The 57,671-nt window shown below is 43.7% G+C and carries 51 protein-coding genes and 1 riboswitch (1 of these 52 running past the window's edge); of the genes, 8 read left to right on the top strand and 43 right to left on the bottom strand.

The features are described 5' to 3' along the window. The 7 genes from CA600_RS19440 to CA600_RS19410 form a co-directional block, all read right to left on the bottom strand. Positions 1 to 341, bottom strand: partial view of a glycoside hydrolase family 53 protein gene (locus CA600_RS19440; RefSeq protein WP_094872172.1) — the start only. It extends 703 nt beyond the left edge of the window; 341 of the gene's 1,044 nt are visible here — the first part of the coding sequence; the start codon lies at positions 339 to 341; the stop codon falls past the left edge of the window. A 5-nt stretch (positions 342 to 346) separates the two neighbouring features. Next, the gene (locus tag CA600_RS19435; RefSeq protein ID WP_094872170.1) at positions 347 to 1,225 is read right to left on the bottom strand and encodes a carbohydrate ABC transporter permease; all 879 of its coding nucleotides are present in this window, start codon (positions 1,223 to 1,225) and stop codon (positions 347 to 349) included. Between the two features lie 24 nt (positions 1,226 to 1,249). Further along, positions 1,250 to 2,140, bottom strand: coding sequence for an ABC transporter permease (locus tag CA600_RS19430; protein WP_042129685.1), 891 nt, complete (start codon positions 2,138 to 2,140; stop codon positions 1,250 to 1,252). 237 nt (positions 2,141 to 2,377) lie between these two features. Next, positions 2,378 to 4,081 carry an extracellular solute-binding protein gene (locus tag CA600_RS19425; RefSeq protein ID WP_094872168.1) on the bottom strand — a complete coding sequence of 568 codons (1,704 nt, stop codon included), beginning with the start codon at positions 4,079 to 4,081 and terminating at the stop codon, positions 2,378 to 2,380. Between the two features lie 109 nt (positions 4,082 to 4,190). Then, a complete protein-coding gene (locus CA600_RS19420; RefSeq protein WP_094872185.1) occupies positions 4,191 to 5,831 on the bottom strand; it encodes a response regulator transcription factor in 1,641 nt (546 codons plus the stop codon). A gap of 11 nt (positions 5,832 to 5,842) precedes the next feature. Then, positions 5,843 to 7,594, bottom strand: coding sequence for a sensor histidine kinase (locus CA600_RS19415; protein ID WP_094872166.1), 1,752 nt, complete (start codon positions 7,592 to 7,594; stop codon positions 5,843 to 5,845). 302 nt (positions 7,595 to 7,896) lie between these two features. Next, the gene (locus CA600_RS19410; RefSeq protein ID WP_094872164.1) at positions 7,897 to 8,856 is read right to left on the bottom strand and encodes a DMT family transporter; all 960 of its coding nucleotides are present in this window, start codon (positions 8,854 to 8,856) and stop codon (positions 7,897 to 7,899) included. Positions 8,857 to 8,982: 126 nt separating this feature from the next. Continuing rightward, a riboswitch (FMN riboswitch) is annotated at positions 8,983 to 9,131 on the bottom strand. 209 nt (positions 9,132 to 9,340) lie between these two features. Between CA600_RS19410 and CA600_RS19405 the strand changes: the two genes are divergently transcribed. Continuing rightward, positions 9,341 to 10,531, top strand: a complete 1,191-nt coding sequence (locus CA600_RS19405; RefSeq protein ID WP_256989914.1) for a substrate-binding domain-containing protein — start codon at positions 9,341 to 9,343, stop codon at positions 10,529 to 10,531. A gap of 206 nt (positions 10,532 to 10,737) precedes the next feature. Beyond that, on the top strand, positions 10,738 to 12,231 hold the full coding sequence (locus tag CA600_RS19400) for an N-acetylmuramoyl-L-alanine amidase family protein (protein ID WP_094872182.1): 1,494 nt from the start codon (positions 10,738 to 10,740) through the stop codon (positions 12,229 to 12,231). Between the two features lie 52 nt (positions 12,232 to 12,283). Here CA600_RS19400 and CA600_RS19395 read toward each other — a convergent pair whose 3' ends face one another. The 5 genes from CA600_RS19395 to CA600_RS19375 form a co-directional block, all read right to left on the bottom strand. Further along, the gene (locus CA600_RS19395) at positions 12,284 to 12,688 is read right to left on the bottom strand and encodes a VOC family protein (protein ID WP_094872162.1); all 405 of its coding nucleotides are present in this window, start codon (positions 12,686 to 12,688) and stop codon (positions 12,284 to 12,286) included. A 23-nt stretch (positions 12,689 to 12,711) separates the two neighbouring features. Then, positions 12,712 to 14,184 (bottom strand): carboxylesterase/lipase family protein, encoded by a 1,473-nt coding sequence (locus tag CA600_RS19390; protein ID WP_094872161.1) that lies wholly within the window; start codon positions 14,182 to 14,184, stop codon positions 12,712 to 12,714. 19 nt (positions 14,185 to 14,203) lie between these two features. Beyond that, positions 14,204 to 15,358 carry an AI-2E family transporter gene (locus CA600_RS19385; protein ID WP_094872160.1) on the bottom strand — a complete coding sequence of 385 codons (1,155 nt, stop codon included), beginning with the start codon at positions 15,356 to 15,358 and terminating at the stop codon, positions 14,204 to 14,206. 169 nt (positions 15,359 to 15,527) lie between these two features. Then, a complete protein-coding gene (locus tag CA600_RS19380; protein ID WP_094872158.1) occupies positions 15,528 to 15,737 on the bottom strand; it encodes a hypothetical protein in 210 nt (69 codons plus the stop codon). Between the two features lie 168 nt (positions 15,738 to 15,905). Then, entirely contained in the window at positions 15,906 to 16,265 is a 360-nt protein-coding gene (locus tag CA600_RS19375; RefSeq protein ID WP_094872157.1) for a (2Fe-2S) ferredoxin domain-containing protein, read from the bottom strand. A gap of 145 nt (positions 16,266 to 16,410) precedes the next feature. Here CA600_RS19375 and CA600_RS19370 point away from each other — a divergent pair, with 145 nt between their 5' ends. After that, on the top strand, positions 16,411 to 17,994 hold the full coding sequence (locus tag CA600_RS19370; protein WP_179281668.1) for an AraC family transcriptional regulator: 1,584 nt from the start codon (positions 16,411 to 16,413) through the stop codon (positions 17,992 to 17,994). A 103-nt stretch (positions 17,995 to 18,097) separates the two neighbouring features. Continuing rightward, on the top strand, positions 18,098 to 19,126 hold the full coding sequence (locus tag CA600_RS19365; protein ID WP_256989913.1) for an ABC transporter substrate-binding protein: 1,029 nt from the start codon (positions 18,098 to 18,100) through the stop codon (positions 19,124 to 19,126). A gap of 71 nt (positions 19,127 to 19,197) precedes the next feature. Here the strand turns inward: CA600_RS19365 and CA600_RS19360 are convergent, their stop codons facing one another. From CA600_RS19360 to CA600_RS19335, 6 genes are all read right to left on the bottom strand, one after another. Further along, positions 19,198 to 20,223 (bottom strand): iron-hydroxamate ABC transporter substrate-binding protein, encoded by a 1,026-nt coding sequence (locus CA600_RS19360; RefSeq protein ID WP_256989912.1) that lies wholly within the window; start codon positions 20,221 to 20,223, stop codon positions 19,198 to 19,200. Between the two features lie 132 nt (positions 20,224 to 20,355). Then, positions 20,356 to 21,981 carry a helix-turn-helix domain-containing protein gene (locus CA600_RS19355; RefSeq protein WP_179281667.1) on the bottom strand — a complete coding sequence of 542 codons (1,626 nt, stop codon included), beginning with the start codon at positions 21,979 to 21,981 and terminating at the stop codon, positions 20,356 to 20,358. Between the two features lie 142 nt (positions 21,982 to 22,123). Next, the gene (locus CA600_RS19350) at positions 22,124 to 23,164 is read right to left on the bottom strand and encodes an NAD(P)/FAD-dependent oxidoreductase (protein ID WP_094872152.1); all 1,041 of its coding nucleotides are present in this window, start codon (positions 23,162 to 23,164) and stop codon (positions 22,124 to 22,126) included. Positions 23,165 to 23,206: 42 nt separating this feature from the next. Then, positions 23,207 to 24,922: an ABC transporter ATP-binding protein gene (locus CA600_RS19345; RefSeq protein WP_094872150.1), complete on the bottom strand. Its 1,716-nt coding sequence runs from the start codon at positions 24,920 to 24,922 to the stop codon at positions 23,207 to 23,209. 43 nt (positions 24,923 to 24,965) lie between these two features. Next, entirely contained in the window at positions 24,966 to 26,000 is a 1,035-nt protein-coding gene (locus tag CA600_RS19340; protein ID WP_373455895.1) for a FecCD family ABC transporter permease, read from the bottom strand. Between the two features lie 2 nt (positions 26,001 to 26,002). Further along, positions 26,003 to 27,061 carry a FecCD family ABC transporter permease gene (locus CA600_RS19335; protein ID WP_094872147.1) on the bottom strand — a complete coding sequence of 353 codons (1,059 nt, stop codon included), beginning with the start codon at positions 27,059 to 27,061 and terminating at the stop codon, positions 26,003 to 26,005. A 210-nt stretch (positions 27,062 to 27,271) separates the two neighbouring features. Here CA600_RS19335 and CA600_RS19330 point away from each other — a divergent pair, with 210 nt between their 5' ends. After that, entirely contained in the window at positions 27,272 to 28,279 is a 1,008-nt protein-coding gene (locus CA600_RS19330; protein WP_094872145.1) for an ABC transporter substrate-binding protein, read from the top strand. A gap of 83 nt (positions 28,280 to 28,362) precedes the next feature. Here CA600_RS19330 and CA600_RS19325 read toward each other — a convergent pair whose 3' ends face one another. The 13 genes from CA600_RS19325 to CA600_RS19265 form a co-directional block, all read right to left on the bottom strand. Next, positions 28,363 to 28,584 (bottom strand): hypothetical protein, encoded by a 222-nt coding sequence (locus CA600_RS19325; RefSeq protein ID WP_094872144.1) that lies wholly within the window; start codon positions 28,582 to 28,584, stop codon positions 28,363 to 28,365. A gap of 19 nt (positions 28,585 to 28,603) precedes the next feature. Continuing rightward, positions 28,604 to 30,607: an FtsX-like permease family protein gene (locus CA600_RS19320; protein WP_094872142.1), complete on the bottom strand. Its 2,004-nt coding sequence runs from the start codon at positions 30,605 to 30,607 to the stop codon at positions 28,604 to 28,606. Then, positions 30,597 to 31,364 carry an ABC transporter ATP-binding protein gene (locus CA600_RS19315; protein WP_094872141.1) on the bottom strand — a complete coding sequence of 256 codons (768 nt, stop codon included), beginning with the start codon at positions 31,362 to 31,364 and terminating at the stop codon, positions 30,597 to 30,599. The genes CA600_RS19320 and CA600_RS19315 overlap by 11 nt, the downstream gene beginning before the upstream one ends. Before the next feature lie 136 nt (positions 31,365 to 31,500). Next, entirely contained in the window at positions 31,501 to 32,907 is a 1,407-nt protein-coding gene (locus tag CA600_RS19310; protein ID WP_094872139.1) for an MFS transporter, read from the bottom strand. Between the two features lie 192 nt (positions 32,908 to 33,099). Next, positions 33,100 to 34,104: a helix-turn-helix transcriptional regulator gene (locus tag CA600_RS19305; protein WP_094872138.1), complete on the bottom strand. Its 1,005-nt coding sequence runs from the start codon at positions 34,102 to 34,104 to the stop codon at positions 33,100 to 33,102. A 192-nt stretch (positions 34,105 to 34,296) separates the two neighbouring features. After that, positions 34,297 to 35,382: a chemotaxis-specific protein-glutamate methyltransferase CheB gene (cheB, locus tag CA600_RS19300; protein ID WP_179281666.1), complete on the bottom strand. Its 1,086-nt coding sequence runs from the start codon at positions 35,380 to 35,382 to the stop codon at positions 34,297 to 34,299. A 41-nt stretch (positions 35,383 to 35,423) separates the two neighbouring features. Next, positions 35,424 to 37,022: a HAMP domain-containing methyl-accepting chemotaxis protein gene (locus CA600_RS19295; RefSeq protein ID WP_094872135.1), complete on the bottom strand. Its 1,599-nt coding sequence runs from the start codon at positions 37,020 to 37,022 to the stop codon at positions 35,424 to 35,426. A 204-nt stretch (positions 37,023 to 37,226) separates the two neighbouring features. Further along, on the bottom strand, positions 37,227 to 37,889 hold the full coding sequence (locus tag CA600_RS19290; RefSeq protein WP_094872133.1) for a response regulator transcription factor: 663 nt from the start codon (positions 37,887 to 37,889) through the stop codon (positions 37,227 to 37,229). A gap of 40 nt (positions 37,890 to 37,929) precedes the next feature. Further along, positions 37,930 to 40,863: a PAS domain S-box protein gene (locus CA600_RS19285; protein WP_094872132.1), complete on the bottom strand. Its 2,934-nt coding sequence runs from the start codon at positions 40,861 to 40,863 to the stop codon at positions 37,930 to 37,932. Positions 40,864 to 40,963: 100 nt separating this feature from the next. Further along, positions 40,964 to 41,719, bottom strand: a complete 756-nt coding sequence (gene sigF / locus CA600_RS19280; protein WP_042129724.1) for an RNA polymerase sporulation sigma factor SigF — start codon at positions 41,717 to 41,719, stop codon at positions 40,964 to 40,966. A gap of 11 nt (positions 41,720 to 41,730) precedes the next feature. Continuing rightward, complete coding sequence (spoIIAB, locus tag CA600_RS19275; protein WP_042129726.1) at positions 41,731 to 42,186, bottom strand: anti-sigma F factor; 456 nt, start codon at positions 42,184 to 42,186, stop codon at positions 41,731 to 41,733. Further along, entirely contained in the window at positions 42,183 to 42,536 is a 354-nt protein-coding gene (gene spoIIAA / locus CA600_RS19270; protein WP_094872130.1) for an anti-sigma F factor antagonist, read from the bottom strand. The genes spoIIAB and spoIIAA overlap by 4 nt, the downstream gene beginning before the upstream one ends. 175 nt (positions 42,537 to 42,711) lie before the next feature. Then, on the bottom strand, positions 42,712 to 43,848 hold the full coding sequence (locus CA600_RS19265) for a D-alanyl-D-alanine carboxypeptidase family protein (RefSeq protein WP_256989916.1): 1,137 nt from the start codon (positions 43,846 to 43,848) through the stop codon (positions 42,712 to 42,714). Positions 43,849 to 44,221: 373 nt separating this feature from the next. Here CA600_RS19265 and CA600_RS19260 point away from each other — a divergent pair, with 373 nt between their 5' ends. Further along, a complete protein-coding gene (locus CA600_RS19260) occupies positions 44,222 to 45,256 on the top strand; it encodes a serine hydrolase domain-containing protein (RefSeq protein WP_094872128.1) in 1,035 nt (344 codons plus the stop codon). An 84-nt stretch (positions 45,257 to 45,340) separates the two neighbouring features. Here the strand turns inward: CA600_RS19260 and CA600_RS19255 are convergent, their stop codons facing one another. The 9 genes from CA600_RS19255 to CA600_RS19215 form a co-directional block, all read right to left on the bottom strand. Then, a complete protein-coding gene (locus CA600_RS19255) occupies positions 45,341 to 46,672 on the bottom strand; it encodes a pyrimidine-nucleoside phosphorylase (RefSeq protein WP_094872127.1) in 1,332 nt (443 codons plus the stop codon). A 160-nt stretch (positions 46,673 to 46,832) separates the two neighbouring features. Then, complete coding sequence (locus tag CA600_RS19250; RefSeq protein WP_076284512.1) at positions 46,833 to 47,657, bottom strand: purine-nucleoside phosphorylase; 825 nt, start codon at positions 47,655 to 47,657, stop codon at positions 46,833 to 46,835. A gap of 45 nt (positions 47,658 to 47,702) precedes the next feature. Further along, the gene (gene deoB / locus CA600_RS19245; RefSeq protein ID WP_094872125.1) at positions 47,703 to 48,881 is read right to left on the bottom strand and encodes a phosphopentomutase; all 1,179 of its coding nucleotides are present in this window, start codon (positions 48,879 to 48,881) and stop codon (positions 47,703 to 47,705) included. A 227-nt stretch (positions 48,882 to 49,108) separates the two neighbouring features. Further along, a complete protein-coding gene (gene xerD / locus CA600_RS19240; protein ID WP_094872123.1) occupies positions 49,109 to 50,002 on the bottom strand; it encodes a site-specific tyrosine recombinase XerD in 894 nt (297 codons plus the stop codon). A 158-nt stretch (positions 50,003 to 50,160) separates the two neighbouring features. Then, positions 50,161 to 50,394 carry a DUF4227 family protein gene (locus CA600_RS19235; protein WP_042129742.1) on the bottom strand — a complete coding sequence of 78 codons (234 nt, stop codon included), beginning with the start codon at positions 50,392 to 50,394 and terminating at the stop codon, positions 50,161 to 50,163. Positions 50,395 to 50,556: 162 nt separating this feature from the next. After that, positions 50,557 to 51,021, bottom strand: a complete 465-nt coding sequence (gene fur / locus CA600_RS19230; RefSeq protein ID WP_094872120.1) for a ferric iron uptake transcriptional regulator — start codon at positions 51,019 to 51,021, stop codon at positions 50,557 to 50,559. 89 nt (positions 51,022 to 51,110) lie between these two features. Continuing rightward, the gene (gene spoIIM, locus CA600_RS19225) at positions 51,111 to 51,761 is read right to left on the bottom strand and encodes a stage II sporulation protein M (RefSeq protein WP_094872118.1); all 651 of its coding nucleotides are present in this window, start codon (positions 51,759 to 51,761) and stop codon (positions 51,111 to 51,113) included. An 81-nt stretch (positions 51,762 to 51,842) separates the two neighbouring features. Beyond that, the gene (locus tag CA600_RS19220) at positions 51,843 to 53,042 is read right to left on the bottom strand and encodes an endonuclease Q family protein (RefSeq protein ID WP_094872117.1); all 1,200 of its coding nucleotides are present in this window, start codon (positions 53,040 to 53,042) and stop codon (positions 51,843 to 51,845) included. Then, complete coding sequence (locus tag CA600_RS19215; protein WP_094872115.1) at positions 53,033 to 53,605, bottom strand: NUDIX hydrolase; 573 nt, start codon at positions 53,603 to 53,605, stop codon at positions 53,033 to 53,035. The genes CA600_RS19220 and CA600_RS19215 overlap by 10 nt, the downstream gene beginning before the upstream one ends. Positions 53,606 to 53,682: 77 nt before the next feature. Between CA600_RS19215 and CA600_RS31305 the strand changes: the two genes are divergently transcribed. Beyond that, on the top strand, positions 53,683 to 53,856 hold the full coding sequence (locus tag CA600_RS31305) for a hypothetical protein (protein WP_179281665.1): 174 nt from the start codon (positions 53,683 to 53,685) through the stop codon (positions 53,854 to 53,856). 232 nt (positions 53,857 to 54,088) lie between these two features. On the opposite strand, the gene CA600_RS19210 is transcribed toward CA600_RS31305, so the two are convergent. Further along, complete coding sequence (locus CA600_RS19210; protein ID WP_094872114.1) at positions 54,089 to 55,216, bottom strand: tripeptidase T; 1,128 nt, start codon at positions 55,214 to 55,216, stop codon at positions 54,089 to 54,091. A 94-nt stretch (positions 55,217 to 55,310) separates the two neighbouring features. Here CA600_RS19210 and prli42 point away from each other — a divergent pair, with 94 nt between their 5' ends. After that, positions 55,311 to 55,412, top strand: coding sequence for a stressosome-associated protein Prli42 (gene prli42 / locus CA600_RS19205; protein ID WP_094872112.1), 102 nt, complete (start codon positions 55,311 to 55,313; stop codon positions 55,410 to 55,412). A gap of 82 nt (positions 55,413 to 55,494) precedes the next feature. Here the strand turns inward: prli42 and lipB are convergent, their stop codons facing one another. Then, positions 55,495 to 56,205, bottom strand: a complete 711-nt coding sequence (lipB, locus tag CA600_RS19200) for a lipoyl(octanoyl) transferase LipB (protein WP_094872111.1) — start codon at positions 56,203 to 56,205, stop codon at positions 55,495 to 55,497. Between the two features lie 57 nt (positions 56,206 to 56,262). Continuing rightward, entirely contained in the window at positions 56,263 to 57,624 is a 1,362-nt protein-coding gene (locus CA600_RS19195; RefSeq protein ID WP_094872109.1) for a dihydrolipoamide acetyltransferase family protein, read from the bottom strand. Positions 57,625 to 57,671 lie beyond the last annotated feature (47 nt).

The raw sequence follows: 57,671 nt of genomic DNA, 5'->3' as shown, positions 1-57,671 counted from the left end.
GATGTCAAACCACTGAAGTCAAGTGCCTCCCAAGCTTTTGGCTTCCATTGGTTAGCCGGATCGGCCCATTTGTCTGAATAATGAAAATCCAATAAAAAGTTAAGCCCTGCTTCTTTGATTCGCTTAGCCATGACCAGTGTACGTTCTAAATTGCAGAAACCGCCTGGAGGGTCATTCCAAATCCGTAGCCGGATGGCATTCACTCCATTGTCCTTTAGGATGTGGAGTAAATCCTCACCTTCCTCAGCGCTCCGAACAGAGCTACTGTGGAACTTGCCTCCACCCTGTTCTATTTCATCCAAAAACGAGATATCCATTCCATTGATAAATGTCGTTATCATCATCCCTACTCCTTTACAGAACCAAGTGTCATCCCTTTAACAAAATATTTCTGCAAAAATGGATATACGATTAGAATAGGAGCAGCCCCGATAAAGATTTGCGCGGCTCTAACCGTTGTCTGCGAGATTAATTCCATCTCCTTCGGATTAATGCTCATGGAGCTCATATCCCGTTGAATGATAACGGTCTGCAGAAAGGTCGCCAGCGGAAACTGCTTGGAATTGTTCAAGTACAACAGTCCATCGAACCAGGAGTTCCAATGGAACACCATACTAAACAGTGCAATCGTCGCAATCGATGGTAGTGAAATCGGTAAGTAAATACTGAATAAGGTTCGGAAATGTCCGGCACCGTCTATTAGTGAAGCTTCCTCCAGATCTTTAGGAATACCACGGAAGAAGTTCAGCATCAGAATGACCAAGAACGTATTTACTGCACCTGGCAGAACGAGTACCCAGAAGGAATCCATTAAGCCAATTTTTTGAATGACAATGTAGAAAGGGATCAGTCCACCATTGAACACCATACTGAAAACGAACAACCAGGAATACACATTCCGACCTTTAAAAACTGAGTTTTCCTTAGATAAGGGATAAGCCGCCAGAAAAGTAATCAGAAGTGTAAGTCCGGTTCCGAGTACGGTTCTTTGTACGGATACCCATATGGAGTGCAGGAATATCGGATTATTCATTGTCTTTTTATAAGCTTCCAGAGAGAACTGCTTTGGCCACAGGCCTACCAGATTGGCATCAGCCGCAGACTTGGCACTGAAAGACACAGCTAATACGTGAATCAGAGGAACAATACACATGAGTGCGAGTATGATCAGAAAACAAGTATTGAATATGTTGAAAATACGATAACCTCTAGTTTTGTAATACATAGGTCTCCCTCTTCCTTTGGTAGTTTAGAAAATGCGATATCCTGCCCATTTTTTAGCCAGACTGTACGATACAAGGATTAGGACCATACTAATGGCTGACTTGAACAGTCCGATTGCTGTACCAAACCCCATCTCACCATTCAGAATAGCTGTACGGTATACGAAGGTGTCGATAATATCGCCTTTCTGATAGACCAGCGGATTATAGAGGTTAAAGATCTGGTCAAACCCTGCATTCAATACATTTCCAAGAGCCAGGGTACCTACCACAACAACCATTGGCAGTAGAGAAGGCATTGTGATAAAACGTGTCTGTTTCCAGCGGGTTGCACCATCTATTTCAGCAGCTTCATATAATGAAGGGTTAATTCCTGCTAGAGCAGCCAGGAAAACGATCGTGTTATAACCAAATTCCTTCCATACATCCGTGAGAATGACCGTGAACCTGAACCAGTTATTATCTCCTAAGAAAAAGATGGGTTTAATCCCCATACTGCCGAGAATCTGATTGACGAAGCCGTCTGTAGCAAGCAAATCCAGCAAGATCCCGCCAAGGATGACCCAAGACAAGAAGTGAGGTAAATAAACCAGTGTCTGAATTGTACGCTGTATATAAACCTTGCGAATCTCATTCAACAGAATGGCGAACACAAACGGCACAGCCAGATTGAAGATCATCTTTAGAACGGCAATAATCAATGTGTTCCAAATGACCTGCATACTGTCATTACGTTCAAATAGATAGCGGAAATTATCTAATCCAACCCACGCTGATCCCGAAATTTTTAGCCATGGCTTATAATCCTGGAACGCCATCACAATTCCGCCCATCGGTATAAAGCTGAAGATGATCAGGAATATCATCGCCGGCAGCAACATTAAGTGAAATGGCCATGTTTTTTTAAGTGTTCTCATCCTTGGTCCCCCATATCGTGTCAAGTTCTTCTGTAACCATACTCAAATTATAGCAACGACAGGATTCCCCAAATAGCGAGCAAAACCAATATATATGGTACAAAACCAATCTCTTTACCGTATAGAAACAGAAGCTAATTTATACAAATTCGGATAACCGCTAACGCAAAAAGAGACCGTTTCCACAGCTAAATAACAGCTGAGAAAACAGTCCCTAATTGTACCCTTAACAGAGCATTATTTTACACTGTCATACCATTCATTTACTTCTTTAGTGATTTGATCGCCGCCGCCTGATTTCCAGGTCGCTACGAAGGTATCGAAAGCTTCTAGTGGCTTGTTGCCATAGATGATCTCATTAAACGTTTGGTTCTCGATTTTGTTCAGGTAATCCATCTTCGATTTCATAGTTTCAGTAGTAGGGCCTGTGAACATATTTTTGAAGGATTTATCCTCTTGTGCCAGCAGAACCTTTGCAGCTGCAGGAGTATCCTTACCATAGTTCACAGCTACATCCTTCTCCAAACGAGTGGTTGGTTCAGCACCATCTGCAAGGTTAAGAAGGGCTTTCATTTGGGCATCTGGAATCCGGGCGCCGTCACGAACCAGCATATAACGAACACTGTTTACATAACCACCAGCAATTTTATCATTTTCAATCATCTTACCGTTTGCATCTAGTTCATAGTCATATCCTGCAAAGAGGCCGTTATCTAGCTCGCTTCCAGGCTTAGGATCAGCGAAGTTATCGAACAGATAGTTTTGATAGGTGAAGAAGGCTTCTGGATTTTTCATCTTAGTGCTAATCAGAGTTACACCGTTAGTGAACTGTGTTCCATGACGCATAACTTTACCATCTGGTCCTGCTGGAATTTCAATTGGAGCCCATACAGCATCCGGAGCATTCTTCACAGTATCTTGAAGCGGCCAACCGCTCATCCAGTATGGTCCTGGGAGAATACCTGCTGTGCCCGCCACTGCTGGCTCAGCTGTTTTGTTCTCATCCCAAAGCGCTGCTTCTTGAGGAATATAACCTTTTGCGAGCCATTCCTTCATTTTTTCGAGCCCTTGCTTCATACCTGCATTTACAGAGCCGTATTCCAATTTACCATCAGCATCAAGATTCCATTGCTGCGGAAGCGTTCCATAAGCACCGAAGATCCAAGAAGGATCGCCCATCCAAGTGTTCATTGATGTCTTAAAGCCGATACTGAGCGGAGTCACCTTATCTGGTGCCAAGCCGTCAGGGTTCTGATTCTTGAATGCATCCATAACTTTTTCTAGCTCATCAATCGTTTTAGGAGCTTGCATATTTAGCTTGTCCAGCCAATCTTGGCGGATCCAAAGAATGTAATCATGGTTGTATGCGTAATCGAGTACAGGGAGACCCATTCTTTTGCCATCACGGCTGTATTGGTTCCATACGTTCGGATCCTGTGCCATGGCTTCTTTCCAAGTAGCTGAGGCGTATTTATCAAATAGTGTTCCCACTTCAGCATACATACCGGAATCAATCAAATCCTGAGCAATCGTGCTATCCCCCGTACCGATCGTTACAACATCGGGCATTTCCTGACCAGATGACATCGACAGGCGTAGTTTAGTTCCAAAAGCGCCATTCGTATCTGTAATGGACCAAAGTGATTTAATATTGATGCCGAACTTTTCTTTTGTCCACTTCGTAGCTACGTTATTCTCAATGCTTTCCCCATTCTTGAATTTAAGCTCAGGGTCAACACCCCATACCGTTGTAATGGTTACCTCAGGATCATATTTATCCTTGTAGGCGTTTTCAGAATTAGATGTTGTATTGGTAGTCGTATCACCGGCTGTATTCTTTCCATCAGCAGCATTATTACTCGAACAACCTGCGAGACTACCTACCAAAAGCATACTCATACACAGGAGCGGCAGCCATTTTTTTCTCTTCATCGCGCTCATTTTGTTCCCCCTTAGATTCCTTAAGTGTTGGTTATGACTTAATTATAGGGAACGAAGATGATGTCGAATACGTCATTTAAACAAGGTTTCTGCACCTTTCTCAACCTCTCTATCCGTCACGAAATTCATTTGGTGTCATATTGTAATGCTTTTTGAACATTTTGCTGAAATATTGCGGATTTTGATATCCGAGTTCGGTAGTGATTTCATAGATTTTTTTATTCGTATTCTTAAGCAGATAAAGTGCACGTTCCATCCGCATGCGGATAATATAGTCTCCGAGCCCTTCTCCTGTCTCTGCCTTATATATTTTAGATAAGTATACGGGGTGCAGATACACATGATCCGCTATCGTCTTGACCGACAGATCATGTCCGGAATGGTTCCCTACCAGCTCATGCACCTGCTTAATAATGTAACTTTTCGTATTCTGATCACTTTCTGAGAGTTCCTTCTGAAGCTTGTTTAGCATATCGAACGCCCAGTCCTTCAGTTTGTCAAAAGAAACAATGATGCTCTGAGTCAACATCGGATCGAACGCATATTGGTCGATTTGTGAGATGAACTGCCCCCCTTTGTGGGCAATGTACATGAACGCATTAGTAATGGACAAAAAAACTTCATACAGATGCTCACTTGAAAATCGCGCATTCTCCATATCTCGGAACACATCAGCGATCTTCTCGCGGGCTGTATCCCATTGCTTAGATTCCAGCAAATGAATAAGCGTTGGCGGACGGTAAAGGCTTTCGAGTGATTTGATGCTCATCATCTCCTGAAGATGACGATCCCCCAGATAAAGTACCGAGCCTGTTTCATTATGTGTTGTCAAAAACATTGAACTTAAGCCACTTCGATAGGCAGCCGTCATCCCTTCGGGAAAAGCGAACCACTCCGTAACGATAAGCGATATCTCACCCTTCAGGTAGTTACTCACACTAATTCTGAAGTTAGCGATCGCTGACTTAAGGATTTGTTGTCTCGCAGCATCGTAATTATTCGACTTCTCTAACTCCCGCTGGATGACTGGCTTCAGCTCGACAAGCAAAATTAAACAATCATGGGGTGCTTTGCAAAACCAGACATGGAACTGCTCTTTAAAGAGCTCCTCGGCAATATTGCCGATGGCATATTCCATTAGGGAAACCGAATGATGATCCATTGCGGCATAATGTTTACCCAGCTGAATCAATAACATCGCCGCTTCAACATCTGATTCGAAAGAGATTTCATATTCCTTTAGCTTTAAAGCAAGTGTCCGCTCAGACAGTACTCTACCAAGTAGTAATTCATGCATCAAGTTGGCCCGTAAAACACTGTAATCGGCTTTCCGATTATAGAGTAGCAAATGGTATTTATCATGTGCCTCCCATTCATCTTTTAGAGACTCAATCGCTCCGGAGATACTTTTGATAAATTCTTCATCACTTACCGGCTTCAAAATATAATCAAAGGCCTGCAGCTGAATCGCCTTCTTAGCATACTGAAAATCAGAATAACCTGTCAGTAGGATCGAACGGATATCCGGCCATTTCTCACTCACTGTTTCAATTAATTGTAACCCGGACATTCCCGGCATAGAAATATCAGTAACCATAATATCTATATCCTGCTGTTCCAATATTTCCAGAGCCTCAGCACCTGATGCCGCCTGATGCACTTGCTTTACGCCAATCTCGTCCCACGGAATCGTGCGGGCCAGACTTTCTGTTACATAAGGCTCATCATCGACTAACAAGATCTCTATCAACATATTCCCTCCTAGATGTCATCCATATTATTGTCAGTTAGCGGTAGCAACCACTGAAGTTTAACCTGTAGTCCTCCAAGTGATGATGGTGCAATCGTCAATCCTGCATCCTCACCAAAACGCAGCCGCATTCTCTGATGCACATTCCAAAGCCCGCAGCCCATTTCTTCATCCATCGCTTTGCCTAGCTTATTTTCCAATACGATAATTTCCTCCGGGGTCATGCCTTTTCCGTCATCCTCAACCGTTAATGTCATAACTCTTCCGTTGCATGTGCCCGTAATTCGCACCAGCCCCTCTTTAGAGACAGGCTCAATTCCATGGATAACCGCATTCTCGACCAAAGGCTGAAGAACCAACGGAGGAAGATCCCGTTTCCGCATTTGCGGTGGGATAAGAACTTCATATTGAAGTCTGCTCATCCTCATTTTTTGGATCTCTAGATAGTGAGTCACAAATTCCGTTTCTTCAGATAAAGCGACAAGATCGCGTTCTTGGCGGGTCGTATATCTGTAATACCGGGATAAATTATGCGACATACCGACGACAGCACCCATATTATCGAGCTTCGCCATACTCGTAATAAAGGAGAAGCAATTATAGAAGAAATGCGGATTGATCTGAGATTGAAGCTGCTTTAATCTGGCTTCCCTAACATGGATTTTTTCCATTAACACATTCTCGATCAGCTTCTGAATCTGTTCCACCATGCTATTAAACCTTCCGGACAGGAAGCTGAACTCATTTTTACCTTTGATCTCCACCCGCGCAGAGTAGTCTCCTTGCTTCAACCTCTGGAAGCCTCCAACCAATAATCTAACGGGCACCTGCACCTGCACATATAGTAGATAGGCTACGAGACAGCTCATTAATAACAATGCACCAATAGCAAAATAAAATAAGCGATTGGAGGTTTGGATTGGATGCAGTATTTCTGACAGCGGCATATAGTCGATCAAATACCAGCCCATTTTATCCGAAAAGACTATGTTTACACTGTAGGACTCACCATTAATGTTCACTGTACGATTTTCGCTTTGCTTCAACTGCTCTTGCTCCAGCCTATTTACCAATTCATTAGCTAGCAGCTTGTCAGCACTACGGTTAAAGATAAGTCCAGTACCCTGTTTATAATAAAAAGGATCTCTCCTGCCATCACTTTTAAATTTATCCAGCATATCTTCAATGTTTCGGCTGTCAAACTCCACCTTCATAATCGTATTGGCCTTTTCAGGAGTGAACTCTGACATGAAGGGGGTAAAAGAAAACCAAGAGAACACAAAATGGTCGCCATCCTGCTCAATGATCTTTTCTACATGCCAGCCTGACTTTACTTCCCGCTTCAAATCCTCATCCGAATATGGTAAAGCATCATTCTCTGACACCATTCGGTGGATCGACGGTGAATATAGATACAACTTACTCTTCCAGTTGGAGGAGCTTTCCTGAATACTGATTTTGGTCTGAATCCGCTTAATCAGATTTATTGCATCCAGGTTCAAATGTGTCCCCTTCAAATAAGTATCCTTTAAGCTCAAAATATCAGGATCATGAATGAGCAGGATCGGCCAGGAGGACAACAGCTCCATATTACTCTCGACTTGATTCTGAAAAAAACTGAGCTGATTGCTGTTCGAAGTATTTAACTCCGTACGTAGCACATCCGTGGTCGTCTTATTGGAATAGAAATAGAGGATCGTAATAGGAATCAGCATGATGACCATGATACTTACGATTTTGGTAAATAAATTATATCTATACACTTTCCTTCACACTCCGACTCAAATGTCATAGCCTCTATTGTACAAATAATCTTCATTAACGCATAGATAATTTCTCCCCGCACAATGAGGTAGACAGGTGATAGCTTGTTCAAGCACTGTTATCGTCCTCTCTATTGTAAAGGCTTAAATTATTACGCTATATGCTACGTACGAAACATTTCTGCAGTTTTTGCAGTCTAATGTATTGTTGAGACATACAAAAAGGGATGATCCGAAAGCCTCTAGGCATTCAGTCATCCCTTTATACTTTATTTAGTTCAATCTATACAATCAGAGTCTGTTCAGAGCGTTTGTGCTTTAGATTGTTGACTCGATATAAAGAATAAAGCAGTCCAGATCAACGCGAACCCGATAATTTGCGGTAGGGTGACGAGCTGCTGGAATACGATCCAGTTAATGATTACTCCCGTCATAGGAAAGCTTAGTTCAGCCAATGTAGCGAAGGAAGCTTTGGTAGTGCTGAGTCCTTTGTAATACATTAGCATACTGAGCAGTCCTGGCAGCAAAGCCTGCAGCAACAAATTAATGGCTATGGCAGCAGATGCACCAAATCCACCATTAATCTGCCAAGGAGCCCCTTCTAATGTGGTGATTACGAAAAGCAGCGGCAGCGCCATTATAAATCTTAGGGAAGTCACTGTCTCATATTTCATAGACCCAAGCAGATAACGTCCCATTACTGTCGAGCCACCCCATAATGCGGCCGCTCCTAAGGCCATCAGACTGCTAACACCGATAAAGTTGTTCACATGTCCGAATGGAATACTCCAGCCAAAGGTCAGCAGGTAGGTTCCTACCAGAGCCACAGTAATGAGGATCCCGAAATTTTTAGGCAGACGTTCTTTAAGAATTAAGGCTGCAAGACCGATAGCGAATATCGGCTGAAGCTTTTGCAGCAACAGCACAGCATTTAAATCCCCACTGGAGAGTGCCATCGTAAATAGAATTGTTGCCCCGGCAGAACCTCCCCAGGAAACAATTAGCAAAGCTCCAATCTGGCGGAATCCAATGCCTTTTAGCTCCGCCCGGTGACGCCAAAGAACAGGGGAAGCAGCCAAGAAAAGCACCACATGCTCCAAAAGAACAATTTGCGATGAGGTCAATGATTTTAAAAGGATAATACGAAAGAGCGGATCCACGCCCCATAGTGCTGCACCGAACACAACGAGCCAAAAACCACTGCGTAACGGCGACGTGCTGCTTACCTTATTAGCTGATGTTGAAGCTGTTACATTACTCATAATTCCATTCTCCTTGTCGATACAAACCCTCGATAAGAGACCAAAAACCCCCGAATCACCATAAAAGGTCGATTCGGGGGCATTATCAATAAAGACGTACAGGATAGACTCCTAGCGCCTTTATCTTATGATCCTCTCCCATCCGGACTTTACCGTCGGCTCTGGATTCACACCAGATCAGTCACTTCTCTGCAAGCAGAACAAGTGAGTCGCGGGCTTAGTTCGCTTTGAACATTACCGCCGGTTGGGAATTTCACCCTACCCCGAGAATCTTGTATTCCGTTGTTTTTTTCACAATCTCAGAATAAACCTCTTCTTGCCATTCGTCCAGTACTTTATGAAAATATACATAAAATTTTCATGTATTACAGCTTTTTATTACATATTTTTTTCGTTATTGTTCTACTGTCTCATCCACAAAAATCTGTATAATGAAATTATGTTTATTTTTCCATAGTTTAGGAATTTTTCTAAGGAGGTTGTTATGAAGAAATCATTTTGGATGAAGGAGTCATTCTGGACGAAGCTATTGTTCTCCTTTTTTGCGGTCGGAGTCATAGCTTTTTTAGGATTCATAGGTTCGATAATTACTGCGCTTTTCGGGGGGCTTATCTTTTATACTCCTCTTGTGGCGATTTTATCTGTGGTAATAGCCATTTACGTTGTACTCCTTATATTTGATTTGTTGTCCCGAAAAACAAGCAATATAATATTGCTATCCATCCTCGGACTTAGTGTGCTCGTAACCGCAGGATATGAGATCAAGCAAGCATATACTAACAGCATTGCCACGGTCGATGATCGGGAGGTCAATCTCGTACAATATGAACCCTTTGCTGAGAATACGAAAGCAGTGAAATTAGACAAACCTTCTGCCTATAGTATCGATAGCAATCCACCCAAGCTGGATGGTGCAACCGCACTTTACCCACTGTATTCAGCTTTCGTGCAATCTGCTTATCCTGCGGGCAATTATAAACCATATGATTTTCAAATCGGCCAAGTAATTTGCAGCAGCACACCGGAAGCTTACAAAAGACTAATTGAAGGTGAAACCGATATTATTTTTGTGGCTGCTCCTTCTCTTGCTCAGCAAAAACATGCGAAGCGAAAAGGCGTCGAGCTGAAGCTCACACCTATTGGGCGCGAGGCTTTCGTATTTTTTGTGAATAAACGAAACGAAGTGACTGGACTTTCTACCGCCCAGCTTAAAGATATCTACGCAGGCAAGATCACCAATTGGAAAGAGGTAGGCGGAGCTAATAACCGTATTCGCGCTTTTCAACGGCCAGAGGATAGTGGGAGCCAGACGATGCTGCAAAAGTTTATGGGAGATACCACACTCATGACACCACCTAAGGAAGACGTCGCAGATATTATGAGCGGAATCATTAAACAAACATCCAGCTATCGCAATTATAAAAATGCACTCGGGTACAGCTTCTTATTCTACGCCTCAGAAATGAATCAAAGCGGGGAAATTGCACTACTCGCCATAGATGGTGTTAAGCCCGACAAAGAGAGTATTCGTAGTGGACAGTACCCTTTGGCTACAGAATTTTATGCTGTGACTGCCGGAAGTGACAACCCCAATATTCAGCCCTTTCTAGATTGGATGCAATCTGCTCAGGGTCAGGAATTGGTAGAAAAAACGGGATATACTTCTTTGAAATAAAATATTGTTAGGGAAAGAGAGCTAACCCAAATGTTTGGGATAGCTCTCTTTTCGCTTTTCTACCGAAATTTTTCCTTTTTCACTCTAAAAGAGCGCAACTTTTGGAAACTATTGTCGTTTAAGAATTATATACGCTGAAACTGCATCAAAGGAAGAAAAAGTAAGAATTGCTAGAAACCAAGAAACGGGGATGGTAGGGATTGCAGATGAAGAAGTTTGGTTTTTTGGCGTTACTGCTGCTTTTGTTGGTGCTGGTTCATCCAGGAACTGGTTATGCCGGCTCTGCAGAGACACACATCAATCTAGACGGCAATGATCTTAAGATTTCTAAAGAAGCACAAGTTCAAATTGTAAATGGAAGCGTGATGGTTCCACTTCGCCTCGTTACGGAGCAGCTTGGTTATACCGTGAAATGGGATAATGTGACCAAGACTGCAACCATTGAGCAAAAGGGAACGACATTAAAGCTTATCGTGAATAATGCGATGGCAGAGGCTTCGGGGAAACAGGTAAAACTGGACAACCCTCCTTTTCTAAGTGGCAACACGACCCTCGTTCCTTTAAGATTTGTTGGTGAACAGACAGGAACTACTGTAGGTTGGGATAATGTGACCAAAACGGTCTACTTAACTTCTCCAGTGCCAGAGATTGGCGGAAGCGATCCGGAAATTACAGTTCCAGACACTTCTGTAACCGCACCCTCTGATAATGGATCCAACGGTAACACAGCAACCGACGGAAATTCCTCAACGGCCGTCACAAATCTTAGCTTTGTTGATAATAAACTAATCGTTGCGGTGAACGGTAGTGTAACACCTAATGTATTCACAATGACCGATAAAGACCGAATTGTCGTAGATTTACCGAATACCAGCTTTGGCGACAGCTTTCATCAGAACCTTTCTGTCGGAAAAAACCAAAGCGGGCAGTTGACGATTACCGAATATCCTAACGTCTCAACCATTCGTTATTCATTATTCAGTAGTTCTCCCTCTACGATCCGGATCGTGATTGATCTGAACAGCGCGAATAACTACAGTGTAACAAATGCTAACGATGGACTTATTATAGTGGATCTAAATGGGACAAGCACCACGCCTCCTGCAACCACTGTACCAGAAGTACCGGTTACAACGCCTCCACCTTCAACCGGCAACACAGACAAGAAGATAATCGTCATTGATGCAGGACATGGTGGGAAAGATCCTGGCACCGGAAGTAACCGAAAAGAGAAGGATTTCACCTTGCCAACAGCACTGAAAATTGCAGAACTACTAAAGAAAGAGCCAAATATTGAGGTTGTGCTCACTCGAAGTGATGATACATACCCGACCCTACAGGACAGATCCAACCTCGCCAATAAGGTAAAAGCAGATTTGTTCATCTCTGTTCATGCCAATAGTATCCCAGTGGGCAGTAAGAGCAATCCTAGTGGTACTGAGACCTATTACACACGTAAAGATAGTTTATTATTCGCGCAAACCGTTCATAAATATCTTACTGTTGCTACAGGTCTTCAGGATCGAGGGGTTCGTCAAGCGAATTATCATGTAACAAGAGAAACTAAAATGCCAGCCATTTTATTAGAATGTGGTTACTTAAGTAATACCAAGGACGAAGGATTACTCTTCACCGTGGATGTACAGAATAGGATAGCCGAAGCAGTAGTTCTAGGGATAAAGGAATATTTAGGTCGATAGAAAAAAGAGGAGCTTCAAAGCCACCAATTGGCTTTGAAGCTCCTCTTTCTATTTATTCATGTTTGTTATTCCAAACACTCATTCGTTCTCTTAGATTAGAAGTGTGCAGCTCTAACTGAATCCCATCTGGATCGAGAAAGTTGACTGTCCTGCCTACTCCCCTTTTAACAGGTCCTCTAATGATTCGTACTTCGTGGGTACGGAGTACCTGTACTGCCTCCTCGAAATGTTCTTCCGCTATACTAAAAGCAATGTGGTCTATCCCAATTACATTGCTCATTAATTCAATGTATTTTGGCTTTTCAATGAGGCAAATCCATGCGCTCCCCCATTCCAGATAAGCATCTGTATTCCCTTTGTGAATTAGCTGAAGACCCAAAATACCCGTATAGAAATTCAATGAACGTGATAAATCACTCACATTTACCGTCACATGATTAAATCCTTGAATTTTCATCCCCGTTCATCCCCTCAGACTTCTCAAACCAGAATAGAGACAATTCTCTTGCGTTTCTCTGAATCGGGATCTTGAGTTACTCGCATCTCTTCATCAAAGATCAGTGTAGGACGTTCTTCCAGATTATACTCAGGCCATGATAGCTCAGATGTAGCTGGGTTTCCACGATGAGCAAAGGCAATCCATGCCGCATGCATACTTTTAGCCAATTTTTGCATCCCCGGTGTAATTTCCGCGCCCAAGCGAGTTACATGAGACAAATTATTAAAAGCATAGACAATTTCCGCACCATGTACAGCTTTATTTAACAAAGGATGGCCAGGGACCGTCCCATCAAAACGATACATCCACACAGGCGCATAGGCCAATTGATTCTCAGCTAAGGATATAGAAGTACCCCAGAAATATAGATCCGTTAGAATCTCCGCCTGTCCTTCCCATGTAGAAGAATAGTGGCTGGCAACCTCCGCCAGACTTCCAGTTCCCATCATCTGCTCCAGCGCCTTGAGCGATTCATCAAAGTCTGCACCTGGTGTCTCTCCCCTGAAAAATAAATTACCCTCATCTCGATTGGTTCCAATCAACAACGGAATCCCCTGGGCCGATCCTTCTGCCACAGCCTGTGCAGGATCTATAGGAAGCGTATCCCCATCAATGACAGGCTGAAATAACATGCCTATTGAACCACCCGTTAATTTAATGGTCATTCTTGTGGCTGCGTCTATAATTTGTTCCGCTGAGAAAGTATTAAGTAGGCTAGTATCTCCATCAGGGGAAATGCCTAGTTCAGTAAGTAATGCTACAGCAATATCTTTTCCTTGCTGATTTGGCAAAGTTTGAGCAGCCCCACTTTGCATGATCGCTCCAGCAAATAATCCCTTTGCAGCAGGCATAGCCAGAAGGGCTGCGATACTCATACTGCCAGCTGATTCTCCAAATACCGTAACTCGCTGAGGGTCGCCTCCAAAGGCGGCAATATTATGCTTTACCCATTCCAGCCCGGCAATTTGATCCAGCAAGCCTTGATTAGACGCAAATCCATCACCAAGCGAAGACAGATGCATAAAACCAAACGGTCCCAGTCGATAATTAATCGTCACCAGGACTACATTTCCATTCTTCGCGAAGCTAGTGCCATCAAACTGTGGCTGACTTCCCGCACCTGTCACAAATGTCCCCCCGTGAATCCAGAACATTACAGGAAGTGCCTCGCCTGAGGATGCAGGTGACCATACATTTAAATATAAACAATCTTCAGAATGACGAGGTGTTAATCCACCGAAACGCGTACCTCTCGTATCCGCTGGCTGATGGCTAACTGGACCAAATTCAGAAGCATCTCTAATTCCGCTCCAAGCTTCTGGTGGCTGCGGCGCACGAAATCGAAGCTCTCCAACTGGTGGAGCGGCAAAAGGGATTCCACGCCAAACGTTCACGCCATCCTCCTCTCGTCCTTGAAGCTTACCGTAAGAGGTTACTGCTATCGGTCCTACCATTACATTTCACCCTTCCACATTATTCCTTATTCTCTTCAATCTGCTTATACAATCCGGACTGGAACCGGAACCATTGAAAAATATGTGTAAATACAACCTTGAGCACCGCGTAACCAGGAACTGCAAGGATAATGCCAAGAACGCCGAACATTTTGCCGGCAAAAATAATCACAAAAATGATCGTGATCGGATGAATCTTCAGTGTCTTGCCCATAATCTGCGGAGAGATAAACTTCCCTTCAATCAGCTGTACAGCCGTCCAAACGATGATCATCTTCAGCAGCATAAATGGTGAAGTGACCATGGCCACAATTAAGGCTGGTGTAATAGCAATTGCCGGACCCAAATAGGGAACAACTGCTGTACAAGCAGCGGCAATGGCAAGAACAAGTGAATACTCCAGACCAATAATCAAATAGCCAATATAGAGCAGCGCACCAATGCAGCAGCTTACTATTATTTGCCCTCGAATATAGGAAGATACTTGCGCGTTCATTTCCGACATTACCATCCGAGTCTGCGGCTGCAGCGCGGTAGGTACAAATTTCAAAATGTAATCTGGCAATCTTTTTCCATCACGAAGCAAGTAGAATAGAATAAACGGTGTCGTCACCACCGCCAGCACAATTTCCGTAACGGCTCCGACGAAGCTCCCTACGCCTGTTAGCGCATTATTCAGAAAAGAAGTTCCCCAAGCCGTAATTTTACTGGTAATTTCACTTAGGTTGGTTCCTATACTGTCTTGAACTTGACCAAAGAATTCGCTTCCCGTCAGGTTCATAAATCGTTCCTGGATCAAGTCACTATACCTTGGAAAATCGTCAATCAAACCAGATAACTGCGTTCGAAGAATCGGAATCACCATCACCAGAATCAACGTAATAATACCCGCAATTAACAGATAGAGAATGATGATTGCATACACACGTTTCATCCTGAATCTATTTCCCATTAGGTCTACTAACGGATTCAGCAAGTAATAAGCGATACCAGATAGTAACAATGGTGCCGCCACCGTGTGCAGTAATACAGATATAGGCGTAAAAATAAACGGTATCTTTGAAAACACCAGGATAGTTACCCCAGTTAACAATAAAATAAGTAACGTTACCACAAATTTATTGTTCAGAAAAAACTTTTTAAACTTCCCCGGCCACACCTGCAGCCTCTCCATCGAACCCTCTCCCCCATGCGCCACCTTATATGAAGTGTTATTTTATTCACTTTTTAATAGCATAGTCAACGTTAGGGGCGCAAGTCAAATTTGATATCTGTAATTCTGCCCGCCTCCACAAAACCAATCGATTGATATACTTTGTTAGAATCCGGGTTTTTGGCATCCGCTACGCCATGAGTTCTGTAATCGTAGTACTGTATTCTTCAGTCGCAAGCCGTAAATATCCTCCAACGTTTGCAGGCTTCTTTACGACAAGGCAGTGATAAGCCTCAAGCTTCATATATGTATGAAAAGTTTGTTCATCTAATTCACAAAAAGATTCCGCAAACAACTGCGCCGTTTCTGCATGATCATCCACTGTAAACCTCTTAAACATGTCTATTCCCCCTAGATCTTCCTTTCATTCAATCATGATCCTCTACTGAACTAAAAGAAACAACGTTGCCTTCCTGAAAAGACAAAAAAATACCGCCAGCGCATTGACGGTACTTCAATCATTTCTGCTTTGATTCCACTCAGCTGCGAAACTTCGATCTATGGACAGCTATTTTTTCTTCTTCCCTTTAGCTCCCTTGTCATCTGCAGCCATCAGCTGACCATCATAAGAATACAGCAGATGATCTTCAAGTCTCTCGCCCTGTAAATGCTTCCGTACTAGCGATTTCGCTGATTTAGGTGTGATCTCTTTATACCACACGCCTTCAGGGTAAGCGATCACGACGCAGGAATCTGAACATCTACCATTACAACGGGTTACCGTCGTATGTATAAGACTCTGTGCACCTTGCTTTTCAATCTCATCTTCTATCGCTTCAGCTACCTCTTCACCTTTGTGTTTCTTGCAGCTGCTACCATTACATATCAACAAGTGACTTACGGTTCCTTGTAAATTCCAAGTTGTCATGAAATCCCCATTCCTTTCATGCCTAAAATATCCCGTTAGCGGATTATTCTAAACACTATCATAAGAGCTATTATAGTCAATAGAAAGAAAGACTGGTATACTATAATTGAGAATGATTATCATTGAAAAGGGGATTATTTCTACCATGCCCATCCAATCCGGCGGGATGCCACATCATTCCCATCCTTTTTATATGCCTGTTAAGATTAGTAGCCTAACAAGTCTTTCCCACTACACAACCGATAACATCCCGGCTACGAATTCCTGTATTATGATTGTCTGGGAAGGTAAGGGGCAGCTTCAGATAGATGGCGAACCTCACAACCTCAAACCCGGAAGCATCAAGAATTTTGCTGCATCTTCTAATTTAAAGCTAGAAACTGAGCAACAGTTACAGGGGATGTGGATAGAGTACGCCAGTACGGCCAACCGTAATCAAGAGGATTATTTTCTAAATGACAGCTCCTCCTTACACCATGCCTCCACAGAATTGATAGCACTGTCAGGTGAGCTTTATAGTGCTTGGATACAACCCGATAATCGGAAGCCTTTTAAGGTCCAGCAATTATTCACTCAATTGATCGTGAATCTTCATCATGAGCTGGCTGCAACAAAGGAAACATCAGGAAGCTGGCTTGAACATGTATTTAAATACATAGAAGCGCATTACAACGAAGATATCACTCGGGAGCAGATGGCTACGTTAGCTGGGGTAAGCCCTGAACACTTCTCACGTACCTTTCGTAAAATTATGGGTCAAACTTTCAGTGCTTATATTACACTGTTAAGAATCCGCAGAGCGCAGCAACGAATTCTCACCAGTTCTCCCAATCTAACAACTCTGGCGCACGAGGTTGGCTATGAAGAAGGGACTTATCTCAGCCGTAAATTCAAGCAGCTTGTGGGCCTTTCACCTACAGCCTATCAGAATAAGAACAAAAAAATTGTTGCTTTGAACTACAATCACACAGCTATCCTACGAGTACTGGAAATCATGCCCCAACTCGGTGTTTATTCGGATTGGCATCGGAGCTTGGAGCAAGTGCCTGCCTCCAAGCAACTAGCGATGAACGAAGGTAGCTCTTCCCTATTTGATTCGATAGCTTTAGCAGAGCCTGATATTATTATCAGCTACAATATTCCGGAGAATAAGATCCTGACTCCAGTTGCTCCGGTCATTGAATTACCCTTTATGCAAATGAGCTGGCGAGAGCAATTTGGTTTGATCGCTGATGTGGTTAATCGGCGACAGCGAGCGGAAGAATGGTTAGGTCATTACGACGGGCTCTGCCATGCGGCCAATAAGAAACTGAACCATTCGATAGGATCGGAAAGAGGGACAGCCATCGTTTGGGAGCTTAGTTCCCGAGCAGCTTATTGTTTCAGTAGCAGTTACGGTAGGGGTTGTCAGATTTTGTACGGAGATCTTGGATTCAAGCCACCATCCATCATTATGGAGAACGGAATAATGGATTCAGGGTATCTAGTGTCATCTATTGAGGAAATCGGAACCTATCCTGCAGACTATATTATTATCACTAGCATCCCATCATCTTCTGAGGGAAGAAAACGCCTCTCTCGCCTTCTGCGTTCTCGTGATTGGAAGCAGTTAGATGCAGTCCGTAACAATCGGGTATACATCCTGAACAAGGGGGACATGTTCTATGGATTTGATCCGCTGTCTTCTCAAGCACAGCTTAAAGAATTGCTACGTGTGATGACATCATAAATATGCACAAACGAAGATCATATTCGTCCATAGTAAATAACCAGAGAAGATTGTAAAGTTCTTATTGAGAATGATAATCAATTACTATAGGAGGAACAACAAATTGTATAATCTACACAAGAATACTTCGAAACAGAATCATTGGCTTCTATTTCCCTTCATGCTGACGTTAATTCTAGTCCTATCAGCTTGTGGAAATTCCAATACTACGGTGGAGAATACAGGTGGTACCAGTAACACCAGTAATACAACAGCAGCAACACAAGCACCAACCGAAACTAGTCAAGAAGCAGAAAGTGCTGAAACCCCTACTGTCAAAACAGTCAGTACCGTAAAAGGTGATGTTGAAATCCCTGTTCATCCTAAACGAATTGTCGCTGAGGAATACTTGGGAAGTCTAATAGCTCTTGATACCATTCCTATCGGGGCTCCAGGCTTGACCTTAGAGAATATGTATTATAAGGAGGCTCTTACAGGTGTTACAGACACAGGAGCGTACGGTAAAATGTCACCTGAAAAAATCATCGCACTAAATCCTGACTTGATTATTTCGGGACAAGCAGAAAGCTATGAAACGCTTAGCAAAATTGCTCCTACCATCATTGTGCCTTACGGGGATTTAAAAGATGCTCATGCAGAATTAACCTATTTCGGAGAACTCCTTGGAAAGGAACAAGAAGCAAAGAATTGGCTAGCAGATTATGACAAACGGATAGCCGAAGCTAAAGCAAAAGTGGACAAGGTCCTCCCGGCAGATGCAACCTTCTCCATCATGGAAGACGGCGGAAAATCCATTTGGGTCTATGGCGATAACTTTGGACGAGGCGGACAGCCCATCTATCAAGCGCTTGGTCGCAAGCCGCCTACAGAAGTAGCAGCGGAGATTATGGAGAAGCAATGGGCGGAAATATCTAAAGAAGCGTTAACTAAGTATGCCGGAGATTATATTATCTTAACCTCAAATAACCTTACAGAAGCTGATTACAAGGCTGATTCATTTTGGGGCAACCTTCCTGCTGTCAAAAATGGACACCTCTATGTTTGGAAAGAAGAACGTTCCTGGTATTATGACCCTATCGCCGTATTAACCCAGACCGAAGAGCTGGCCGATTGGCTAATAAATAATAAATAATGCATGAGGAAAAGGGATGTCCGAAGCCATAGCGGCTAAGCGGACATCCCTTCTCACGCTTCAAATTTAACTTATTGTAGTGACTTCAACAACGTAACTATCTCATCCAACTGCTTGTCCAGCGCATAAGCATCAGAGAGATAATAAGTTTTGAGATCGTATGTGAACACATGACCCGCCTTAACAGCAGGTAGACTTTTCCAAAAGACACTGTCCAGAATGTCCAGCTTATCCTGCTCCACACCACGGCTGAAGCCTTGGAATATATAATCAGCTTCTCCTAGATATTCGGGCAGCGTTTCGAGAGAAAGGGAAGCCCAGCCCTCCTTAAAGGCTACCTCTTCGACAAGATCAGATGCATGCAGCCCCAATCCGTTGTATATAATCTCTCCACCACGCCCATATGACGAACCGTATAGATACAGCTCTTTACCGGCAATTTCAAAGATTGCCACCTTTTTGTCAGCTGCGATCAGATCGGCCAACTCAGCTTTCTTCGCTTCCAGCTTCTGATTGAAATCCGCCACCCACTTTACAGCCTGCTGCTCCTTGTTCAAGATTTTCCCGATCTCAATCAATCGTTCCTTATAGTCGTATTTACCCCAAGGAATAAAGACAGTCGGAGCAATCTTGGAGATTTGCTCATAGGTATCTTCCTGATAAGTGATAATTAAATCCGGTTCCAGGCTCGTTATTTTCTCCAGGGACACCGTCATGTCATCGCCCACTACTTCTACACCTGTAAGCGCCTCTTTGAAATATGGATGGTTCAAGATATCATTCCCAGCTACGGCAATGGGCGTCACCCCCAGTGTCAGAAGATCACCAATAAAGTCTTGTACCGGAATTACAATTCTTTGTGGATTGCGTGGGATCTGCACCGGACCTTTGTCGCTTTCGTATGTCCAGTACTCTGCATCAGCAGCCGGCTCCGTGCTGGCAACTACAGAATCATTAGTGCTTTTAGCCACATCAGCAGACGTGCTAGCTGGAGCATTCCCCTGATTAGCAGCTTGTCCGCATGCGCTCAACAGTAGCACCAGCGTAAGCACAACGGCTATCATGCTTGTTTTTCCTAACGATATTACTCTGTACAATGTAAATCCTCCTTGAGACTTTATATTATTATGATATTGATAATCAATATCATTTATATCCTTGTTTAATATACCGTCTCGGTGGGAAAACATATATACACGCTAATACATCAATTTGGCTATGGACGATTGTCAGCTTAATTTATGGCCGGTTAACAAATCTGTCTGTATCTCCAACTGACGTTCGAGTGCAAGCCCTTCGCTGCCCCAAAATTCCTCAAGCTTCAGGTAATATATGCGTTCATTCCTGTATGCTGTAAGATTGCGCCAAACCGTACTTTTGCTAATGCGTTTACGTGTTCTGGATATCCAGTCCTCACGTCCTGATACAACCACAAACATATGGTCAGCCGCATATATTGGCAATTCCGAAAGTGAGATGCATAGATGATCATTCCGCTCCAGAACATCTGACCTTACCTTGTCCGGTGGAGCTAACCCTAACATTGGATACAGATTGTACACACCTCGGGCTGTATGATTCCAGATATAAATACCGTTATCTTGCCTAATCTCATACACCGCTACCGTTTCACCAGATTCAATTAGGGAGGACAAGCGCTGCTTGGCCAAATCTATTTTCAAATGATAGTGCCTTATCCATGCCTCTGCCCTCTCCTCTTCTCCCAGCAGTCTGCCGAATAAACGAATCTGTTCTAAGCGGTCCATCTCATCACATTCCACCGTAACTAGTGGACCCAACTTTTCCATGTATTTAAGCTGACGGGGGCTCAGATAGGTCGGTGCAATGACTATATCGGCTTCCAGCCCAGACAAGTCGGCTTCCGCCGGACATCCCTGCAATTCAAACGATTGTACATCCGCCAGTTCAGGCTGCAAAAGTAATGAGTAGTTCATCACATCTTTTTCAACCGCGACAGGCTTAACACCCAGCGCAAGTAAATCCCCGAAAAATTGCAACGCTACTATCCGCTTCGGTTTGGGACGCAAACGGAAATCTGTTGGAGTCATCCCGGTGACTTGCTTGAATTTGCGGCTCAGATATAGTCCATCTGAATAGCCTACTTTTTGAGAAATTTGCTGGATTGTTGCTTGGCTGGACATCAAATATTTTTTCGCTTTATTCACTCTTAAATGAGTTACATATTCGGTGAAGCTCCACCCCGTCTGCTTGCGGAACCATACTGAGAAATAGCGAGGATTAAATCCCATCATTTTTGACATCATCTCTCGCGTGATCTCTCTTTGGATGTTCTGGTGAATATAAGAGAGCATTCTGAAATAAGAATTATCCGTAATGTCTGCTTCAGCATCAGCCTCTACGACCAGTTGATGTAGCTGATGCAGCAAGGATTGAATTCTATTTGCCTGTGCTTCTAAATTATTGGCAGCAACGCCTTCTAATTCACTAAATAAGCGGGTTATTTTGTTCGTTGTACGTATAGGTAAGATCCCGTTCGCTGGGAAAATTTCACGACAAAGTCCATAGATGAGTTCTTGCTCAGTGCTATTACTTAGCCCGTATACCTCATAAGAAATTGCGTGAATGGAGATAACCGTCTCTATTGGCACATCAATTTGATAAGTCGTACCTGCACTTAAAAAAAGAATTTCACCTATTTTAAGAGCTACAGTCTCTCCTTCAATAGTTATTAGAACAGCAGCTTCTATGGATGTCAGGAAGAGTGGGGACTGGGCAATCTGGAGATTACGGATGTGACCACCGCCGGATTGGCGTCTCCCAGCCTCTTTTAACATATAAATTCTGTGAACCGGGCTATTATTAGATAACTTCATTCCTGCTCCCTTCCAGATCATCAGGCTATTAAACCTTGAAATATAAAGAAAGCGCATAAGGCTTCTCTCCGCTCGAAATGGATAAGATACCCTATACGCTTCATATAAAATTCAGATTTTATAGTTTGAAAAGCCTCTATCCTTAATGGTCGTCAACGACACCAAGCGCCTTATTCTTCTCCTTGAACCGCTCATTATGAGAGGAAACATATGCAGCCTTAGGTGCAGAGGGGTCCATATACAGTTTAGCGCTGTTCAGCGCAAGAACTGCATCGGTAAAGGTGCCAGCGATTAACCGGACCTTACTGCTATAATCCACAAAGTCACCTGCTGCAAAAATACCTGGAAGATTCGTCTCCAGCTTTCCGCTCACATTCGCACACCACTCGCCCATATCAATGCCCCATTCCCGTAATGGGCCAAAATCGCTTTTCAGACCATGATTAACAATAACAGCATCTACTTCATACTGTTCACTCTCACCTGTTTCGATATGGCTGATCGTAACCTGATCAATGGTCTCCCCATTACTGCTGTGTAATTGGCTTACTGCGAAAGGCACGCGAACATTGACTGAAGATTCCTTCATACGCACAATATTTTTCTCATGGCCGCCGAACTGCTCGCGACGGTGCACAATGGTCACACTTGCTGCGATGGACTCCAGTTCATTTGCCCAATCCACAGCGGAGTCACCTCCACCAGAAATCAGCACTTTTTTACCTCGGAAAGGCTCCAGCTCCTGAACTGTATAATGAAGATTCGTTACCTCATAACGGTCGGCACCTTCAATCTCCAGCTTTGCCATTTGCAGAATCCCATAGCCAATAGCCAAAATGACCGTACGAGTCCAATGCTGCTCACCAGTAGCCGAGGTCAGCATATAAGTTCCATCTTCCAGACGCTCATGATGCGTAATCTGCTGCCCGAAAATAATCGTAGGATCAAACGTCCGTGCCTGCTGAGCAAGCTGATCTATCAATTGACGACATAGTACGGGTGTTACCCCACCTACATCCCAGATCATTTTCTCAGGATATACGAGCATTCTTCCTCCAAGCTCATCCTTCGCTTCAATCAACTTCGTCTTCAAATCTCTCATTCCACTATAAAAAGCTGTATACATCCCAGCAGGTCCGCCGCCAATAATCGTTACATCGTATAATTCCAGTTGATTGTTCATTATGTCCCTCCAAAAGTATATTCTATTGATGCCTTTAGCTTCTTACGCTCCAAATTGTGCCTCATGTAGTCGACTGTAAATTCCGGCAGTCTGTAGCAGTTCTTCATGTCTGCCTTGCTCAGCAATACCACCTTCCGCAACGACAACAATACGGTCGGCATTCTTGATCGTTGCCAATCGATGAGCAATAACAAGCGTCGTACGACCTTGTGACAACTCCGCAAGTGCTTCCTGAATCGCGGACTCCGTCTCGGTATCCAACGCCGATGTGGCTTCGTCTAGAATGAGAATCGTTGGATTCTTCAGGAACATCCGAGCAATAGACAGCCGCTGCTTCTGACCTCCAGAGAGCTTAACGCCGCGCTCCCCGATCATAGTATCCAGCCCAGCAGGCTGGGATTTGATCAGCTCTTCCAGTTGGGCGCGCCGTGCTGCCTCCCAGATTTCTTCATCGGAGGCTCCAAGCCGCCCGTAAGCGATATTCTCACGGATGGTTCCGTCAAACAGAAACACATCTTGCTGTACAATCCCGATGTGTGAACGAAGAGATTCAAGCTTCATGGAACGAATATCAATTCCATCAATGCTAATGTTGCCCTCACTTACATCATAAAAGCGGGGTAGTAGACTGCAAAGCGTTGTCTTACCCGCACCGGATGGACCGACCAGAGCAACGGTCTCTCCTGCTTGAATCGATAGATTCACATTTTGGAGTACGTTTTCTTTATCACTGTATGCGAAAGCCACATCATGGAAGGTTATATTCCCCTTAAGATCATGAACTGTCTTAGCGTCTACCGCATCATCAACATCCGGCTCCGTCTCCAGCAGTTCGAGATAACGTTTGAAACCTGCAATACCTTTGGGATAGGTCTCAATGACCGAGTTAATTTGTTGTAAGGGTCCTAAAAATACATTGGACAGCATCACAAAAGCGATAAATTCACCATAGGTCATTTGCTTCTGGATTACAAAATATGTTCCGCATACGAGAACGAATAACGAGACCAGTTTCATGAGAACAAAGCTAAAGGATGAATTCCAAGCCATAATTCGATAAGTCATCAGCTTCGTTATACGGAAGCGTTCGTTATTGACTGCAAAGCGGGAAATTTCATGATTCTCATTAGCAAAAGCTTGCACAACACGGATGCCGCTTACATTGTTCTCCACGCGTGCGTTATAGTCAGCAATGTCCGCGAACATGATGTGGAAGGCTTTAGACATTTTCCGGCTGAAGTACATGGATAAATAAATCATAAGCGGAACGATCACAAACGTCAGAATAGCTAATTGCCAATTGATACTGAGCATAATGCCGAACACACCCAGCAGCGTCATTACTGCTATAAAGAGATCCTCTGGCCCGTGGTGGGCAATTTCACCGATGTCCATCAAATCATTTGTCATCCGGGATACTAGATGACCGGTCTTGTTGTTGTCAAAGAAATTGAAAGATAACTTTTGAACTCGGTCAAAAAGCTTTTTTCTCATATCCGACTCGATATTAATCCCCAGCTTATGCCCCCAGTAAGTGACGACAAAATGCATAAAGGCACTGACAATATATATCCCCAGCAAGCCGAGGCATGAATAGAGTATCCATCTCCAATTGCCGCTTGGCAGTAGATCATCTACAACCCGGTTAACGGCTAACGGAAAGACCAGTTCAAGTAGTGCAGCAGCAATAGCACAAGAAAAATCAAGAATAAATAATCCCTTATAGGGCCTATAGTAAGCAAAAAAACGACGCAACATGTTAATGATTCGCTCCTTCTGGTGAGAGATCAGCCTACTTTCATCAAGATTTCGTACGGGCTAATAAATATAAAAAGTATGGTGCTCCAATTACTGCTACAACGATACCCGTAGGAATCTCAGACGGTTGAAGAATCCAGCGCCCAATGGTATCCGCTGTAATAACGAGTAGTGATCCAAGCAGTGCCGAGGTTGGAAGCATGAGTTGATGCTTCGGCCCAACTAACCGTCTCGCCAAATGGGGTCCGACCAATCCCACAAAACCAATCCCACCGCTGACAGCTACACTCGCCGCTGCTAATCCTACCGCAGCCGCAAGAAGCCGGAATTGTTCCTTCGTTACTGCGGCACCAAGTCCCACAGCCGTCTGCTCCCCTAGATTCAGTACGTTCATCACCCTTGCCTTATAGATGACATAAGGCACCAGAATTAGAATCCACGGTAAGAGTGACAGTACAAACTTCCAGCTTGTTCCCCAAATGCTGCCTGCCAGCCAGGTAGCGACGAATTGATATTTCTCTGGATCAAGTCTTAGCGTAAGCACGATCATAGCTGCACTCATCCCAGCTGCGACAGCTACACCAGTCAACAGTAAGCGCATAGGCGATATTCCTTGGTGCCGCTTATAAGCTAGAGCATAGATTAAGGCAGCTGTAAACCCTGCACCGACGAACGCTACCATTGGCAGCAGATACACTGGAGCCGCGGTTGCCGTAGGGTAAAAAGAAATTAACAGCATAACCATGATTCCTGCACCAGCATTAATCCCTAAAATACCAGGGTCCGCCAACGCATTACGAAAGACGCCCTGCATCACAGCACCGGATACAGCCAGACCTGCCCCAATTAGAACGGAAATCACAATACGTGGCAGCCGAAACTGAAACAAGATTAACTCCTGCTTGTCGGTTCCTTTACCGAACAATGTATTAATCAACTCCATAGGAGTCAAACGTATGTAACCTGTATTCATACTAATAATAAAAGCAATCACAATCAGTACAGCCAACAAAATCATGATCATTAAGCCCCGTTTGTTTTTGGCGGCTTCGAAGGAACCGAATGTCGTCTTTTCCATCATTACAGCTCCCTCCTTTCTTTACGTGCAAGATAAAGGAAGAAAGGTACACCAATCAGTGCAATAATAGCGCCAAGTGGCGTTTCATTAGGTGGATTAATCATCCGCGCAGTTAAATCTGCAAATACAGCAAGTAAACTGCCGAGGATCGCTGAACAAGGAATGATCCATCTATAATCCACACCTACAAAAAAGCGGGTCAAATGCGGAATAATCAGTCCAATGAAACCCACTGCACCAACTACGGCAACCGATGATCCAGCCAAAATCAATACGATTAATGCACCTGCCAACTTCACAAGCCCTGTACGCTGACCTAGACCTTTCGCAACATCGTCACCTAAACTGAGCATCGTGATCGATCGAGAGATTACCATTGCACCAATTAAAGCGGCCCCTATCCAAGGGAACATGATTTTGAGTTGAATCCATTTCGTTCCAGCCACGCCTCCCGCGTACCAGAAAGCTAAATCTTGACCGATATGAAAATATAAAGCTACCCCTTCACTCAGCGCCGACAAAAGTGCACTAAAAGCCGCACCGGCCAGCACCAAACGAGCAGGCGTTAATCCTCCCTTAGCAAGTGATCCTATTCCATATACCACACCCGCGCCTACGCCGGCACCCACGAAAGAATATAGAATCAAATACATAAACGATAAATTTGGAAAAAAAGCAAAACATAGTGCAAGCGCAAATCCTGCGCCTGAGTTGATACCCATCAGACCTGAATCAGCCAATGGATTTCGCGTCATCCCTTGCATAATGGCACCTGCAACTGCAAAGCTGGCCCCTACCATTGCCCCGCCAAGTACACGAGGTAATCTTAATTCTCTAATAATCTGATGATCCATGATCTCTGGATCAAAGTGAAACACAGCTGACCACACCACAGACAGCTTAATATCTGCTGCGCCGAAGGAGACGGAAACAGCAATTCCTAATAATAATAGCGCCAGACCGCCGACCAAGATGAATGTTGCCGCCCAAGGACGTGAACGAAATTCTCGTTTAACTACTCCCTTATCGGCTCCTATCCTGGTAGTTATCTGTTGATTCATGAATGCCACCCTATTTCTATGAAATTGATTCTCATTATCATTAGACTATTGTAAATTACATTTCCTAGGTTTGGCAATAGATAGATTTAATTGGTACCATTTAATTTATTGCATTGACAGAAATTCTAAGCTTTGATACAGTTCAAAATGATAACAATGATAATGATTCTCATTATTATCAATTGCTACATATACTTAGGGAGGTTTACCATGCTAAAAAGAAAGTCCCTTTTCCCCATCCTTGCACTCGTAATGTTATTGTCTGTATTTGTGACGGCTTGCGGGGGAAACAACAATGCTTCATCTAATACACCAACAGCGACAACTGAAGCAACAACAGCCCCGAGTGCAGAGGCAACGGCTGTTCCTGATGCTTCCGCTGCCGAAATGCGCAGCTATGAAACTACTAAAGGTACTGTTCAAATCCCAGTTAAACCTCAGCGTATCGTTACAGATTATTATGGTGGGGAATTACTCTCCGTTGGAGCTAACGTCATAGGCGTTGAACCTAGTACTTTTGATAACCCCTTCTTGAAAGACCTGCTCAAAAACACACAAGATGTTGGCGCTCCAGTCAACGCTGAGAAAGCACTAGAACTTGCACCTGATCTAATTGTAGTTATGTACGATGACAACTATGATGCTTTATCCAAAATCGCTCCAACCATTCATATTCCATACGGAACTGCTACTAACATCTATGAAACCGTAAAACTGTTTGGAGATATCGTGGGAGCACCTGATAAAGCTGAGCAATTCATTGCTGATTTTGAGAAAAAGGCTGCTGAAGGCCGCGAAAAGCTTAAAGATGTCGTGAATGAAAATGATACATTCGGAATATATGAGCTGACTGACAAAGGTGAGCTATGGACCTTCGGTAACAATGCGGGCCGTGGTGGACAAGCCCTTTATAATGCTCTTAAGCTGAAAATGCCTACTAAGAACAGCAATGACAACCAAACACTACAGCTATCCATGGAGCTGTTGCCAGAATATGCAGCGGATTACATGTTCCTAACTACTTATGATCCTGATAAAAAAGGTGATAAGCTGAAAGAGCTGAAGGAATCACCCGTTTGGAACGGACTCGCTGCTGCGAAGAATGATCATCTGTTTTACAACGATTTTGATACCTTCTATCGCTACGATCCTATTGCGATTACCGCACAGATTGATCTGTTCGTTGATATGATTCTTGAGCGCAACGAAAAAAAATAAAAATAAGAATAGACAAATAAAGAAACACCCCACTATTAGGCATTGCCTAAAGTGGGGTGTTGTTTTGAATTACGAAATGAATATTATCTAGTGTAGTTCTCGTACTGATCGCTTTTGTTTAACTTTTTGTACATATACTCATCATTCTTGAGCTTGTAGAGCTGACCCATACCCGCAAATACGAAAAATAAGACCAAGATCAATAAATACGCATAGGTGAGTTCACCAATATAGAAGCAAGTGACAATAGCAACTAGGGTTAAGATCAACAATGCCACTGCAATTCTGGATAAAATCTTTTTCAAAATGGAGCCCCCTACGTTTTTATTTGTTAATATTATCATAATTGGAATTAAATTCACAACTCCTATTATTCGTTGTGGGAACATCAAGCAGTTCGATATGAGCCAGCATCTTGCGAGTATATACTTTGGTATATAGATCATAAAAGAGCACTTGAAATAAAAGATAGCCCCCTCCTACTAACAAGCAAAACCAAAATGGCGCCAGAGCTACGGACATCTCAAACCTTGAAGAGCTGACAACATACACAGTGGCTAGCACAATACCTAATACATAAGGAAGAAAAAATAATACTTTTAAAGGACCGCCTATCATTTGAGCCACATCTTTAGAAGTTATTCCAATCTTATGCAACTTCCCGAATTTGATCTTCTCCCGCTCTAAATCAGTCTGGATACTGAAATGCAGCACTATACAAGAGGCACCAAAAAAGATTAGACCAACAAAGGTAATGACGAAGATTCCAAATCGACCGGACTCCTGTAACTGTAAATACTCACTTATTCTAGATTTTGTGGAAAATACGAGCGCCTCATGCCGTTCATTGCCATACCAGGACTTCGTATTGTCCTTATTGTATTTGGCTAAAGCCGCATTTAGCTTGGTATCTATATCTGCAGTTTTTTTCCAATTCTTGAAATTGAGGAGCTGAAGATTCCCGATCGCATCCATATTCTCCACTTTCAGCGCCACATAGTCATCCTCGTTTACAATAACATGAAGACCATTCATAAGATTCGGCACAGGGTTAAATACCATTTTAAATATAAGTCCTTGTGAGTACAACGTATGATTTCCAGAAGTAAGCTTCATTTCGAAGGTGGGCATCTCTGGTCTTTGATTCTTCCATTCTTCTCCTCGAGCACCTAAGGCAAGATTAAGAAAATGATCTTTCTCCACATGATAATCACTGCCGATTAATGTGTTGATGTTTTGATCCAAAAATATTTTGAAATAGAACAAATCAATGTATTCAAGCCTTTGATGTGAAATCAGAGGTGTAGCCCCATGATCCGTGATTTCGCTGAGTATCTCTGATGGAAGGCTGTTTTTCCCGAATACTTCTGCATAGGCAATATCATAAGGGTTGTTTTTTACAGGAATATTCTCAGCATCCCAAGTAATATAAAAGATAATGCCACTTAGAAAAACCGTAATGAAGACGAGGAAGGTGATGAGAGAAAGTACTATTTTGGAGCGTCCAAGAGTATAGTTCAAATCGGAGCTTAACATTAAATGCTTATGATAAGCTTTCGTAGATCGCGAAAAGATGAATTTCATCCAGTCACCAAGACCTGACAGCAGCAAATAGATCCCCACCATACTTACGCCCAGATTGATTAACATCATACGGGTATTATCAGGACTGTAATGAGTAATCATCTCATAAACGGAGATCGCCAGTAGTACAACTCCGATGATCCCTGTGATTTTACCATGAAGAAGGCTACGTTCTGCGGTTCTGGATTCTTTTAGAAGGCGTACAATGTTGTATCTCAGCGTTAATAATAATTGGATTCCAATCACAGCTATGTAAATAATCCCGAAGAATTTAATGGTATACAGATAACTTTCCAGCGTAAGTGAAAAAGAACTGTCCCCTATATTAACAAACAACGAGATGAAGAGAAAGAAAAGACCGGAGAAGACCGACCCTGCACCTAAACCCGTGAGAATCGAAGCTAATGCGATCATGCTATTTTCTAATAATATAATTCTACGGATATTGTGGCTCGTCATTCCAAGAATCATTAACAGCCCAAAGTCGCTTTTTCTAAATTTCAAAAAGGCCATTTGCGCATATCCAATAAATAGAATAGCAAACACTCTCATAACCAAGAAAGGAGCATATAAATTACCGGACACCATCCCATTCACTTGATAGGGGTCATTAAAATCAGGGTTCGTATACAGGGAGTGAAAAGCGAAAAATACCATAATCGTAAAGCTGCTGCATAGGAAAAATAACAAATACCTTCTAAGGTTCGCCTTGAAAATCTGAAAAGCCATTCTCCTAAAGGTCATCTCCTCCCCCTCCAATGAAGGCCAGATTCTCCAGAATCCTATCAAAAAATGCGCTCCGCTCTTTATTTTCCCTAGTAATCTCTAATAGCATCTTCCCATCTTTGATAAAGAGCACGCGATTACAATAGCTGGCCGCAAAAGGATCATGTGTGACCATCACAATTGTTGCTCCTTTCAGAGCATTCAGTTTGGCGAAGGTCTTCATCACTATACTGGAGGATTTGGAATCCAAATTCCCCGTTGGCTCGTCCGCAAAGATCACCTCCGGATCATTAATAATCGCTCTGCTAATCGCCGCTCGTTGTTGCTGTCCTCCTGAAACCATATACGGATATTTATCCTTCACCTCGCCCAGATCAAAGAGTAATAACGTCTCATCTGTCTTGGTATTGATGTCGTCTGCCTCTTGGTCATCCAGAACCATGGGCACCATTATATTTTCCCGTAGGGTCAGGCTATCCAGCAGATTGTAATCTTGAAAAACGAACCCCATTCGTTGCCGGCGAAACAGTGCAAGCTCGTTCTTAGACATCTCGCTTATACTAGTCTCTGCAATCTGGACTACCCCACTATATTCCGTGTCGATCCCGCTAAGGATATTCAGCAGTGTCGTTTTACCGCTCCCCGAAGGCCCCATAATCGCTACAAACTCTCCGCTGTCCACACTCAGGCTTATGCCGTTTAGCGCCCGAAACACATTCATTTTACCCTTGCCTTTATATTCTTTTGAGAGATTCTCTACCTCTAGAATAGGCATGCTCGCACCGTCCCCTTCATAGCTTGGAGGATTAACATTAAATGGAATTATGTTATTCCTGTAAATACTATAAAACTAAGTGAAGAGAACGGTTGTTAGATTGCTCACAGAACAAGAAAACTTGATTCCTCCTCTATCATTTCCGCTCTCGCAAGAAACAAAGACAAACAAAACCAGTAAAAGCAAGTCCTCCGATAGCTGCCAGTGAAAAGGAAAACGCCCTTACATAATCCGATAAATCTGCTTCCAAAAGAGGATGTTTCAACGAAGTGGAGAACAAAATACCGATTAGTGCCACCCCTAACGAGTTTGCTAAATACATAAATGTAGTGATCAGACCTGATCCTGTGCCCGTAATCCTTGCTGGTACTGAACTGAGCGTGACGTTGACTAGTGGTGTAGTAGCCATACCGAGACCGAAGCCATATATCAATAATATTAAAATATTTCGTGCGCCCAGTAGATGCGTTGCATCCACATTTAGCTCCCATATAAGCAATAAACTAGAGCATCCCATCATCAGTGCACCTATTTTAAGTACACTCATCCTCCATCTTCTGACCATTCGAGACGATATCAGAGAAGTCAGAAAAAAACCTATACCTATAGCCAAAAAAACCAAACTTGTATCTTGAACATTATAGTGCAAGCCAAATTGCATATAGTAGCTTAAAACAAAAAAGAAGGAGAACATGCCTAAATAAAGGACAAGCACGGTCGCCAGACCTACACTAAATGTTCGATGTCTGAAAATAGACAGATCGACTAATGGACAGTTCCCCTGCTTTCCTTTCCGATTTTCAACCCAGATAAAAGTAAACAACACGAATAAAGCTATAGTTAGACAGCCTGAGATCCACAATGGCCACCCTTGTTTTTGTCCCTCAGATAACGGATAGATCAGCAGGAATAAACCGATCAGCAGTAGGATGCTTCCCGTCCAATCAATACTGTGCGTCTGCTCGGCCCGTGTTTCAGGAACAATCGGCATTAACAGCAAGACGAGAAGTCCGAAAGGCACATTGAAAAAAAATACCGTCCGCCAACCGAGATCGAACGGATTCCAATTCACAATAGTGCCTCCGAGAATGAATCCGAAAGCGAATCCAATGCCAATCATTGCACCATAAATACCGAAAACAAGCCCCTTTTCCTTTGGCAGAAAGCTGACCTGAAGTGTAGACAATACCTGAGGCTGGATAAGCGCAGCTGCCATACCTTGTACGATGCGAATAACAATCAGAAGTGTCGGATCTGAGGTCAAACCACCCAACACTGCCATAATCGTAAATCCACTCACTCCGATAATCAGCAATCGTTTTCTGCCGTATATATCCCCAAGCTTTCCACTAATGATCAACGCCACAGCTAATCCTAGCGAAAATCCGGTGACGATAAGCTGTGCTTCAGAGAAGCTCGCAAGCAAGCGATTTTGCATTAATGGAAGGGCGACTTGAATCATATAAGTATTCAATGAAATGAGTAATGTTGGAAGTAGAATAACCCATAGCGCATACCATCGTCGCGAATCATCTTCTTGCATTGTATTACCACCTCTTCATAAAAATCTATGATACTGATTATCAATTAAAATAGTCTTTTTCTCTACCTGTTAAGGGAGATTTACTCCTTGATAAGGGAGCAAACACAAAAAAACCTCAAGCAGGCAGAATATAGCGTTCGGAACCAAACCCTATGTTCTATTGCATGAAGCCATCTGTAAGTACAAATTCTTCTAGATTCTATTTCGCTCCAAAGTCTGATGTTCGATACGTCTTAAGTACTCGCTTGGATTGCAGCCATAGTGCTTACGGAAGGTTGTCGTGAAATTGCTGACATTACTATATCCGACCGAAACGGCTGTTTTTCCTATATTCAAACCTTCTACCTCCATGTACCAAAGTGCCTTCTCCATCCGCTTTATACGAACAAGCTCGAAGATCGTCATGCCAAATAACTCACGGAAACCCTTCTTTAGCTTGAATTCATTGATGCCTACCCGCTTGGCTAACTCACGTATGGACAGCGGTTGTTCGAAATGGATTTGCACCAACTCATGTACCTGCTTTAGATTTATAATATCATCAGGCCGGAACGTCATACTCCCGCTCATAGAGCCGTAACCATCGGACTCCCCAAATAAAGTAATAAATTCAAGCGCTTTGCTCTCCATATATAATCGTCTCAATGTGCCATGATAAGTACAATGGATCATTTCAGAGACACATTTTCGAATCGCCGCAGTGTCAGGATAACGATCAATATTTCCACGATGATGTTTAAGCCAGGTCTCCATCTGCTGTTTCTCCGCTAGATCTCCGGCATAATACAGCAGCTCGCTAGGAGCTAGCCGTATTTCTAACAATTGATTGGGGACACCAGCTTTCTTCTCTTCATACACCTGAACATCCTCTAAAAAAAGAACATTGCCTGTTTGTTTCTCCGTATGACTTTCCTTGCCGTTCCATTCGCAATAGATTTCTCCACTCACGTTATAGCTTAGTTCGAACAACGGACAAGCTTCCTGAATATAGAGCTTCATATCTTGCTCGTAAGTTACATCCGTATACATGATCTCCATACCTGGACGAATCCGCGTACGTGTTATGCTTCCCTGACCGATATGCGAGGGTATGGTGAGATGATGTTCCCACTGGTTGTGCTCAACATGCCCTTCTATCCGCTCTGTAAATTGTTCAAAAAGATCATGAATCTCCAAATTCAATATTTTTAAAGCCATCGAAAGCCTCTCCTTCTTCGCCAATACAAATAAAGCCATTCACAACTCAAATGATAATCGTTATCATTTGTAAGTGTCAACATGGAATAGATCTATAGGAAATTTATCACCACCTGGGATGGTACCTAGGTTTACATAAAAAAGCGTTGGTGGATTTTCCTCCTACCAACGCCTTTGGTAATAATTTATTCATTAAAATTGTTCGTCCAACATCCCCGTAACCTCCATAATCTTCGAGGCTAACAAGAACGAAGGAACTACATAATCCACGCACCCGAGCTCAACTGCCGCTTCAGGCATTTCATTTACAATCGAAGTCTCTTGCGATTCTACAAGAATAGATTGGGCGCCAGCATGTTTGGCATTCAGCATGCCTCTCGAGCCATCGCTTCCCCTTCCGGTCATTAGAATCAAATGCTGCTTCAAGCTTTTCAGTCCAGAAATCGATTCGAACAATATATCAATGGATGGACGGTATCCGTTCACTGGGGCTTTCTTGTGAAGTTTGATTCTACATACTTGTCCTTGCTGAACTACGGTCATATGACAATTACCAGGTGCAATATATGCCGTTCCGCCATGTACCAATTGATCATCTTTCGCCTCAACCACCCGTACACTTGAGAATCGATTCAATCGTTCTGCTAATACTTTCGTATACTTGGGTGGCATATGCTGAACGATTAACAAAGGATATGGGAAGTTTGCTGGGAGCGAGCTAATTACAATTTCAAGCGCCTTCGGGCCACCAACTCCACATCCTATGGCTACGATTTGATCGAATTCTTCCATACACCCGTTCTTAGAATTGTCTTCTGCCTGTTGTCCTGTCATCACTTTCGAAACAGTAATATTGTTAAGAATAAGGGTTCTCAAAGGAATTTGAGCAGCTTGTTTGATTTTGAATATTAGCTCGTCTTTTATTTGGGATAAATCAGGTCCATGGAATTGTGTGGGCTTGGATATAAAATCTACAGCTCCGTTCTGTAGACCTGTGATAGTTGCTGTTATTCCATCCTTTGATCCTGAGCTTAGGATAAGGATAGGGGTTGGACGTTGTGACATAATACTAGAGAGCGCTACTAAACTATTCAATTCTGGCACTTCTATATCAATCGTCACGACATCAGGCCTAAGTTCTTGAACCATGCTAACCGCTTCGGATGCATTTCGAGCTGCTCCAATGACCTCGATAATTGAATCCTCCGCAATAAGGTTCGAGATCTGTTTACGCATCATTACTGAAGTAGCTACAACGAGCACCTTTAACTTTTGCACTACTTCTCCTCTCCTATCAATGATGATCCCCATGACACTGTTTATTTAACTTTAAAAATAGATACGAGTGCATTTAGTTCCTCCGCAAGCTGTGCTAACGCATTAGCCGTTGTTGCCGTTTCACTGCTGCTTGCCGCCATTTCTTCCGTTGCTGCCGATATACTCTCGATCGAGTACAACACCTCTGATGACTGCGCGGCCTGTTCTTCACTGGCAGCAGCGATTTCTGTTACTTTATGTGCGGTATCGTTCACCATAGAGAGAATATGATCAAAGGCTTCCCCATTTTTCTGTGAAAAAGCTACACCTTCGACTACAGCCTTCACGCTATGCTGCGTATTCTTCTGCATTTCTTTAATAATGTCCGTGACTTGCTTAGTAGCCTCACTGCTCCGCTCTGCTAGCTTTCTTACTTCATTCGCTACAACGGCAAAACCTCGGCCCTGTTCACCAGCACGAGCCGCTTCTATAGCTGCGTTAAGAGCCAGCAGATTTGTCTGTTTTGCAATATCATCAATGACCGCAATGATCTCACCAATTTTATCTGAGCCTTCTTCTAGTCTAGACATTTGGTTGTTAAGTAACGTCATCCCTTGAATGGAGTCAGTAACCACCGCACCTCCATCCTGAGCAATACGCATCGTATGATCTGACAGCTCTGAGGCTTGCTCTGCACTCTGAGCTACTGAATTAATCGCTTCAGACAATTCTCGGAACAACTCATTCATTGTTTGCGCTGCAGTTGCTTGACTCATGCTGCCGCTAGCTACTTCCTCAGTACTTGCTGATATTTGCTGTGCTGCCGCCGAGACACTTTCTGCAGAGGACAAAATCCCCCCCACAGTATGCCTTAAGTTCAGAACCATTTCATTCACAGAATTCGCAAGTTTGCCGATCTCATCCTTAGAATTCAGATTCGATGTTTCGCTTAAGTCTCCATTGGCTACTTTACCTAGCAGGCGCATCACTTGATTAAGAGGCCGTGCTATAATTTGCGAGATTAGATAGCCAAAACCCACGCTGATTAAAAGTGCAATGATAGTAACACTAAAGGTAATCAACCGAGAGGATTGATATAATTCATTCGCATTATCACTGGATTCCTGTGCCTGCTTCATATTGATGTCAATTAAACCTTGCAAGAAATTCGTCATCTCCGTAGTGGCCAGCTGTAAATCGCCTGTCAGCAAATAATTCGTATATTCTTCATTACTGATGATCTTCTTATCCAATTCAATTGCATGATCCACGCTGGTGGTATAGCGTTGCCAGATCTCAGGATAATCCTTCATTTTCTCTAATTCTTCTTCTCTCAATCTTGTCTTACTATATTTACTCATGATGTCTTCAATGCTTTGGACATTCTTATGTAATTTATCCCGATATTCTTTTTTCTTCACCTCGGTTTGGGCCATTGTATTTATATCCCGGATGTTTATTCTATTCGTTAAAAAAAGTTCATTCGCTTCACCGAGATAGGCAATCGGTGTTAAGCGATTTTTATACATATCCTCGATGGACTCATCCATCTTACTCAAATTACTTATTCCATAGAATCCTACAAAGCATAAAATGACTGATACCAACACAAATGCTGAGATTAGCTTCACTGCTGTTCTCAAATTATAAAACCATTTCATCCTTCTGCACCTCATTACGTTAGTCAATTTTTAGTAATTCTTAGGAACTATTTCATCATAAACGGTAAGCAGAATATGGTAACCGAAAATAAATGGCGTGAGCACGCAAAATTATTGCGCACCTCCGCAATGAAGCGCAAAACAAAAAATCCCGCCTCACTATCTAGTGATCGGGATTTCAATCTATAGGGTTGTTACGTATTTTCACAATGAATTAGTAAAATCTGATTCCTTCAATATTCCGAGCCGTTTAGCCTTTATAGCCGCTTCAATTCTAGATTTCACATTTAGCTTTTGGAACAAATTCGTTAAACTATATTCTAGTGACCGCTGACTCATAAGCACAATCTCCGCTATTTCCTTATTACTTTTTCCTTTTGCAATTTCCGTCAGCATTTCATGTTCTCTTTTGCTAATCATGGAGGTTGCTTGTTCATCATTGATCTCTAAACCTTTAGGAGGTACTTTTCTTAACTGCTTTACTAAGGTCCGCGGTAGAATGACTTCCCCTCTTAATGCACATCGTACCGCTGTAATCAACTGCTCTCTATTGGTTGTTTTTGAAATAAACCCAAAGATCCCCGATTCGATCATCAGGTTAAATTTGTTAGTAAATTCATATCCGGTGTAGATTAAGATAGTCGCATCCGCGTTCATTATTAATACTTGCTTCGCCAAATCAATCCCATTCACATCCGCGATATGAAGATCAAATAACATTACGTCAAAGGAATGACTACTCACCATTTCAAGCACTTCATTCGCTGAATTAGCTAGAGTAACCTTCATGTCTCCCTCTTGCTCTAATATCATTCTAGTCCCTTCCATAACAGATGGATGATCATCCACTAACAATATTTGAATCATGCCTATGACTACCCCTCTATCCAATTGTTATGCCGCATGATTAATCTGCAGGTATAGATATATTGACCGCTAATCCCTTTTTATCTGGCGAGTGAAATACTATTGTCCCATCCATACTTCGAACTCTTTCCTTCATCCCATAAATCCCCATACTTGTAAGTGAATCCTCACCAAATAAATTCATTCCGATTCCGTTATCTATATAATCCAAATGAATATGATTGTCTTCACTAGCTAAGGTGATGCGTACTTCTGTCGCAAAAGAATGCTTTGCTGCATTAGCCAAAAGTTCTTGCACAATACGGTACAGGCCTATAAGCACTTCATCATCTAACTTATGTGTGAATCCTTCAGACTCGAAATAAATCTGATAGTTGGTACGTAGCTGCGTAAATTCAAACAACGTCTCCAGCGAGGAGATAAGACCTTCATTGATTAATGCTGGAGGTCTGAGCTCGTTACAAATAATCCGAAGTTGATAAATAACATCTAGTAACCCTTCTGCAATCTGTTCTAGCAGTTCCCTAAGATCCCCATTGATGGACTTTTCACCTAACAGTAGATCCAACTTACGATACCAGATAATCTGTTCTTGAAGCGCTGAGTCGTGTAAGTCCTGAGCAAGTCTTTTTCGCTCATTCTCGGATAAATTAAACATAAATCGGAGCAGCCATGTAGGAGCCACTTGCTTGGAAGCTGCAAGCTCAAGATCCTTCGTTAAATCTTCGATAAGCAAAAAATGATCAAAAAGAACACTGACATAACGGGTAATCGTCTCAAGCCATACTCGAATAGAGCTTATTTCTAGTAAAAGCGTCTTCTCGTTAATCGATAGCAAGTAGCTTTTTCCGCGGGACTCCCCGATCTTGAGTGAATACCCTTGCTCCGTCTCGATAATTTCACATAATTTATCATAATTAGATTCAACTGCAATAAAATCAATATTTGTTATCTGCAGGGTATCTCTGACTTCTCTAAGCAACCGCTGTTCCATATGGCTAATCTTCATCACACCAAAAAGATCTTGGGAGAACTGATCCAGACTCATTTGCAAGCGAAAATACCGTTCCTCACTCTCACGAATAATCTTCTCTGTATGTTCTCTGTCCTCATCTGCTTTTTTTCGATCACTTATATCCCTAAATACAGAGATACATGCGACTTTTCCTTTGTACAAAATGGAGCTAGCTGTCACCTCCACATCGATGATCGTTCCATCCGAACGTACGACCTTTTGTTCAACAGGAAATAAGATTTTATAAGGTTCTTTATAGATTTCATGCATGCGTTCTTTCGTCAGCGACAGATACTCCGGATGTGCCCAATTGAAAATATTTTTACCAATCAATTGACTCTCATCGCAAACACCAAATAAACCAAGACAGGAGAAATTCACATAAACAAACTTATAATCGCTATGGAGAACGACCGCTTCGGGCGACATCTTTATCAACTGCTGATTGAGCTCCTCGCTTTCCCTTAATTCTCTTTCCATCCGGACTCTCTTAGTGATGTCTCTTGCTACAATTACAATGCTCATTACTTCTCCATCCTCACCTAGAACGGGAGTAGCAAGACATTCTAAATTTAAGATATAACCTTTTGAGTGAATAAAACGATTGTAAAACATCTTGCTTGCTTTTGTCCGAAAAATATTTGATATCTGTTCACGCAAGCTTTCTTGCTCATCTGGATCGATATACTTAAGTATGGTAGTGTCTTTGATTAGCCCTACAGGAATACCAATTAGGGTTTCGCAGGAAGGCGAGGCTACAATGAAATTTCCTTTCTGATCCAGTACCCCCATCATATCCTTCATGTTATTAATAATAAGTCTGTACTCTGCTTCACGCTGTGCCAGCTTATGTTCTACTTCTACTGTTGATGTTATATCTTTAGCGACCACAAAAGCACCCACAATACGACTATTCACATAAATAGGGATATTTTTCATAGTCCAGTGGCTCACTGTTCCATCTTTACGCGAAGAGGCAACAACATAGTGCTGAGCAGATCCCCGTACTGTTCTTTCAAAAAAATCCGACATCCTCAGTATATTTTCTACTCCAAATAGATTCATGATGGACAAGTTCTCTCCGACCATATTTAAAGCTTCTCCAGTAATTTGCTCTGCTGCGGAATTGATTGCCAAAATATTACCTTGCAGATTCACCTCGCATACGACGTCTGAGTTATAGTCAAATAAGGATTTATAGCGCTGTTCACTTTTGAGTAATGCCTCCTTCATTAACTTTCTTTCAGTGATATCTGCCAAGATCCCGTCTAGCCGAACAACCGCTTGGGATTCATCTAGACTGGGTATGATTCTGACCTGTAGCCATCGAGGCTCGCCACTTGCGTGGATAATCCGATATTCACTAAGTTGTGGAATCCCTTGACCAACCGATGATATTATCTCTTGAATCAGGGGGTTTTCTTCTTTATGCGCAATACGGAACCAAAAATCATCCTCTTTCGCCTGTTCAACGGAATAACCAGTGATATTGTGAACCGCATCCGATACAAACAATACTTTCTTTGCAACATAATCAAAAGACCAAATCGCCACGTCAAGGTTAGAGAACATCTGTTGATACAAAGAAAAGGTGCTTTCTAATTGAATTTGCGCCGTTTTTTGTTCAGTAATGTCCAGCATAATTCCATCTATTCGGCAAACCTTGCTCTCCTTATTCAGGATTGGCGTGCCAATACTTTGAACCCACTTCAGTCCTTTAGCAGGTAGTTGCATCCGATACTCAAGACAACTGATATGACCAGCATTTAATCTTTCCATGTAGGCATCATATCGATCAAGATCCGCTACATTCACAAGTTCCCGCAAAAAATTAGGGTTGTGCGGTTTAGTCTTACTTGTGCAACCAACCCATTCCTCTAAAATATTCGACATCGTCAGCAGATTTTCTTCCATATCCAAAGACCATGTGATCACATTCTCGTCACCGAGTGAATCCATATTGAGATCACCTCCACATAAAAAGCCCCCCCTTTTCGGGGCGGCTTTTTGTTCTAATTCGCTAATTTACAAGCGTCATTACATGAATAACTTTATCCTACTATTGAGCAATCTGCTCACGGATATTCTGCAATATTTTCTTCTCCAGCCGGGATACCTGCACTTGAGAGATCCCTAGACGACTGGCCACCTCCGACTGCGTTTGATCACGATAGTAGCGAAGATAGACGATCAGACGTTCACGTTCACTGAGGCCTCCGATAGCTTCATTTAATGCCAGCTTATCGAACCAACGCTCCTGTGATTCGTCAGCGATTTGATCAATCAGCGTGATTGGATCTCCATCATTCTCGAACACCGTTTCATGGATAGAAGTCGGTGGCTTATTGGCTTCTTGGGCGAATACCACTTCTTCGGGTGTAACCCCTAGCGCTTCCGCAACTTCACCAATCGTAGGCAGACGATCAAGCGTTTTAGACATTTCGTCCTTCATCTTACGAACTTTATTAGCCATTTCCTTAAGGGAGCGACTGACCTTCAAGGTGCCATCGTCACGAAGGAAACGCTGAATCTCACCGATAATCATCGGCACGGCATAAGTGGAGAACTTGACCTCATAGCTGAGGTCAAATTTATCAACGGACTTCAGGAGTCCAATGCAACCGATCTGGAACAAATCGTCAGGCTCATACCCGCGGTTCATAAACCGCTGCACCACCGACCAGACCAGTCGGATATTACAGCTTACAAGCGTGTCGCGGGCAAGACTATCTCCGGCCTGACTGAGCGCGATAAGACGTTTGACCTCCGCATCGTCCAAATAGGTCGGCGGAGCTTTTTTTGACTCTGCATCCATGGCTCCAACCCCTAATTGTATAAAGCTTTTTTCGAGACGATGGTTTTCTTCATTGAGATAGAAGTACCGTGTCCCGGTTCACTAGTGACTTCAAATTCATCCATGAAATTCTCCATAATAGTAAAGCCCATGCCCGACCGCTCCAGCTCTGGCTTAGAGGTATACAGCGGCTGTTGCGCCAGCTCCAAATCCTCAATGCCACGTCCTTGATCCTCAATGGTTAGATGTACCGTTTCGTTGTCCAACGATGCCGAAATGGTCACAATACCTTCCGGATCACTATCATACCCATGAATAATACAGTTGGTGACCGCTTCCGACACGACTGTCTTCAGATCATTCAGCTCGTCCATCGTAGGATCAAGCCGGGAAACGAACGCCGCTACGACTACACGCGCGAACGATTCGTTCTCCGAGCGTGCAGCGAACTGCACGTTCATGAAGTTACCAGCCTTACTATTTGTCATAACGCAACCTCCAAATCCGAGAGTGCAGTACTCTCGTCGTCATATAGGGGCATGATTTTGAACAGGCCAGACATTTCCAACAGCCGCTTCACAGGTGCCGTTGCATCACACACAACCATTTTTCCACCTTTACTGTGGATCAGTTTATACCTTCCCAGAATTACGCCTAGGCCTGAACTGTCCATAAACTGCAGTTGCTTAAGACTAAGAACTAAATGCGATACCTGACCACGCATAATCGCTTCATCCATATCCATTCTTACAAAATCGGCTGCGTGATGATCCAACTCCCCTGATAAACGGACAATCAACACACCCCTGTGATGCTCCATCTCCACATGAGAATTCATGCTTGCCACTCTCCTCTTCGTTGCTTTGAAAACTGACCTTGAAAGACAGTACCTATTCCCTTCAAGGACAAGGTTTTCTACGCGGCAAATCAGGAATCCTGCCTCACGACAAAACTAGAAGAAAACCCCTATGAATCTACAGAGTACATGGGGGTAATCTACAAAAAAACTGTTTTTAATCTACGCCGAACATCGAGCCAGTTGTGCGCTTAAAGAGCTTCCACCAGCCCGCTTTCGCCACAGCTTCCCCTGCTTTTAAATCATATTCCTTAATCACTTGGGTTCCTTGGTAGACCACCAGCTTACCCACAGATTGACCTTCAGCTACTGGAGCCTTCACGCTTTCCGGTAATACTAGTTCGTGGCGGATGCCTTCTTGAGTCACACCTTTTTTCAAAAGAACACTGTACGTCTCTTTGGCTGTTATCGGTAACTCGGATTTTACGCCCTTTTCAATCTTTAGGGTGCCGATCGCATCCCCTTCTTTGTGGATCGTGTGTACTTTATATTGCGAGAACAGGTAATCGAACATGCCTGAGACTTCACTATTGCGCGTCTTTGTGTTCGGCTCGCCTAGTACAACAGCGACAGCACGTAGACCATCTCTTGCTGCTGTAGCAGACAAACAAAATTTTGCCTCTGCAGTATAACCTGTCTTCAAACCATCAGCACCAGTGTAGAAACGCACCAGCTTGTTCGTGTTCACCAACCAGAACGGTTTGGTTGAATCCTTACGTAAGTAATCCTGATAGGAACCGGTATATTTTATAATTTGATCATGCTTCAAAAGCTCACGACTGATGACCGCAATATCGTAAGCTGAGGAATAGTGATTGGCGGCTGGAAGACCGTTGCAGTTGGCAAAATGGGTATCTTTTAGACCCAGCTCCTCTGCACGTTTATTCATCAGATCGACAAAAGCACTCTCTGAACCAGCTATTTTCTCCGCCATCGCCACAGAAGCATCATTACCAGAAGCCATAGCGATACCTTTGAGCATATCGTCTACCGACATTTCTTCACCAGGCTCCAGAAAAATCTGTGATCCGCCCATAGAAGCCGCATATTCACTTGTTCTCACCTTATCAGTCAGCTGCAGCCTTCCTTCATCCAGCGCTTCCACCGTCAGTAACATCGTCATAATCTTCGTAATACTTGCGGGAGGCAGCTTATCATGGCTGTTCTTCTCATAAATAACGGTTCCGGTACCAGCGTCCATCAAAATAGCAGAACGTGCTCCCGGTGCGAGGTCTACAGCGGCAGCATTACTGCCAGAGTCCTTGGTTTTTTCTTCTGCATAAGCGCCTGACATAGGTCCTAGAACCGATACAGCGATACAGACCACAAGCACAGCAAAACGCATTTTTCTCACAATGGTTCCCCTCCTGAACGTTAACCTTCATATCACAGGTACTGTGTTCCAGTTTCGTCAGAAAGGGTGGAAATTATTCCATTTTTAAGGAAATAACCACAATTATTTATCTCAAGAAGGAAGGATGTCATCAATTAAAAAAAGCCCAGCAGCAGTTGCAGAGCATTTTTATTATAGGGGAGATTAAATAATATTTCAAATTTAAAGTATTCCCATTTTTTTCGTTCTCATTTTAGGACTTTTAAAGGTAAATCGTAGGCTTTCACGAATGCTATCTATGAACCTATAACTGTCTTACAGAGGAGAAATACGAATGAACCCACTTGAAACTTATATTGAAACAGAAGCAAAACAGAACGATTTCTCAGGCGTAGTACTAGCAAAACAATATGATAAAGAAATCGCCAGCAGCTGTCACGGTTATGCCAATAAGTCGGATAAGCGCGAAAACAATATTCATACTCGGTTCGGGATCGCTTCCGGGTGTAAAATATTCACAGCAATTGCCGTCTCTCAACTGGTCGAAAGGGGATTGATTTCTTTCGAAAGCAGATTATCAGACTATCTGAAAAAGGTAGAGTTCCCTCTCTTTAGTTCTGAAATCACCATACATCAGTTGCTTACGCATAGCTCTGGGATTCCAGATTATTTTGATGAAACAATCATGGATGACTTCGAAGAATTGTGGAAGACACAACCTATGTATACTTTACGGCAGCTGGAAGACTTTGTACCGATGTTTCGAAACCTCCCCATGATGTGGACCCCTGGTGAACGATTCCACTACAACAATGCCGGATATATCGTGCTAGGTCTTCTGGTGGAGGATTTAAGTGGAATGTCCTTTTCCGATTATGTGGAGCTTCACATCTTTAAGCCTTGCGGAATGGAGCAATCCGGTTACTTTACGTCAGATGCCTTACCAGCCAACTGTGCACTAGGATACATAGAGGAAGAGAACGGTAGCTGGAGAAGCAACATCTATTCAATCCCGGTAAAAGGAGGCGCTGACGGTGGAGCTTTCGTTACCGCTCCCGACATGCAGTTATTTTGGAACGCGCTAATGAACCATACCCTTTTGAGTCCAGTACTCACTTCATTGTTGCTTACTCCCCACATACATGTGGATGGTGAAGGCTATTATGGTTATGGTGTATGGATCACCCTCCGAGAAGAAAAAGTGTTCAAGTTTCACATTATGGGCTACGATCCCGGCGTTTCCTTCCGATCGGCTATCTATCCGGCTAGTGGAGAGACTGTGGTCGTATTATGTAATACAAGCAGCGGGGCTTCTCAGATTTTCAATCTTATCGATAAGCATTTTGTAGCTGCTCCGTCAAAAACATAAAACAGCGAGCCTCCTATTACGGGAGGCTCGCTGTTTTACTGTCTATTTCAGGTCTTTGTCATGACAATAATTATATTTCCTTGGCTAGTACCGTGTTACCCCATCCTTCGTAACAAGCGCGAATACCAGTGGTAATGGTGGAACCGATTCAGAAGTAATGCGGTAAGCTTCTAATACCTTGCCCTCAGCTTCCTCTACTTTCTTATCACTGGCATCATTGATATGCAATACTGCAAGTGTATCCCCAATCTCTACAGCATCTCCAACTTTTTTAGAGAGTTGAATACCTACAGCCAAATCTATTACAGATTCCTTGGTTTCACGTCCTGCACCAAGCAACATAGCAGCAATGCCGATTTCTTCTGCTTGAATCCCCTCAATGTAACCCTTAGTCTTCGCTTTCACTTCAATGAATCGTTTAGCAGCAGGGAGTTTCTCCGGATCATCGATTTGCGAAACATCTCCGCCTTGCGCACTCACGATCTGTTTGAATTTCTCCAGCGCTGTGCCATCTTCAATATGTGTCATCAGAATCGAACGAGCCTCCGCTTCATCCTTGGCTTTACCGCCAAGAACAAGCATCTGGCTGCCCAGAATAAGGCATACTTCCTGCAAGTCTTTAGGACCATGACCCTTCAAGGTCTCGATTCCTTCCTTAATTTCCAGCGCATTTCCGATCCCGTAACCCAGTGGCTGATCCATATCACTGATGATCGCAACGGTATTACGACCCAAATGGGTGCCGATATCCACCATAGCCTGGGCAAGCGCAATAGAATCATCAAGCGTCTTCATAAAAGCACCGCTGCCGGTTTTGACATCCAGTACAATGGCGTCTGCACCCGCTGCAATCTTCTTGCTCATCACTGAGCTTGCAATAAGAGGGATGGATTCAACAGTTGCTGTTACATCCCGAAGGGCATACAGCTTTTTGTCAGCGGGTGTAATGTTGCCCGACTGGCCGATCACGGCAGCTCCGATCTCCCCTACTTGATCGAAGAATCGCTCGCGATCCATCTCTACAGAAAAACCAGTGATCGACTCCAGCTTATCAAGTGTACCTCCTGTATGCCCAAGTCCGCGGCCGGACATCTTCGCTACGGGTACTCCAGCAGAGGCTACCAACGGTGCAAGCACCACGGTTGTTTTATCTCCCACTCCACCTGTGGAGTGCTTATCCACCTTAATGCCTGCGATTGGGCTCAAATCCACTTGATCACCGGACATCGCCATTTCCATCGTTAGATCACCGGTCTCCCGTGCGTTCATACCTTGGAAATAAACCGCCATGGCCCAAGCAGAAAGCTGATAATCAGGAACTTCACCTTTACTGTAACCCTGAATTAGGAAGGATATTTCCTCACGACTAAGCTCTCCACCGTCTCTTTTTTTCTGAATAATATCGACAGCTCTCATCTTACACCTGCTCTTCACGGACATTTGCGCGAGCAAATCCGATATATTTTGGTTTCGTCATATTAAGTACTTTTACAACCTGTTCATGCGTCATTGGCTCAATCATAATTTCTTGAATCATAGATATGACCTCCAGTAATTCAATATGAAGTATCCCAAATTACATTTTCGGAATAAAGCCTAAGACCAGTTTCAAGAAACGTTCACGCACACGTTCTGCAGTTTCCATCACCTCTTCATGATTGAGTGGTTGATCCAGGATTCCCGCGGCCATGTTAGTAATACAGGAGATGCCCAATACCTCAATACCTGCATGACGAGCAACAATGGTCTCCGATACAGTAGACATGCCCACAGCATCGGCGCCTAGCGTACGAAGCATTACGATTTCAGCAGGCGTTTCGTAGCAAGGGCCCAATAGACCTGCATATACGCCTTCTTTGAACTCGAAATTCTGCTGAGCTGCCGTTTCCTTCGCTACCTGGATCAGGCGGCGACTGTAGGCGGTCGACATATCTGGGAAGCGCACACCAAGTGCAGGATCATTAGGTCCTATTAAAGGATTCCGTCCAGTCATATTAAGATGATCCGTAAGAAGCATAAGATCACCCGGTGTGAAATCAGTGTTCACTCCACCAGCTGCATTCGTCACTAGTAAACTGGCTATACCAAGCTCTTTCATAACCCGTACTGGGAATGCCGTTACCTCTGGCCCATACCCCTCATACATATGAAAGCGGCCCTTCATCATCACAACTCGGCGGCCTTCGATCATACCAATTAATAGCTCGCCTTCATGTCCCTCTACAGTAGATACCGGAAAGTGAGGAATCTCATCATATGGAATGCTTACTCCATCAGTAATAAGGTCTGCTAGCACACCGAGACCTGAACCAAGGATCAATCCAATTTCCGGAGCCACCGGACATTTGTCTTTTATATAAATGGCTGCTTCTTGAATTTCTTTTTGTGTTAACGCGCTCATGGATGATCCTCCTTCATTGATGTTGCGGAGCAACCCGCAACCCTTTTATTGCAGTTTCGCTAAAAAGCTTGTCCCATACTGCGGCGCCTTCGCACCAAAGTTATCAGCAATGGTTGCAGCTACATCAGAGAAGGTTTCACGAATGCCCAAACTTTCCGGATGTTTAAACCGTGGGCTATAGATTAAGAGCGGCACGTATTCACGGGTATGATCAGTTCCACTATGGATCGGATCGTTACCATGGTCTGCAGAAATAATCAACAGATCATCTTCACCAAGCGTGGATAGAATCTCAGGCAACGCCTGATCGAATACTTCCAGTGCACGGCCATAACCTTCTGGATCCCGACGATGTCCATATAAAGAATCAAAATCCACCAGATTCGTAAACAGAAAACCGTCAAACGGTTGACGAAGCTGCTCAATAGTAACTTCGATTCCATGTTCATTGCTCTTCGTTGGATAAGAAGCTGTAACCCCTTCTCCTGTAAAGATATCGTTGATCTTACCAACCGCTATAACATCCTTACCAATATCAGCCAGCGCGTTCATTACCGTTGGTTCCGGCGGCTTCACCGCATAGTCATGCCGGTTTGGTGTCCGAACGAAGTTCCCTGGTTCTCCAACATACGGACGAGCAATTACGCGACCCACCGAGAATTCTGGAGCCATTGTCAGCTCACGGGCTATTTTACAAGCACTGTATAGTTCTTCAAGCGGAATAATATCTTCATGTGCAGCAAGCTGGAACACGCTGTCCGCAGAGGTATAGACAATCCAAGCACCGGTTTTCATTTGCTCTTCACCGTATTCAAAAAGAATCTCCGTACCGGAAGCTGGTTTATTACCGATTACCTTACGACCAGTTGCCGCTTCGAACTTCTCAATCAACTCTGCTGGAAAACCATCAGGATACGTATTGAAAGGAACCTCAATCTTCAGCCCCATTAGCTCCCAGTGTCCGGTCATCGTATCCTTACCTACAGATACTTCCTGCATTTTGCCGTAGTACCCTGTTGGTGAAGCTACAGGCTCTAGTGGTGGCAACGGAGCAATATTAGCTAACCCGAGCTTCTGTAGATTAGGAAGCTTCAAACCAGGAACACGATCCAATATATGACCAAGCGTGTGCGACCCAGCATCACCGAAATTCGCAGCATCTGGTGCTTCACCGATACCAACACTATCTAGAACAATAAAACCAATTCGTTTAAATGAGGACATTGTTGTCTTCACTCCTTTTTTAGTATAGATATTCTTTCGTACCAACAAGAAGAAACGGCTGTACCGTCTTCCAGAAGACATACGCTTCCGAAGCTAGCGATACAATGTACCGCTTATCAGGTATCCGTTTCTGCTAAAAGATAACCTGCGGATCATTCCCCAGTCTATCCTTTCAGTATGATTCCATCATAACCATCTTACTCACAAAAAGCATCTTTACAGCAGAATTATCGAGCTCTAGGATGGTGGCTCTCATATACTTCCTTCATATTCTTACGGGCTATACCGTTATAAATCTGAGTCGTCGAAATATCGGCATGACCCAGCATTTGTTGTACGGAACGCAAATCTGCTCCGCCTTCCAGTAAATGGGCTGCGAAGGAATGCCTAAGTGTATGCGGTGTAATATCCTGCTCAATGTTTGCTTCCCGCGCATATTTTTTTATGATTTTCCAAAAGCCTTGCCGGGTTAATCTTCCGCCTAGACTATTCAGGAACATGGCTGGTTCCTCCTGGTGATCACGAAGCAGCTTGTCCCGCATAAGTGAAGTGTAAGCCGATACACTCTCAGCTGCAAGGGTGCCAATGGGAACTACCCGCTCCTTTCCAGAAGTTCCTGTACAACGCGCAAATTTCATATCCGTGTGCACATCATCCACGTTAAGTGAGATTAATTCAGAGACCTTAATACCTGTTGCATAGAGTAATTCCAGCATAGCCTTATCGCGCATCCCTTGTGGCGTACTTACATCCGGCGCAGCCAATAATTGCTCTATTTCCGAAATGGTAAGCACCATAGGAGGTTTCTTATCAGGCTTCATGGTCTCCATGTCCAGTGTTGGATCCTGCTCAATCAAACGTTCCTTCAGCAAGTAATGAAAAAAAGCACGGAGGGACACTGCGTTCCTGTTCAACGTTGCAGTTGCTCGGCCAGCTCCGCGTAATGAGCCAAGATATAATATCACATGCGATCTTCGGATCTCATCAGGCTGACTAGCCCCCCGCTCTTCAGCGAACTCCAGAAACTGCGATACATCCCTACCGTAAGATTCCAGGGTATTCGGGGACAAGCCTTTATCTCCGGACAAATAATGTAAAAACGGCTGCAAGTGTGACTTCATTATTTCACGCTCCTGTCCTGGCGCAGCTACTCATAGTGACTTCCTGCAGCACATTCAGCATGAGGGCTCTGCAGATGTGTACATTTAGTATACGCTGCATGAATCCACCTTGTTTTCTTCGACATTCTTCTCGCTTGTTCCTGCTTCCTGAGAAGCTTTCATTCTCCATACCAGTAATAGAAGCGCAAACGCTGTCTTGTATCCAGACCATCATCACCACGATCGGCATGATCAAAAGCCCGAACAGCAGTGCCTTCAGGAATTCCATAATTCTCTATCGGACTGATCCATTCACCAAGCCAGCTCATAGCACTGTAAAGTAAATAGCTTAGAGCTACAAACATGATCATAAAATACAGCTTTCGAACGGTTTTGGGCACAGAAACGATCATAAGGACGCCTCCCTTTAACATACAGTTAAGATCTGCTCGTCCTTCACCTTATGCACTAAAACGGACTGATATGTATACCTCCAATAGACCAATCATTTAAAAAGCTCTCTCCGGTAAAAAAACCGGGGAGAGCTTATGAAGTGAATTTCATTATAAGATGACTTAGGACGGATTTCCGTTTGAATTATTCTTATCGCTACACCGATAGCATATCCCATGAAAATCAAGTCTATGATCAAGCACTGAGAAATTAAATTCTTTCTCCAATCGCTCTTCTAGCGGACCTAGCCAATCCTCGCGAATCTCATCCATACTACCGCATTGCACACAAATTAAATGATGATGATGGTGCTTCGCAGTATCTGTTCGCAGATCATAACGGGCGACACCGTCACCGAAGTTAATCTTTTCTACGACGTGAAGCTCGCTAAGAAGTTCCAGGGTACGATATACAGTCGCAAGACCGATCTCGGGAGCTTTCTCTTTCACGAGCATAAAAACATCTTCTGCACTAAGATGATCTTCCTCATTCTCCAGCAGCACTCTTAAGGTCGCTTCCCGTTGGGGTGTAAGCTTGTATCCTTGGGATTGTAACTGTTGCTTAATTTTGTCTATTCGAGCTTCCATTGTCTCCCTCCCCCTTGGAAAATTACCTCACCGGTCTTCAAACCACTTCTTCCATTATAGGGGGTGTCGCTTTGAGAAGTCAAACGCTTTTACTGCAAGCCCAAGGTAGTCACTGCTTGTACAAGTGAAGGTGTAACCCAGCGCATCATGATCGGCGTAACATAGGTCTCAAAGCTAGAAATGCCCAGAATCAACAGAGCCATCACAAGTGACAATATCGTGTACATCGTAAAAGGCCGAGTTATTGGCGTCCGGCGTTGTCCTAACACTCGGCTACGAATCATCTGCAAGGAAAAGGCGATCGCTGCTGCACTACTTACTAACAACACAGGGATCAGTACCAGATTGTGCGGAGCCACAGAGACTAGTGCGAACAGCATCCCGTGCCAAGAATATTGACTGACTAGACAACCGACTGTAAAGCCGATCAGTACCCCTTTTAAAAAATCAAGAATCAAGATTCCCGGCAACCCAATGACTGATAATCCAAGGATCCAGATCAGCCCAATCCATTTTAAGTTTAAGGCCGCTATACTCCAGTACGAATCAGGTGCTGCAGATAGACCCTGCTGATCAACCGTTACAAAGAAATTCCCTAGATAATCCCCCAGCTCCTGTTGCTGATCCATCGTAAGCGCACTAACGATAAGAGCTCCAAATACAACACCTACCAGAAATAATACGCCGACAAAAATATACAGAGGCGTCTGTTCCTTCATCATCAGCCTTAAATTACGCATCGAGACGTTCCCCTTTCCGGTTACATGTTACACCATATGAGAAAACGTCCCGCGATATGACTTGTCCTTAGGACAATAACTCTACTTTCCAGGTTGTACGACTTTACCGTATGTTCCTCCACCGCCTGCCGATAGCTCCAAAATTCCAGAGCGGGCCTGGACGATCATCGACGCCAAATCCGCACCTATAACGCTGGCAATTTCCGCTTCACCACAACCATGTAAAATGTTCATCTCAGTTCCAAACGCTTGCAGTAACGCGTTCATTTTCGCCTTCCCTAACCCCGGGATAAATTCAAGCGGAACCTGGTAATGATAGGGTGGACGATCAGCAGGTACTATCGGTGTCTTGCGGTCCGCAATATCTAAGATCCGGTCGAATACACCTCTAACCAGCTTAAGACTGCCACAATACTGGCAGCGTTCCGATGTGACATAAGCTTCGTCAATAATACTGCCACAACCTCCGCAGTAGGTTCGGTGGTATTTACCAAGCCGGGGGTTAAGTCCGAAATTGGCAGTTACCTTCCGCCCTTCCTTACGTTCTAGTGCGAGTCGTAGTTCAGCAAATGAAGGTCGTGCCAACGCCATGACATTATACTCACGGCCTAGTTTGCCCAGTGAATGCGCATCAGAGTTCGTTAGGAATGTGAAGTCATCCAGCTCAGAAAGATAACCCGCCATTTCCGAATCTGCACTCAGCCCTAGCTCAACTGCTGCTATGCGATCCAGATCAAAGATGTCTGCCATACGCTCCGCTGCACAGCCGTACAAGCCCTTGTGAGGCGTGAAAATATGTGCAGGGATAAGAATGCCTCCCCGCCCATAAATCTCATCCTGAAGCTCCCTAGCCGGAGCATACAGGCGCTGAGAACTTAGATTCACATTCCGCATATAGCGGCTCATCCACGCACTAAAATCGGTCATGCGCTCCAAGTCCGGCATGTAGGCAAGCACATGGCACTCTTTTCGCCCAGGCTCGCGGATTTCAATCTCTGTTCCCAGAATGATCGTAGTCCCTCGGTAAGCAATCCCTCCACCTTCAGCTAACGTCATCTCTCCAGATTCCAAGGAACGCTCCATATCACGTAGAACGCCAGGTGAATGACTATCAATAATACCGATCATTTCCAGTCCCTTGCGCTCTGCAGCCTCTTTGGCAATGCCTGCAAAGGTAAGCTCGCGGGAGCCGCTGATTTTGACCGCTTGTCCTTCCGACGTTCGTCCAATATGAACATGCAAATCGCAATAGAAGCTCTTCAGTTCAGTTGTTAATTCCATTGGCCAGTCAGCGTGTATAGATGCCAAGCATACACTGCCATCATCGTCTTCGCGTCCGCGATGCACCCGTCAGCCATATATTGATACGCTTCCTCCAGGGTAAGCTCCGAAACTTCTAGAAATTCGTCCTCGTCCAGGGACATATCCCCTGGCTTTGCATTAGTAGTCACATACAAATGAATAATCTCATCGGCAAAGCCGGGAGAAGTATAGAAGGATTTAAGCAATTTCAGATCTCCACTGTGAAAGCCAGTCTCTTCCTGAAGTTCACGACCAGCCGCAACTAATGGATCTTCACCTTTATCCAGCTTCCCTGCCGGAATTTCTACTTCAGTGCGTTGCATAGGCTGACGGTATTGCTCTACAACAAGCATTTTGTTGTTGTTTAAAGCAAGCACCGCTACGGCGCCGGGATGCTTCACAACTTCACGTGTGGCTGTATTTCCATCAGGCAGTCTCACTGTGTCCACCTGTAAAGAAATAATCTTCCCATCAAAAACAGGCTGGGTAGACAATGTCACTTCATCAAGCTCGGGTTTGCTGTGCAAATGTTGTTCTCCCATAAAGTTTCTGGTCTCCTTTTTCTCTATTGTGCATACGGTGTATTATAGCAAACTTAAAGGGAAAGAAGGAATTTCAGATGAACGAAATCTTCAGCCGTACAAGCTCAGCCGCAGTTACAATGGTAGGTAAACCGGAGGAAATCAAAGCCATCTTAGCTAGGTGGATAGAGCGGTATGGGCCCGATATGCCTCTCTCCTACATTCTCTCCCTAAAGGATCAATCCAAGTTCATTCCAACCAAAGCAGGGTAAATTCATTCTTTCCTTTAGGATTTAATCATACAAGTGCATCCGAATATAGGGGTGTCCCAAAAGCCAAGAAATGGCTGCTGGGGCACCTCAGTCTTTTTTTCGAGCTATGTTTTAAATCTTATACGCACCTCTTCATAAGGCTAAATCTGGCTGTATTAAACTCCCCATAAAAAATGCAGAGCAGCAATCCTCCATTTCGGTAGGATCACTGCTCTGCTATTTTATAAGACGGTTATCCCTTTACGCTTTCTTTAACAATACTCACTACAAGCTCAGCCACTTTAACGATATCTTCGGCTTTAATCCGTTCCTTAGTGGTATGGATATGCTCGTATCCTACAGCTAGGTTAATGGTCGGAACATCTAAGCCATTGAACACGTTAGCGTCACTTCCACCACCAGAGTGGAACAGACGCGGTGTAAGACCCATAGAAGTGATAGCCCGTTGTGCAAGCTGTACCAATGGATCATTTTCATTAAAGCTGAAAGCTGGATAAATAATTTCACTGCGGAATTCGCATTCTGCACCGTATTCGCGGACAGTGGTCTCCAGTGCTTCACGCATCGAAGCAATTTGATCGCCAACCTTTTCCTGCACGATACTCCGTGCTTCTGCATCCAATTGAACGTGATCGCACACCACATTCGTAGGTCCGCCGCCAGCGAATTTACCAATATTCGCAGTCGTTTCGTTGTCGATCCGTCCAAGCTTCATGGCAGCGATTGCTTTGCTTGCTACTTGAATCGCGCTGATGCCGTCTTCTGGATTAACACCTGCATGAGCAGATTTACCGAAGATTTGCATCGTAATCTTAGCTTGTGTAGGTGCCGCAACTGCAATCGCTCCGACTTCACCATTAGAATCGAGTGCGAAACCGAAGTCTGCATCCAAGTGACTCGGATCCATCGAGCGTGCACCCAGCAATCCAGATTCTTCACCCGCAGTAATTACGAACTGAATCTGACCATGTGGCAATTTTTGCTCTTGAATCACTCTGATCGCTTCGAACAGTGCAGCTAGACCCGCTTTGTCGTCTGCACCAAGAATCGTAGTGCCGTCACTTGTAATCCATCCATCCGCGCCGAGCGTAGGCTTGATATTTTGTCCAGGGACAACCGTATCCATGTGGCAAGTGAACAGAAGCTTAGGTGCAGATCCAACGTTCACAGCCGGCCAGGTAATGAACAGATTACCCGCTCCATGTCCAGTTCTTTCCTGGGAATCATCTTCGGTAACTTCTAAGCCAAGAGCGTTAAATTTGCTCTTGAGCACATCGGCAATCTGCCGTTCATTTCTTGTTTCACTATCAACTTGGACAAGCTCCATAAATTCTTGAATCAATCTGTCTTGTGAAATCACTGGACTTCCCTCTCTTTCGTGAATACGTTACAATGGTTGTACAGAAAGACCATCTTCATGCAATTAACTTAAACTAAATCTAAAGGAGTTACTCATGCAACGTAATAAATGGTTCAAAATCTTCATCTACGTCATGTTGTTCGCCATGATTGCCTCTACGCTCTTTATGGTTATCGAGCCTTTCCTTGCAGGTTAATATCTACACAAGGAACATTGATAATAGCGGCTAGGGACTCCCTTGCCGCTATTTGGCTTGCCTGTTAGTTCGTTATTCAACCTTAAACCATAGTGCCGAAGAACTCATCCTGCTCTTCATAAGGAAAGTGTCTTAGAAAATACGGAACCAATTCTTTGGCCACATCTTGAAGTTCAAAACGACGACCTGCACATTCTTCTAGGGAGGTTATTCCAAATTCAGTGATACCGCATGGAATAATTCCTTGAAAGCCGTGTCCAGATATCCCTTCAGAAATGTTAAAGGCAAAACCATGGCTAGTTACAAACCCTCTTCGGAATTTGCTTTTGTTAAACTTGACACCAATGGCACAGATTTTCTCGTCGCCAACCCATACCCCTGTATACTCCGGCTTCCGTTCCCCTACAATTCCGTAGGATGCCAAATAATCAATAATCACTGCTTCCAGACTGCGCAAGTACCCGCGTAAATCAACCTTACCTTCTTCACCGAGCATAAGGATCGGATAACCTACTAGCTGACCCGGTCCGTGATATGTAATATCTCCTCCCCGGTCGATTTCAAACAGCGCAATTCCTTTTTCTTTGAGCTGCTCTTCATCTAGAAGAAGATGTTCGGGATGATTCTGTGAACCAATAGTATAGGTAGGCGGATGCTGCAAAAGAATCAATCGTTCCGGTTGCTCACCAGCATCAATGGCGTGCACACTTTCCTTTTGCAGATCCCATGCCTCCCCATACTCCATAATAGGGTCATATGAAATCTGCAGCTTACGATTATCCGAAATATTCATACCGTCAGGTCCCCTTTTTCAGTCTCATGCCTGCACAGTTTGGCTCGTTATTATTTTTTAGTAAAGTTTCGTATCCGGGGTATATCCTTCGATGTTATCCTTAACGCGTTGCAAGAAACGACCGCAAATTACTCCGTCCAGAATCCGATGATCCAGCGACAGACAAATATTAGCCATTGATCGCACACCTATCATATCGTTTATGACCACAGGTCTTTTTACAATCGATTCAAACGTTAAAATCGCTGCCTGTGGATAGTTAATGATTGGATAAGAAAGAATGGAGCCAAATGAGCCGGTATTATTTACAGTGAAAGTTCCTCCCTGCAAATCTTCCAGACTGAGTTTGCCTTCGCGGGTTTTTTGTGCCAATTCATCAATCTCACGTGCCAGCCCGGCAATATTTTTCTGATCAGCCTTCTTAATTACAGGAGTGATAACCGAATCTTCAGTACCTACCGCTAACGAGATATTGATATCACGTTTGACAATAATTTTGTCTACAGCCCAGACAGAGTTCATAATCGGGTAATCCTTAATCGCACTCACAACAGCCTTCATCATGAAAGCCAGATAGGTTAGATTGATACCTTCTTTGCGCTTGAACTCATCCTTATGTTTATTGCGCAGTGCGACCAGATTAGTCACATCTACCTCAATCATTGTCCAAGCATGCGGAATTTCCGAGACACTTTGGCGCATTCTTGTAGCGATTGTATTCCGGATTGGTGTTACATCAATCAGGTATTCCGAACTGCTGCCTCGGCCACCCTCGACTTCAATTGTTGGAATACGAGGAGATTCACTCAAATGTAAACCCGATTGGCGAAGAGGCTCTTCCGTCTTCTTCTTTTCAGCTTGAACGAACTGAGGAGCAGGCGGTTGTGACACCGCTGGTGCAGGTTGACTAGCAGAAATCGAAGCTGGAGATGTAGCTCCGCCACTTTCGATGAAGGTCAGCACATCCTTACGGGTAATTCGACCGCCCATACCAGTACCCAAGACTAAATTCAGATCGATGTTATGCTCAGCCGCCAAAGTCTGCACCGCAGGAGAGTAGCGTGCACGCATCGTATCGCTAGCAGTTGAATTCGCATTTTGACCCGCAGCATTATTAGCTGCAACTGTGTTTGTGTTAGTCACGTTTACAGCAGCAGGTGCAGTCACAGGCACGGCAATACGACAAATGACTTCGCCGACATTGACAACCTGACCTTCTTCCGCCAATAGTTCACCCATAACTCCATCTATCGTTGAAGGCAATTCAGCATTTACCTTATCTGTAATAAGCTCACATATTGGTTCGTATTGCTCTACCGGATCGCCCGGTTTCTTCAGCCATTTGCCGATCGTCGCCGATACTAGCGATTCCGCCAGCTGCGGCATGATCACGTCAGTCAACTTTTGGTTGTCAGACATCTTTTCACTCCTTAAAAGTTTTACGAAGTAAAACTCACTTCGTAAGC

The sequence above is a fragment of the Paenibacillus sp. VTT E-133280 genome (genome assembly GCF_002264385.1).
Classification (GTDB): domain Bacteria; phylum Bacillota; class Bacilli; order Paenibacillales; family Paenibacillaceae; genus Paenibacillus_AQ; species Paenibacillus_AQ nitricinens.
The sequence above is the reverse complement of the archived record's forward strand: the minus strand, read 5'-3'. Positions and strand labels throughout refer to the sequence as shown.

Bases quoted from the DNA above. Each gene is read 5' to 3' on its own strand.
- CA600_RS19265 (WP_256989916.1), bottom strand. From the start codon at position 43,848: ATGTCAGGCGCTTATGCAGAAGAAAAAACCAAGGACTCTGGCAGTAAT.
- spoIIM (WP_094872118.1), bottom strand. From the start codon at position 51,761: ATGCGTAATTTAAGGCTGATGATGAAGGAACAGACGCCTCTGTATATT.
- CA600_RS19395 (WP_094872162.1), bottom strand. From the start codon at position 12,688: ATGAAAATTCAAGGATTTAATCATGTGACGGTAAATGTGAGTGATTTA.
- CA600_RS19340 (WP_373455895.1), bottom strand. From the start codon at position 26,000: ATGGAAAAGACGACATTCGGTTCCTTCGAAGCCGCCAAAAACAAACGG.
- CA600_RS19370 (WP_179281668.1), top strand. From the start codon at position 16,411: ATGCCCATCCAATCCGGCGGGATGCCACATCATTCCCATCCTTTTTAT.
- CA600_RS19250 (WP_076284512.1), bottom strand. From the start codon at position 47,657: ATGAGCGCGTTAACACAAAAAGAAATTCAAGAAGCAGCCATTTATATA.
- prli42 (WP_094872112.1), top strand. From the start codon at position 55,311: ATGCAACGTAATAAATGGTTCAAAATCTTCATCTACGTCATGTTGTTC.
- CA600_RS19430 (WP_042129685.1), bottom strand. From the start codon at position 2,140: ATGAGAACACTTAAAAAAACATGGCCATTTCACTTAATGTTGCTGCCG.
- xerD (WP_094872123.1), bottom strand. From the start codon at position 50,002: ATGAAGTCACACTTGCAGCCGTTTTTACATTATTTGTCCGGAGATAAA.
- CA600_RS19355 (WP_179281667.1), bottom strand. From the start codon at position 21,981: ATGAAGTTATCTAATAATAGCCCGGTTCACAGAATTTATATGTTAAAA.
- spoIIAA (WP_094872130.1), bottom strand. From the start codon at position 42,536: ATGAATTCTCATGTGGAGATGGAGCATCACAGGGGTGTGTTGATTGTC.
- CA600_RS19400 (WP_094872182.1), top strand. From the start codon at position 10,738: ATGAAGAAGTTTGGTTTTTTGGCGTTACTGCTGCTTTTGTTGGTGCTG.
- CA600_RS19260 (WP_094872128.1), top strand. From the start codon at position 44,222: ATGAACCCACTTGAAACTTATATTGAAACAGAAGCAAAACAGAACGAT.
- CA600_RS19295 (WP_094872135.1), bottom strand. From the start codon at position 37,022: ATGAAATGGTTTTATAATTTGAGAACAGCAGTGAAGCTAATCTCAGCA.
- CA600_RS19390 (WP_094872161.1), bottom strand. From the start codon at position 14,184: ATGGTAGGACCGATAGCAGTAACCTCTTACGGTAAGCTTCAAGGACGA.
- CA600_RS19320 (WP_094872142.1), bottom strand. From the start codon at position 30,607: ATGACCTTTAGGAGAATGGCTTTTCAGATTTTCAAGGCGAACCTTAGA.
- CA600_RS19220 (WP_094872117.1), bottom strand. From the start codon at position 53,042: ATGGAATTAACAACTGAACTGAAGAGCTTCTATTGCGATTTGCATGTT.
- CA600_RS19330 (WP_094872145.1), top strand. From the start codon at position 27,272: ATGCTAAAAAGAAAGTCCCTTTTCCCCATCCTTGCACTCGTAATGTTA.
- CA600_RS19315 (WP_094872141.1), bottom strand. From the start codon at position 31,364: ATGCCTATTCTAGAGGTAGAGAATCTCTCAAAAGAATATAAAGGCAAG.
- CA600_RS19410 (WP_094872164.1), bottom strand. From the start codon at position 8,856: ATGAGTAATGTAACAGCTTCAACATCAGCTAATAAGGTAAGCAGCACG.
- CA600_RS19405 (WP_256989914.1), top strand. From the start codon at position 9,341: ATGAAGAAATCATTTTGGATGAAGGAGTCATTCTGGACGAAGCTATTG.
- CA600_RS19380 (WP_094872158.1), bottom strand. From the start codon at position 15,737: ATGTTTAAGAGGTTTACAGTGGATGATCATGCAGAAACGGCGCAGTTG.
- CA600_RS19215 (WP_094872115.1), bottom strand. From the start codon at position 53,605: ATGGGAGAACAACATTTGCACAGCAAACCCGAGCTTGATGAAGTGACA.
- CA600_RS19305 (WP_094872138.1), bottom strand. From the start codon at position 34,104: ATGGCTTTAAAAATATTGAATTTGGAGATTCATGATCTTTTTGAACAA.
- sigF (WP_042129724.1), bottom strand. From the start codon at position 41,719: ATGGATGCAGAGTCAAAAAAAGCTCCGCCGACCTATTTGGACGATGCG.
- CA600_RS31305 (WP_179281665.1), top strand. From the start codon at position 53,683: ATGAACGAAATCTTCAGCCGTACAAGCTCAGCCGCAGTTACAATGGTA.
- CA600_RS19290 (WP_094872133.1), bottom strand. From the start codon at position 37,889: ATGATTCAAATATTGTTAGTGGATGATCATCCATCTGTTATGGAAGGG.
- CA600_RS19345 (WP_094872150.1), bottom strand. From the start codon at position 24,922: ATGTTGCGTCGTTTTTTTGCTTACTATAGGCCCTATAAGGGATTATTT.
- CA600_RS19310 (WP_094872139.1), bottom strand. From the start codon at position 32,907: ATGCAAGAAGATGATTCGCGACGATGGTATGCGCTATGGGTTATTCTA.
- CA600_RS19235 (WP_042129742.1), bottom strand. From the start codon at position 50,394: ATGATCGTTTCTGTGCCCAAAACCGTTCGAAAGCTGTATTTTATGATC.
- CA600_RS19435 (WP_094872170.1), bottom strand. From the start codon at position 1,225: ATGTATTACAAAACTAGAGGTTATCGTATTTTCAACATATTCAATACT.
- fur (WP_094872120.1), bottom strand. From the start codon at position 51,021: ATGGAAGCTCGAATAGACAAAATTAAGCAACAGTTACAATCCCAAGGA.
- CA600_RS19335 (WP_094872147.1), bottom strand. From the start codon at position 27,061: ATGAATCAACAGATAACTACCAGGATAGGAGCCGATAAGGGAGTAGTT.
- CA600_RS19375 (WP_094872157.1), bottom strand. From the start codon at position 16,265: ATGACAACTTGGAATTTACAAGGAACCGTAAGTCACTTGTTGATATGT.
- CA600_RS19255 (WP_094872127.1), bottom strand. From the start codon at position 46,672: ATGAGAGCTGTCGATATTATTCAGAAAAAAAGAGACGGTGGAGAGCTT.
- CA600_RS19195 (WP_094872109.1), bottom strand. From the start codon at position 57,624: ATGTCTGACAACCAAAAGTTGACTGACGTGATCATGCCGCAGCTGGCG.
- spoIIAB (WP_042129726.1), bottom strand. From the start codon at position 42,186: ATGACAAATAGTAAGGCTGGTAACTTCATGAACGTGCAGTTCGCTGCA.
- lipB (WP_094872111.1), bottom strand. From the start codon at position 56,205: ATGAATATTTCGGATAATCGTAAGCTGCAGATTTCATATGACCCTATT.
- CA600_RS19285 (WP_094872132.1), bottom strand. From the start codon at position 40,863: ATGGATTCACTCGGTGACGAGAATGTGATCACATGGTCTTTGGATATG.
- deoB (WP_094872125.1), bottom strand. From the start codon at position 48,881: ATGTCCTCATTTAAACGAATTGGTTTTATTGTTCTAGATAGTGTTGGT.
- CA600_RS19350 (WP_094872152.1), bottom strand. From the start codon at position 23,164: ATGAACAATCAACTGGAATTATACGATGTAACGATTATTGGCGGCGGA.
- CA600_RS19385 (WP_094872160.1), bottom strand. From the start codon at position 15,358: ATGGAGAGGCTGCAGGTGTGGCCGGGGAAGTTTAAAAAGTTTTTTCTG.
- CA600_RS19425 (WP_094872168.1), bottom strand. From the start codon at position 4,081: ATGAGCGCGATGAAGAGAAAAAAATGGCTGCCGCTCCTGTGTATGAGT.